Origin of the sequence: Streptomyces sp. NPDC091209, from assembly GCF_044757755.1 — a bacterium.
Taxonomy (GTDB): Bacteria; Actinomycetota; Actinomycetes; order Streptomycetales; family Streptomycetaceae; genus Streptomyces.
Window position 1 is genome coordinate 651,091 of record NZ_JBIVVR010000001.1, and the last position, 56,158, is coordinate 707,248.

Annotated in this window: 48 protein-coding genes, 1 other RNA gene and 2 pseudogenes; 23 read left to right on the forward strand and 28 right to left on the reverse strand. The window is 71.7% G+C overall.

Going from position 1 to position 56,158, the window contains the following annotated elements; all coding sequences use genetic code 11:
* Positions 1–424: 424 nt before the first annotated feature.
* Positions 425–1,594 carry a serine hydrolase domain-containing protein gene (locus tag ACIQRL_RS02865; RefSeq protein WP_401326148.1) on the reverse strand — a complete coding sequence of 390 codons (1,170 nt, stop codon included), beginning with the start codon at positions 1,592–1,594 and terminating at the stop codon, positions 425–427.
* Positions 1,552–3,000: a multidrug effflux MFS transporter gene (locus ACIQRL_RS02870; RefSeq protein ID WP_401326151.1), complete on the reverse strand. Its 1,449-nt coding sequence runs from the start codon at positions 2,998–3,000 to the stop codon at positions 1,552–1,554. The genes ACIQRL_RS02865 and ACIQRL_RS02870 overlap by 43 nt, the downstream gene beginning before the upstream one ends.
* A gap of 79 nt (positions 3,001–3,079) precedes the next feature.
* Between ACIQRL_RS02870 and ACIQRL_RS02875 the strand changes: the two genes are divergently transcribed.
* Together ACIQRL_RS02875 and ACIQRL_RS02880 are read left to right on the forward strand one after the other, a co-directional pair.
* Positions 3,080–4,090, forward strand: coding sequence for a Gfo/Idh/MocA family protein (locus ACIQRL_RS02875; RefSeq protein ID WP_401326154.1), 1,011 nt, complete (start codon positions 3,080–3,082; stop codon positions 4,088–4,090).
* Between the two features lie 40 nt (positions 4,091–4,130).
* A complete protein-coding gene (locus ACIQRL_RS02880; RefSeq protein WP_401326157.1) occupies positions 4,131–5,006 on the forward strand; it encodes an SDR family oxidoreductase in 876 nt (291 codons plus the stop codon).
* A gap of 270 nt (positions 5,007–5,276) precedes the next feature.
* On the opposite strand, the gene ACIQRL_RS02885 is transcribed toward ACIQRL_RS02880, so the two are convergent.
* Entirely contained in the window at positions 5,277–6,491 is a 1,215-nt protein-coding gene (locus ACIQRL_RS02885) for a D-alanyl-D-alanine carboxypeptidase family protein (protein ID WP_401326159.1), read from the reverse strand.
* 359 nt (positions 6,492–6,850) lie between these two features.
* Here ACIQRL_RS02885 and ACIQRL_RS02890 point away from each other — a divergent pair, with 359 nt between their 5' ends.
* The gene (locus tag ACIQRL_RS02890; protein WP_401326161.1) at positions 6,851–8,323 is read left to right on the forward strand and encodes an ABC transporter permease; all 1,473 of its coding nucleotides are present in this window, start codon (positions 6,851–6,853) and stop codon (positions 8,321–8,323) included.
* A gap of 92 nt (positions 8,324–8,415) precedes the next feature.
* Positions 8,416–9,153 (forward strand): ABC transporter ATP-binding protein, encoded by a 738-nt coding sequence (locus ACIQRL_RS02895; protein ID WP_401326163.1) that lies wholly within the window; start codon positions 8,416–8,418, stop codon positions 9,151–9,153.
* 144 nt (positions 9,154–9,297) lie between these two features.
* On the opposite strand, the gene ACIQRL_RS02900 is transcribed toward ACIQRL_RS02895, so the two are convergent.
* Positions 9,298–10,287, reverse strand: a complete 990-nt coding sequence (locus ACIQRL_RS02900; protein ID WP_401326166.1) for an aldo/keto reductase — start codon at positions 10,285–10,287, stop codon at positions 9,298–9,300.
* 88 nt (positions 10,288–10,375) lie between these two features.
* Positions 10,376–10,702, reverse strand: coding sequence for a nuclear transport factor 2 family protein (locus tag ACIQRL_RS02905; protein WP_401326169.1), 327 nt, complete (start codon positions 10,700–10,702; stop codon positions 10,376–10,378).
* 132 nt (positions 10,703–10,834) lie between these two features.
* On the opposite strand from ACIQRL_RS02905, the gene ACIQRL_RS02910 reads away from it, so the two are divergent.
* From ACIQRL_RS02910 to ACIQRL_RS02925, 4 genes are all read left to right on the forward strand, one after another.
* A complete protein-coding gene (locus tag ACIQRL_RS02910; protein ID WP_401326172.1) occupies positions 10,835–11,380 on the forward strand; it encodes a DoxX family protein in 546 nt (181 codons plus the stop codon).
* Between the two features lie 51 nt (positions 11,381–11,431).
* Positions 11,432–11,833 (forward strand): MazG-like family protein, encoded by a 402-nt coding sequence (locus tag ACIQRL_RS02915; protein ID WP_401326175.1) that lies wholly within the window; start codon positions 11,432–11,434, stop codon positions 11,831–11,833.
* 185 nt (positions 11,834–12,018) lie between these two features.
* Positions 12,019–13,371: a hypothetical protein gene (locus tag ACIQRL_RS02920; RefSeq protein ID WP_401328037.1), complete on the forward strand. Its 1,353-nt coding sequence runs from the start codon at positions 12,019–12,021 to the stop codon at positions 13,369–13,371.
* A 495-nt stretch (positions 13,372–13,866) separates the two neighbouring features.
* A complete protein-coding gene (locus ACIQRL_RS02925; RefSeq protein ID WP_401326178.1) occupies positions 13,867–13,992 on the forward strand; it encodes a hypothetical protein in 126 nt (41 codons plus the stop codon).
* Here ACIQRL_RS02925 and ACIQRL_RS02930 read toward each other — a convergent pair.
* The 7 genes and pseudogenes from ACIQRL_RS02930 to ACIQRL_RS02960 form a co-directional block, all read right to left on the reverse strand.
* Positions 13,989–14,663 (reverse strand): pentapeptide repeat-containing protein, encoded by a 675-nt coding sequence (locus tag ACIQRL_RS02930; protein ID WP_401326181.1) that lies wholly within the window; start codon positions 14,661–14,663, stop codon positions 13,989–13,991. The genes ACIQRL_RS02925 and ACIQRL_RS02930 overlap by 4 nt on opposite strands.
* The gene (locus tag ACIQRL_RS02935) at positions 14,660–14,944 is read right to left on the reverse strand and encodes a hypothetical protein (protein WP_401326183.1); all 285 of its coding nucleotides are present in this window, start codon (positions 14,942–14,944) and stop codon (positions 14,660–14,662) included. Before ACIQRL_RS02935 ends, ACIQRL_RS02930 begins: the two co-directional genes overlap by 4 nt.
* Complete coding sequence (locus tag ACIQRL_RS02940) at positions 14,941–15,180, reverse strand: hypothetical protein (protein WP_401326186.1); 240 nt, start codon at positions 15,178–15,180, stop codon at positions 14,941–14,943. The genes ACIQRL_RS02935 and ACIQRL_RS02940 overlap by 4 nt, the downstream gene beginning before the upstream one ends.
* 293 nt (positions 15,181–15,473) lie before the next feature.
* An RNA gene (gene rnpB, locus ACIQRL_RS02945) (RNase P RNA component class A) lies at positions 15,474–15,887 on the reverse strand.
* A 70-nt stretch (positions 15,888–15,957) separates the two neighbouring features.
* A pseudogene (locus ACIQRL_RS02950) lies at positions 15,958–16,785 on the reverse strand (DMT family transporter); the annotation flags it as partial.
* An 81-nt stretch (positions 16,786–16,866) separates the two neighbouring features.
* A complete protein-coding gene (locus tag ACIQRL_RS02955; RefSeq protein ID WP_401326189.1) occupies positions 16,867–17,718 on the reverse strand; it encodes an AraC family ligand binding domain-containing protein in 852 nt (283 codons plus the stop codon).
* Positions 17,719–18,016: 298 nt separating this feature from the next.
* Entirely contained in the window at positions 18,017–19,450 is a 1,434-nt protein-coding gene (locus ACIQRL_RS02960; RefSeq protein ID WP_401326192.1) for an RNB domain-containing ribonuclease, read from the reverse strand.
* Between the two features lie 382 nt (positions 19,451–19,832).
* Between ACIQRL_RS02960 and yaaA the strand changes: the two genes are divergently transcribed.
* Complete coding sequence (gene yaaA, locus ACIQRL_RS02965; protein WP_401326194.1) at positions 19,833–20,633, forward strand: peroxide stress protein YaaA; 801 nt, start codon at positions 19,833–19,835, stop codon at positions 20,631–20,633.
* Positions 20,634–20,807: 174 nt separating this feature from the next.
* On the forward strand, positions 20,808–21,452 hold the full coding sequence (eda, locus tag ACIQRL_RS02970) for a bifunctional 4-hydroxy-2-oxoglutarate aldolase/2-dehydro-3-deoxy-phosphogluconate aldolase (RefSeq protein WP_401326197.1): 645 nt from the start codon (positions 20,808–20,810) through the stop codon (positions 21,450–21,452).
* A gap of 198 nt (positions 21,453–21,650) precedes the next feature.
* Here the strand turns inward: eda and ACIQRL_RS02975 are convergent, their stop codons facing one another.
* Positions 21,651–22,667 (reverse strand): NAD(P)-dependent alcohol dehydrogenase, encoded by a 1,017-nt coding sequence (locus ACIQRL_RS02975; RefSeq protein ID WP_401326200.1) that lies wholly within the window; start codon positions 22,665–22,667, stop codon positions 21,651–21,653.
* Positions 22,668–22,818: 151 nt separating this feature from the next.
* Here ACIQRL_RS02975 and ACIQRL_RS02980 point away from each other — a divergent pair, with 151 nt between their 5' ends.
* Entirely contained in the window at positions 22,819–23,619 is an 801-nt protein-coding gene (locus ACIQRL_RS02980) for a helix-turn-helix domain-containing protein (RefSeq protein WP_401326203.1), read from the forward strand.
* Between the two features lie 12 nt (positions 23,620–23,631).
* Here the strand turns inward: ACIQRL_RS02980 and ACIQRL_RS02985 are convergent, their stop codons facing one another.
* Genes ACIQRL_RS02985 through ACIQRL_RS02995 form a run of 3 tightly spaced genes read right to left on the reverse strand, consistent with a single transcriptional unit; the run spans position 23,632 to position 26,885 of the window.
* A complete protein-coding gene (locus tag ACIQRL_RS02985) occupies positions 23,632–25,281 on the reverse strand; it encodes a bifunctional RNase H/acid phosphatase (RefSeq protein ID WP_401326206.1) in 1,650 nt (549 codons plus the stop codon).
* A gap of 12 nt (positions 25,282–25,293) precedes the next feature.
* Positions 25,294–26,037, reverse strand: coding sequence for a C4-type zinc ribbon domain-containing protein (locus ACIQRL_RS02990; protein WP_328558295.1), 744 nt, complete (start codon positions 26,035–26,037; stop codon positions 25,294–25,296).
* Positions 26,034–26,885, reverse strand: coding sequence for a Nif3-like dinuclear metal center hexameric protein (locus ACIQRL_RS02995; RefSeq protein ID WP_401326209.1), 852 nt, complete (start codon positions 26,883–26,885; stop codon positions 26,034–26,036). Before ACIQRL_RS02995 ends, ACIQRL_RS02990 begins: the two co-directional genes overlap by 4 nt.
* A 266-nt stretch (positions 26,886–27,151) precedes the next feature.
* On the opposite strand from ACIQRL_RS02995, the pseudogene ACIQRL_RS03000 reads away from it, so the two are divergent.
* Both ACIQRL_RS03000 and ACIQRL_RS03005 read left to right on the forward strand, forming a co-directional pair.
* Positions 27,152–28,264: pseudogene (locus tag ACIQRL_RS03000) on the forward strand (hypothetical protein); the annotation flags it as partial.
* A 1,422-nt stretch (positions 28,265–29,686) separates the two neighbouring features.
* Positions 29,687–29,857 carry a hypothetical protein gene (locus ACIQRL_RS03005; protein ID WP_401326212.1) on the forward strand — a complete coding sequence of 57 codons (171 nt, stop codon included), beginning with the start codon at positions 29,687–29,689 and terminating at the stop codon, positions 29,855–29,857.
* A 257-nt stretch (positions 29,858–30,114) separates the two neighbouring features.
* Here the strand turns inward: ACIQRL_RS03005 and ACIQRL_RS03010 are convergent, their stop codons facing one another.
* The 3 genes from ACIQRL_RS03010 to ACIQRL_RS03020 form a co-directional block, all read right to left on the reverse strand.
* On the reverse strand, positions 30,115–31,071 hold the full coding sequence (locus tag ACIQRL_RS03010) for a 3-oxoacyl-ACP reductase (protein ID WP_401326214.1): 957 nt from the start codon (positions 31,069–31,071) through the stop codon (positions 30,115–30,117).
* 103 nt (positions 31,072–31,174) lie between these two features.
* A complete protein-coding gene (locus ACIQRL_RS03015; protein ID WP_401326217.1) occupies positions 31,175–32,251 on the reverse strand; it encodes a Zn-dependent alcohol dehydrogenase in 1,077 nt (358 codons plus the stop codon).
* Between the two features lie 34 nt (positions 32,252–32,285).
* Positions 32,286–33,143, reverse strand: coding sequence for a MaoC/PaaZ C-terminal domain-containing protein (locus ACIQRL_RS03020; RefSeq protein WP_401326220.1), 858 nt, complete (start codon positions 33,141–33,143; stop codon positions 32,286–32,288).
* Between the two features lie 378 nt (positions 33,144–33,521).
* On the opposite strand from ACIQRL_RS03020, the gene ACIQRL_RS03025 reads away from it, so the two are divergent.
* Genes ACIQRL_RS03025 through ACIQRL_RS03035 form a run of 3 tightly spaced genes read left to right on the forward strand, consistent with a single transcriptional unit; the run spans position 33,522 to position 36,387 of the window.
* The gene (locus tag ACIQRL_RS03025) at positions 33,522–34,403 is read left to right on the forward strand and encodes an ATP-binding cassette domain-containing protein (RefSeq protein ID WP_401328040.1); all 882 of its coding nucleotides are present in this window, start codon (positions 33,522–33,524) and stop codon (positions 34,401–34,403) included.
* Positions 34,403–35,122 carry an ABC transporter permease gene (locus ACIQRL_RS03030; protein WP_401326222.1) on the forward strand — a complete coding sequence of 240 codons (720 nt, stop codon included), beginning with the start codon at positions 34,403–34,405 and terminating at the stop codon, positions 35,120–35,122. Before ACIQRL_RS03025 ends, ACIQRL_RS03030 begins: the two co-directional genes overlap by 1 nt.
* A gap of 14 nt (positions 35,123–35,136) precedes the next feature.
* Positions 35,137–36,387 carry a sensor histidine kinase gene (locus ACIQRL_RS03035; protein ID WP_401326225.1) on the forward strand — a complete coding sequence of 417 codons (1,251 nt, stop codon included), beginning with the start codon at positions 35,137–35,139 and terminating at the stop codon, positions 36,385–36,387.
* Between the two features lie 247 nt (positions 36,388–36,634).
* Here the strand turns inward: ACIQRL_RS03035 and ACIQRL_RS03040 are convergent, their stop codons facing one another.
* Complete coding sequence (locus ACIQRL_RS03040) at positions 36,635–38,128, reverse strand: alpha-L-arabinofuranosidase B (protein WP_401328043.1); 1,494 nt, start codon at positions 38,126–38,128, stop codon at positions 36,635–36,637.
* Positions 38,129–38,503: 375 nt separating this feature from the next.
* On the opposite strand from ACIQRL_RS03040, the gene ACIQRL_RS03045 reads away from it, so the two are divergent.
* Positions 38,504–39,136: a response regulator gene (locus ACIQRL_RS03045; RefSeq protein ID WP_401328046.1), complete on the forward strand. Its 633-nt coding sequence runs from the start codon at positions 38,504–38,506 to the stop codon at positions 39,134–39,136.
* Positions 39,137–39,231: 95 nt separating this feature from the next.
* Here ACIQRL_RS03045 and ACIQRL_RS03050 read toward each other — a convergent pair whose 3' ends face one another.
* The 5 genes from ACIQRL_RS03050 to ACIQRL_RS03070 form a co-directional block, all read right to left on the reverse strand.
* Complete coding sequence (locus tag ACIQRL_RS03050) at positions 39,232–40,035, reverse strand: hypothetical protein (protein WP_401326228.1); 804 nt, start codon at positions 40,033–40,035, stop codon at positions 39,232–39,234.
* Positions 40,036–40,064: 29 nt separating this feature from the next.
* Entirely contained in the window at positions 40,065–40,604 is a 540-nt protein-coding gene (locus tag ACIQRL_RS03055) for a SigE family RNA polymerase sigma factor (protein WP_401326230.1), read from the reverse strand.
* Positions 40,605–40,655: 51 nt separating this feature from the next.
* On the reverse strand, positions 40,656–42,089 hold the full coding sequence (locus ACIQRL_RS03060) for an MFS transporter (RefSeq protein WP_401326233.1): 1,434 nt from the start codon (positions 42,087–42,089) through the stop codon (positions 40,656–40,658).
* 288 nt (positions 42,090–42,377) lie between these two features.
* Complete coding sequence (locus tag ACIQRL_RS03065) at positions 42,378–43,571, reverse strand: lipid-transfer protein (protein WP_401328049.1); 1,194 nt, start codon at positions 43,569–43,571, stop codon at positions 42,378–42,380.
* 16 nt (positions 43,572–43,587) lie between these two features.
* Positions 43,588–46,050: an acyl-CoA dehydrogenase gene (locus ACIQRL_RS03070; protein WP_401326236.1), complete on the reverse strand. Its 2,463-nt coding sequence runs from the start codon at positions 46,048–46,050 to the stop codon at positions 43,588–43,590.
* 293 nt (positions 46,051–46,343) lie between these two features.
* Between ACIQRL_RS03070 and ACIQRL_RS03075 the strand changes: the two genes are divergently transcribed.
* From ACIQRL_RS03075 to ACIQRL_RS03100, 6 genes are all read left to right on the forward strand, one after another.
* Positions 46,344–48,089, forward strand: coding sequence for an MFS transporter (locus tag ACIQRL_RS03075; RefSeq protein WP_401326239.1), 1,746 nt, complete (start codon positions 46,344–46,346; stop codon positions 48,087–48,089).
* A 234-nt stretch (positions 48,090–48,323) separates the two neighbouring features.
* A complete protein-coding gene (locus ACIQRL_RS03080; RefSeq protein WP_401326241.1) occupies positions 48,324–48,974 on the forward strand; it encodes a class I SAM-dependent methyltransferase in 651 nt (216 codons plus the stop codon).
* Positions 48,975–48,996: 22 nt separating this feature from the next.
* The gene (locus tag ACIQRL_RS03085; protein WP_401326244.1) at positions 48,997–49,959 is read left to right on the forward strand and encodes an N-acetylmuramoyl-L-alanine amidase; all 963 of its coding nucleotides are present in this window, start codon (positions 48,997–48,999) and stop codon (positions 49,957–49,959) included.
* Between the two features lie 173 nt (positions 49,960–50,132).
* The gene (locus ACIQRL_RS03090; RefSeq protein WP_401326246.1) at positions 50,133–50,954 is read left to right on the forward strand and encodes a hypothetical protein; all 822 of its coding nucleotides are present in this window, start codon (positions 50,133–50,135) and stop codon (positions 50,952–50,954) included.
* 114 nt (positions 50,955–51,068) lie between these two features.
* On the forward strand, positions 51,069–52,079 hold the full coding sequence (locus ACIQRL_RS03095) for an LLM class F420-dependent oxidoreductase (protein WP_401326249.1): 1,011 nt from the start codon (positions 51,069–51,071) through the stop codon (positions 52,077–52,079).
* A gap of 213 nt (positions 52,080–52,292) precedes the next feature.
* Positions 52,293–52,586 (forward strand): hypothetical protein, encoded by a 294-nt coding sequence (locus tag ACIQRL_RS03100; protein WP_355848663.1) that lies wholly within the window; start codon positions 52,293–52,295, stop codon positions 52,584–52,586.
* Positions 52,587–52,686: 100 nt separating this feature from the next.
* Here the strand turns inward: ACIQRL_RS03100 and ACIQRL_RS03105 are convergent, their stop codons facing one another.
* From ACIQRL_RS03105 to ACIQRL_RS03115, 3 genes are read right to left on the reverse strand one after another with little or no spacing between them, the layout of a single operon-like run.
* The gene (locus ACIQRL_RS03105; RefSeq protein WP_401326252.1) at positions 52,687–53,766 is read right to left on the reverse strand and encodes a prenyltransferase/squalene oxidase repeat-containing protein; all 1,080 of its coding nucleotides are present in this window, start codon (positions 53,764–53,766) and stop codon (positions 52,687–52,689) included.
* Positions 53,763–54,536: a class I SAM-dependent methyltransferase gene (locus ACIQRL_RS03110; RefSeq protein ID WP_401326255.1), complete on the reverse strand. Its 774-nt coding sequence runs from the start codon at positions 54,534–54,536 to the stop codon at positions 53,763–53,765. The genes ACIQRL_RS03105 and ACIQRL_RS03110 overlap by 4 nt, the downstream gene beginning before the upstream one ends.
* Complete coding sequence (locus tag ACIQRL_RS03115) at positions 54,530–56,005, reverse strand: glycosyltransferase family 4 protein (RefSeq protein WP_401326257.1); 1,476 nt, start codon at positions 56,003–56,005, stop codon at positions 54,530–54,532. Before ACIQRL_RS03115 ends, ACIQRL_RS03110 begins: the two co-directional genes overlap by 7 nt.
* Positions 56,006–56,158: the final 153 nt, after the last annotated feature.

Genomic DNA, 56,158 nt, shown 5'->3' on the forward strand with positions numbered 1-56,158 from the left:
CCACAAGGCGACCTCTCCGTGCCCCCCACCGCCCGTGCCCACGAGGCGACCTCTCCGTGCCCCCCCACCGCCCGTGCCCACGAGGCGACCTCTCCGTGCCCCCCACCGCCCGTGCCCACGAGGCGACCTCTCCGTCCTCGCACCGCCCGTGCCCACGAGGCGACCTCTCCGCACCCCGCACCGCCCGCGCCTACAAGGCGACCTCTCCGTGCCCCGCGCTGCCCGTGCCCGCGAGGCGACCTCTCTGTGCCCCGCACCGCCCGTGCCCACGCGCCGTGCCCGCACCGCCCGCGCCCGCCGGGTGGCTCCCGGACACCGAGGACAATCCTCCCCGGGCCGGCGAACCCTCGACGCCCCACACCCGCCCCGCCGGGCAGGCGCTCGCTCAAGTGCCCCGCACCCGCCCCGCCGGGCAGGCGCTCGCTCAAGTGCCCCGCACCGCCCGCCGCAGCCGGGTGGCCGCTGCCGCCCGGGGCGCGTTGTCCGCCGGGCAGCGCCGGGGGTGGACCGTGTTGGCGAGCAGGACCAGGAACGTGTCCGTCGCCGGGTCAAGGACCAGGGACGTACCGGTGAACCCCGTATGGCCGGCCGCGCCGTGGCCCGCGAGGGTGCCCATGAACCAGGGCTGGTCGAGGGCGAATCCGAGGCCGGGCGGGGTGAGGAGGAGTTCGACGAAGTCGGGGCCGAGAATGCGGGCGGGACCGTACGAGCCGCCCGCGAGCAGGGTGCGGCAGAACACGGCCAGATCGCGCCCGGTGGAGAACAGGCCCGCGTGACCGGCCACCCCGCCGAGCGCCCAGGCGTTCTCGTCGTGCACCACGCCCCGCAGCATGCCCCGGTCCGCCTTGGCCCACGGCCGCCGCTGGTCCTCCGTGGCCGCCGCGCCGGGGCAGGGTCCGAAGGCGGTGGCGTTCATCCCGAGCGGGCGGGTGATGCCGTCCCGGACGAGGACGTCGAGCCCCCGGCCGGTGACGCGTTCCAGCACGTACTGCAGGAGGATCAGGTTGATGTCGGAGTAGCGGTACTCGCCCGGTTCGGACGACGGCGCCTCCGCCCGCAGCAGCGCCAGCCGGGCCGTGTCGTCCGGGCAGTCGTACAGCGGGAGTTCGGGGCGCAGCCCGGAGGTGTGGGTGAGCAACTGCCGTACGGTGATGCCGTGCTCGCGGGCCGCGCGGAACTCCGGCAGATACGCGCCGACCCGCGCCTCGATGCCCAGCGTCCCGCGCTCCAGCTGCTGCACCGCGGCGACCGCCGTGAACAGCTTGGTGAGGGAGGCCAGGTCGAAGGGCGTGTGCACGGTCACCGGCACGCGTGCTCCCGGCGGCAGTTCGACCCCGGTGCCCTTCTCCTTGTCGTAGGACGCGTAGCGCACCGCCCAGCCCGCGGCCTCCTCGACGGCGATGACCGGGCCCCGCCCCGCGACCACGACGACGCCCGCCGCCCAGGGGTCGGCGCCGCGGGTGAGGGCGCGGACCTCCTGGACGAGCTGCCGCAGTTCACCGGCGTCGAGTCCGGCCCGTTCCGGTGTGCCGGAACGCAGTCTTGGCGCGCTCAGTTCTCCGCCGCCTTTCCGTCCGCGGTGCGTCCCGTCCACCGGGGACGGCACAGTCCCACGAAGCAGGCGACGGCTACCAGTGCCGCGGCCAGTTGGACGACGGCCATCGGGACGGCGGTGTGCTCTCCGGCGATGCCGACGAGCGGTGAGGCGACCGCGCCGATGAGGAAGGAGGTGGTGCCGAGCAGCGCGGAGGCGGAACCGGCCGCGTGCCGCACGCGCATGAGGGCGAGCGCCTGCGTGTTGGGCAGGGCGAGGCCCATGGCCGACATCAGCACGAACAGCGCGGCGGCCACCGGTGCGAGCCCGACCGGGCCGAGGACGCCGGTGGACATGAGCAGCAACGCGGTCGCGGCGAGGACGACGAGCGCGAGACCGACGGCGAGGACCTTTTCGAGGGCGACCCGGCCGACCAGCAGCTTGCCGTTGATCTGCCCGGCGATCACCAGGCCGACGGAGTTGACGCCGAAGAGCAGGCTGAAGGTCTGCGGGGAGGCGCCGTAGAGCTCCTGAATCACGAACGGGGAGGCCGAGATGTAGGCGAACAGGGCGGCGAAGGTGAAGCCGCCCGCGAGCATGTACCCGGCGAAGGCGCGGTCGGCGAGCAGTCCGCGCATGGCGCGCAGTGCCTCGCCGACGCCGCCGCCGTGCCGGTCCGCCGGCTGGAGGGTCTCGGGCAGCTTCGCCCAGACTACGGCCGTCAGCGCGAGGCCTACGGCGGTGAGGACCACGAACACGCCCCGCCAGTCGGTGACGCGCAGGATCTGTCCGCCGATGAGCGGCGCGACGACCGGGGCGACACCGGAGATCAGCATGAGGGTGGAGAAGAAGCGGGCCATCGCCACGCCGTCGTAGAGGTCGCGGACGACGGCGCGGGCGATCACGATCCCGGCCGCGCCCGCGAGACCCTGGACGAGGCGGAAGGCGACGAGCAGGCCGATGCCGGGCGCGAGGGCGCACAGCACGGTGGCGACCACGTAGACGGCGAGACCGGCCAGCAACGGGCGTCTGCGGCCCCACCGGTCGCTCATCGGCCCGACGACGAGCTGCCCGAGCGCCATGCCCGCGAGACACGCGGTGAGCGTGAGCTGCACGGTGGCGGCGGGGGCGTGGAGCGATCCGGTGACCTCCGGCAGCGAGGGGAGGTACATGTCCATCGCGAGCGGGGGTGTGGCGGTGAGCCCGCCGAGGATCAGGGTGACGAGGAGTCCGGTGCGGCCCGGGGCGCCGGGGCGGTCGGCCGTCCTTGACGCGGCAGCCGGGCGGGGGGTGGGTCGTGACACGACGACGGAACGGGTGGCCGGCCGTGACGCCACGCCGGACGCCGATTCGGGTGCCGGACGCGCGGTCCCGGCGACCGACGTCGTGGTGTCGGCGGCTTCCGCGTTCGGTATGTGCCCTCGCGGGCCTTCCTGGTCCCGCGTGATGCGGCCACGCTCGGGCATGTGCCCCCCTCTCCGAAAGATGCGAGCCCTATGCTCTCAGTTCGAACAGCGTGTTCGGGTCACGGATCAAGGGGCGGGCATGACGGGCGAGCGCGAACGCGTGCGGTGGGGAATTCTTGCGACCGGCGGGATCGCCGCGGCGTTCACGGCGGATCTGGTGGACATGCCGGACGCCGAGGTGGTGGCAGTCGCCTCACGGACGGAACGCTCGGCGAAGGCGTTCGCGGAACGGTTCGGAATCCCGCGGGCGTACGGGGACTGGGCGTCCCTCGCGGCGGACGACGACGTCGACATCGTGTACGTCGCCACACCGCACTCGGCGCACCGGGTGGCCGCCGGGATGTGCCTGGAGGCGGGACGCCATGTGCTGTGCGAGAAGGCGTTCACGCTGAACGCGCGGGAGGCCGGGGAACTGGTCGCACTCGCCGGACGGCACGACCGCTTCCTGATGGAGGCCATGTGGATGTACTGCAATCCGCTGGTCGGACGGCTGAAGGCGCTCGTCGACGACGGTGTGATCGGTGAAGTGCGCACGGTGCAGGCCGACTTCGGTCTCGCGGGGCCGTTCCCGCCCTCGCACCGGCTGCGGGACCCCGCGCAGGGCGGCGGTGCGCTGCTCGATCTCGGCGTCTATCCGGTGTCGTTCGCGCAGCTCCTGCTCGGGGAGCCCTCGGACATCGTCGCGAGAGCGGTGCTCTCCGACGAGGGCGTCGATCTCCAGACGGGTGCACTGCTCTCCTGGGAGAGCGGCGCTCTCGCTTCGGTGCACTGCTCCATCAACGGCGGCACTCCCGTCGCCGCCTCCGTCACCGGCTCCGCGGGCCGCATCGACATCCCGGACGGCTTCTTCTTCCCGGACCACTTCGTCCTGCACCGCGACGGCCGCGAGCCGGAGGTCTTCCGCGCCGACCCCGCGTCGGGCCCCCGCAACAGCCTCAAGCACGAGGCCGCCGAGGTGATGCGGGCCCTGCGCGCCGGCGAGACCGAGTCCCCGCTCGTCCCGCTCGACGGCACCCTCGCCGTGATGCGCACGCTCGACACGATCAGGGACCGCATCGGCGTCCGCTACCCCGGCGAGGCGAACGCATAGGACGGGCCTCGCCGGTCCCCCTCGCCTACGCTGCGGGCCCATGAACGCCAAGAACGCCAAGAACGCCAAGAATCCCCCGGGTTCCGCGGGTTCCGCGGGTTCCGCGGGTTCCGCGGGTTCCGCAGGTTCCGCAGGTTCCGCAGGTCCCCCGCACCCCTCGCATCCCCCGGAGACGAAGATCGCGGTGGTGACCGGGGCGGGCTCCGGCATCGGCCGCGCGGTGGCCGCCGAACTGCTGCGCTCCGGCTGGTCGGTGGCGCTCGCCGGACGCCGGGCCGAGACCCTCCAGGAGACGGCGGCCCTCGTGCCCGAGGGGCCCTCGATCGTCGTCCGCACGGATGTGTCGCGCCCCGACGAGGTGGCGGCCCTGTTCGCCGCCGTGCACGGCCGGTTCGGGCGGCTCGACCTGCTGTTCAACAACGCCGGGACGTTCGGTCCCGGCGGTGTGCCGCTCGAAGAACTGCCGTACGACGCCTGGCGGCACGTCGTCGACACCAATCTGAACGGCGCGTTCCTGTGCGCCCAGGCGGCGTACCGGCAGATGAAGGACCAGGACCCGCAGGGCGGCCGGATCATCAACAACGGCTCGATCTCGGCACACACACCCCGCCCGCTGTCGATCGCTTACACCGCGACCAAGCACGCGCTGACGGGCCTGACCAAGTCGCTGTCCCTGGACGGGCGTCCGTATCGGATCGCCTGCGGGCAGATCGACATCGGCAACGCGGCCACCGACATGACCGAGCGGATGCGGACCGGGACACTCCAGGCCAATGGCGAACTGGCGGTCGAACCGGTGATGGATGTGGCCGATGTGGCGCGCACGGTACGGCACATGGCCGAGCTGCCGCTGGAGGCGAACGTGCAGTTCGCGACGGTACTGGCCACGGCCATGCCCTACGTCGGACGCGGCTGATACATACGTGGGGCAGCGGCTCGCGGTTCATCAAGAACGGGTAAACGACTCAATCCACACAAACGGAAGCTGAATCTCCGGACCATATAAGCCGTTGGTGCGCTTATGCTCAGCATCTCCCCCATCAGAGCTTCACACTTGGAGCACGAGACTTCGGTACGACCACGGTCCACACCGAGGGGGGAGGTGGCAGTCGCTCCGCGGCCCGGGTGGGGGCCGACCTCGCGCGGGACCGCGAGGCGTGCACCGGACCGCGGAGCGACAGCCCCGTCATCGGCGCCGACGCCGGCCTTTCGCCTCGGCCGGCCGCTCGGCCGCTTCCTCGGATTCCTCGACTTCCCCGGCGGCCCTGCGTCCGCGCCTGCGCAGCGCGAGCGCGCCGCCCGCGAGGAGCGCGACCGCCGCCCCGGCTCCGCCGACCAGTCCCCACGGCGTACCGTCCGCCGTCGTGGTTCCGGCCTCGGCCGGAGCGCCCGCCGCGCCCTTCGCGGCCTTCCGCGTGGGTGCCGCGCTCGCGCCGCCCGCGCTCAGCGGATCGACCAGCGTGCCGACCGGCCCGGCGTGCGCACCCTTCCCGAAACCCCAGTCGAGGAGCTGGGCCGTCTCCTCGTAGACCCCGCTGCCGCCGCTCTTCGGGTGCATCACCGTGACGAGCAGGGTCCGCCCGTCACGGGTCGCCGCGCCGGTGAAGGTGTTGCCGGCGTGACTGGTGTAGCCGTTCTTCACCCCGATCAGGCCGTCGTACGGCCGCACGCCCCAGGCGCCGGTCAGCAGACGGTCGGTGTTCTGGATCTGGAAGGTCTTCTTGCCTCCGGCCGGGAAGTCCGCGGTCCTGGTCGAGCAATAGCCGCGGAAGTCGGCGTCCGCGAGACCGCGCCGGGCGAAGAGCGTCAGGTCGTACGCGGACGAGAGCTGGCCCGGGTGGTCGAAGCCGTCGGGGCTGACCACATGGGTGTCCAGGGCCTGCAGGTCCTTCGCCAGGGCCTGCATCTCGGCGACCGTGGGCGCGATGCCGCCGTTCATGTGGCTCAGCACGTGGACGGCGTCGTTGCCGGAGCGCAGGAAGACGCCCTGCCAGAGCTGCTCGACGGTGTAGGTGATGCCGGGCTTCACCCCGACCATGCTGGAGCCCGAGGGGACGTCGGCGAGGTCCGCGTCGACCACCTTGTACGTCTGGGCGCGCTCGAACTTCTTCAGCACGGCGTCCGCGAAGAGCATCTTCAGGGTGGAGGCGGGCGGCAGACGCAGATGCGCGTTGTACGAGGCGAGCACCTCGCCGCTCGTGTGGTCCGCGACCAGCCAGGAGCGGGCGGTGAGCCGCTTGGGCAGCCCCGGCCCGCCGCTCACCTGGATCCCGGCGCGGGCCAGTCTCGCGCCCCCGATCGTCGTCGTGGCGTACGCGGTCGTGGCCGTCGCGGCGGCGAGGGGTACGGCGGCGGCGAGGCCCAGAGCGGCACGCCGGGAGAGCCCGGAAGAATCACGCATCCCGGGACCGTACAAAGTCTCTTCGTGAGCGTTGACAGCGGGGTGTCAAAGAGAAGGAACGCCGATTCCAAAGCGGGGGCAAAACAGGGCGCGAGGGTGCGGGCCCACCCCGTCGGCACCGTCCGCCGTCCCACCGGGAGACGCGCGTGAGGCGGGCCCGCCGATCTCCACCGGGGCCACTCAACAGGCGTTTCCTGGCAATCAGCCCTTGAAAGCCTGGGAACGGGCTGTCTGACCCAATATTGATTCCGAGGTCCGGATTCTCAGCCCTCGCACATCTCTTACTCAGCTCGGCTCAAAGGTTCCTTCATAGCTTGTGGCCGCGCCCACAGGGGCGCCAAGAACCTTTGAGGAACGGGATGTTTGGCATCTATCTCAAGCGTGAGCTGAGCCGGCGCAAGAAGGCGGCGCTGGTGATCGCCCTGGGTCTGGCGCTCGGTATCGCGCTGGTCATCACCGTCAACTCGGTGTCGGCCGGCATGCAGCAGGCCCAGGACAAAGTCCTGAAATCGCTGTACGGGCTCGGCACGGACATGACGGTCACCAAGGCCCAGACGGCGCCGACGGGCAACTCCTCGGGCCGCCCGAAGTTCGATTTCAACGCGAAGTCGGACAGCAGCACGACACAGAGCTCGGACCGGGTGATGACCCAGGGCGGACAGTCCCTGAAGTCCTCGCTCGTCACCGAGGTCGCCGCGCAGAAGGGCGTGGCGAGCGCGGTGGGCGCGCTGAGCCTGAACGTCACCAAGGTCAACGGCTCCTTCACCCAGGGCAAGGCGAAGTCCACGACGTCGGGTTCCGGCCAGCAGGGCGGACCCAACGGCCAGAGCGGCGGCGGCAGCACCGGCGCGCCCCAGGTGCAGGGCGGCGGCGCCTCCTTCGACGTGAACTCGTACTCCGTCGCGGGCGTCGACGTGACCCACCAGGACCTCGGCCCGCTGGCCACCTCGAAGATCACCACGGGTAAGACGTTCACGGCCGCGCAGACCTCCGCGAAGGTCGCGGTGCTCAGCAAGTCGTACGCCAAGCAGAACAAGTACACGGTCGGCAAGACCTTCAAGATCTCCGGCACCAAGTACACGGTCATCGGTATCGCGACGCCCGACAGCAGCGAGTCGACCACCGACGTCTACCTGCCGCTGAAGCAGGCCCAGACGCTCGGTGACGCGAAGAACAAGGTCACGACGATCTACGTCAAGGCGACCGACTCGAAGCAGATCGCCACCGTCAAGACGGCCATCCAGAAGAACATCTCCGGGACGACGGTCACCACCTCCGCCGACCTCGCCTCCACCGTCTCCGGCTCGCTGTCCACCGCCTCGAACCTCGCGACGAGCGTCGGCAAGTGGCTGTCCATCGCGGTCCTGATCGCCGCGTTCCTGGTCGCGGCGCTGCTCACCTCCTCCGCGGTCTCCCGCCGGGTGCGCGAGTTCGGCACCCTGAAGGCGCTCGGCTGGCCGTCCCGCAAGGTCACCCGGCAGGTCGTCGGCGAGTCGATCGTGAACGGACTGCTGGGCGGTGTGCTCGGTATCGCGCTGGGCCTCGGCGCTGCCTACACCGTCACCGCGATCAGCCCGAAGCTGACGGCGGAGCTCGGCTCCACCGGCGGCGGTGGCGGCATGGGCGGCGGCCCCGGTGGCGGCGGCCCCGGCCAGCAGGCGGCCTCCGCGGCCAAGAACACCATCGACATCGCCCTCACCGCGCCGGTCTCGGTGACCACCATCGCGCTCGCCGCGGGCCTGGCCATCACCGGCGGTCTCATCGCCGGCGCGATGGGCGGCTGGCGCGCCTCCCGGATGCGCCCGGCGGACGCGCTCCGCAGCGTCTCCTGACCCGCCCCCGGGCCACACCCCTTGAGCCGGGGGCGCCGCGTCCACTCCCCCCGGGCCGCGGCGCCCCCTCCCCTTCATCCTCGGAGAACCTCATGTACAAGCTCACCGGCGTCACCAAGCGCTACACGCGGGGCAAGGAGACGGTCGAGGCGCTGCGCGGCGTCGACCTGACCATCGAGGACGGCGACCAGCTCGTCATCCAGGGCCCCACCGGCGGCGGCAAGTCGACGCTGCTCCAGATGATCGGCGGCCTCGACCGGCCGACCTCGGGCAGTGTCGAGCTGGACGGCGTGGACCTCGCCTCCATCAGCGAGGCCAAGCTGACCCGGCTGCGGGCCGAGAAGATCGGCATCATCTTCCAGTCGTTCAACCTGATCCCGACGCTGAACGCGCAGGAGAACGTCGAGACCGCCCTCGTCCCCCTCGGGGTGAAGCCCGCCGACCGGCGCGAGCGGGCCGCCGAGGCGCTCCGGTCGGTCGGCCTCGGCGAACGGCTCACGCACGTCCCGACCGAGCTGTCCGGCGGTCAGCAGCAGCGGGTCGCCATCGCGCGGGCACTGGTCAAGAAGCCGAAGGTTCTGCTCGCCGACGAGCCGACCGGCAACCTCGACGAAGGCACCCGGGACGACATCATGGGCCTGCTCGAAGGGCTGTGGCACGAGTACGGGCTGACCTTCATCATGGTCACCCACGACTCGTCCATCGCCCGCCGCGCGCCGCGCCTCGCGACCATCAAGGCCGGGCAGATCAGCCTGACCGAGCAGGGCGGCGCCCGCCGGTCCGCCCCCGGACAGGCCGACCACCTTCAGCTCTCCGGGCAGGGGCAGTAGGGGCAGCAGCCGTACGCGCCCGAGCAGTTGACGCCGGAGCGGTACGGCGCGGCCCAGGGCCACTGAGCTCCGCGGCGGCTTCGCCGCCCGACCCGCCCCATGTCCGCCTCCCGCGTCTCCCGGGCACCCGGGCATCTGGGCCGCTCACCGTCCGAGCACGCCGTCGACCTCGGTCGACTGCGCGGAGGTGAGCGGCCCCTTGGCGATTGCGCCCGCGTTCTCCTCGGCCTGGGCGACCGAGCGGAAGCCCGGGATCGGCACGGTCCGCGGACTGCGGGCCCACAGCCAGGCGAGGGCGCCCTGCGCGAGGGTGCGCCCGCCGCTGGTGAGGATCTCCTTGAGCGCGTCCACCCGGGCGAGCCACGCCGGGTCGGCACCCTCGCCGGTGAAGCCCTGCAGCCAGGCGGGCGGCGCGTTGCGGATGTCCCCCGCTTCGAGGGCGCGCCCCGCCCCATGCCTGCCGGTCAGCAACCCCATGGCCAGCGGGGAGCGGTTGATGCTCGCGAGCCCCGACTCCTCGCAGAGGGCGACGAGTTCGGGCGCGTCCTGCAGGACGTTCAACCGGTGCTGCACCGACGCGCAGTGCTCGCCCGCCGCGAAGACCGCCGCCCGTCCGGGGTCGTCGGTGCTCCACCCGTATGCCCGGATCAGCCCCTCCCGTACGAACTCCTCGCACGTGTCGCGGAGTTCGGCGGCACGCTCCGGGTCGGCGTCGGAGAGGTGCAGCTGGTACAGGTCGATCCAGTCGGTGCCCAGGCGCCGGAGGGAGGCGGTGAGCGCGCGGCGGGCGTACGCCGGGGAGTCGTCGCTGCCGGTGAGCAGCCGCCGTTCCTCGTCGACGACGTTGCCCCACTTGGTGGCGACGACCACATCGGCCCGCCGCTTGCCGAGCGCCCGCGCGAGCATCCGCTCACTGTGCCCGGTGCCGTACGCGTCGGCCGTATCGAAGAACGTCACGCCGAGGTCGAGGGCACGCCGGACGGCCCGTACGGACTCCTCGTCGTCGACCTTGCCCCAGCCCAGCGGCTGCCCGTCCGGCGCCGACCACTCTCCGCCGATGGCCCAGCAGCCGAAGCCGAGAGCGCTCACGTCGATACCGCTGCTTCCCAGGGTCCTGTTCCCGGTGCTTTCCATGCCTGCGCACACTAGGAGTTGGAGTGCGTACGAAGGCAAGACGACGGGGCCGGGGCCCGGCGCTCATGCCTCGCCGGGTGGCGGGCGGCTACGCCTGGCCGGTCTCGAAGCGGCTGATCCTGCCGCCTTCGTCGACGATGAAGCTCCACTTCGTCTTCATCTCGCCCCAGGTGTCGTTGTGGTACCGCACGACGAGGGAACGCCCGCCGTTGGACTCGTTGTCGACGTCCATGTGGCCGCGGGAGGAGAAGATCTCCCGGTCGGTCCAGTCGTCGAGGTCACGGTCGGAGCCGTCGTCGGACATGGTGGCGCCGGGCGCCAGAAGCGCCTCGAAGGCGCTCCGGTCGTGGGCGTTCACCGCGGAGACGAAGGCCCGGACGGCCGGGTCGCTGAGCTTCGCTACCTGGATGGTCATGGGAGCCAGACTCACACCGGTCCCCGGTGCCCGCCACCCGAACGGCTGCGCGGGCACGCCGGGCCGGGCCCATCGGTGCGACGGTGGACACCCGGGAGGGAACCGTTGCCGCCGTCTGCTCTGGGAGTCACCATGACCTGTTTCGACCGGCGTGATCTGGGACTGCTGATGCTCCGTCTGAGCACGGGCGGCGTACTGGTCGCGCACGGAACGCAGAAGCTGTTCGGCTGGTTCGGCGGAGGCGGCATCGAGGGCACCGGCGCGGCCATGGAGGCCATGGGCTATTCGCCGGGGAAGGCGAGCGCCCGGGCGGCGGGCCTCGCGGAGGCGGGCGGCGGCGCGCTGCTGGCGCTGGGGCTCGCGACACCCGCGGCCGGCGCCGCGGCGGCGGGCGCGATGGCGGGCGCGGCGGCGGTGCACGTACCGAACGGGTTCTTCGCAATGAACGGCGGATACGAGTACACGGCGTCGCTCGGCCTCGCGGCGGCGGGCCTCGCGGTGACGGGTCCGGGCCGGATCTCCCTGGACCATCTGATGGGCCACGCGGTGAACCGCGGCTGGATGGTGCCGATCGCCCTCGGTACGACGGCGGCGGTCACCGCCGTCGTCGTGGGCGCCCGGAACAAGCGGGTGCGCAAGGCGCGGGAGGGCAAGCAGGAAACCCTGTTCGAGGAGTAGCGGTCCCGACGGGCAGGAGTCGGCCCCGCGGACGTGGGGGAGGCTGGCCCCATGACTGACCACGCCGAGGACGCCCCGGCCGAGCGCATCGCCGAGGACGACCTCTGGGACACGATCGACCGGCTGCACACCTGGCTGGACGCCAACCGGGCGCACGGCGGCCGGGAAGGCCTGCTGCTGCGTGTGCTGAAGCTGTCGGAGGAGGTCGGCGAGGTCGCCCAGGCGATGATCGGCGCGACGGGCCAGAACCCGCGCAAGGGCGTGAGCCACACCTGGGACGACGTCGGATCGGAGCTGTGCGACGTCGTGATCACGGCGATGGTGGCGCTGCGCACGCTCGCGCCGGACGCGCGCGAGGTCTTCACCGCCCACCTGGCATCCGTCGCCGACCGCTCGCTCGGCCCGGCAACGGCTCCGGTTCCGGCTCCGGCTCCGGCGCCCCCAACTCCCTGACGAGAAAAGGGACCTCGGCGGACCATTCGGCACCATGCCTGCGGTGACCGGAAGTGTTCACTCCGCGGATGCGTACGCGCGGTGCGGAGTTGGCGATCACAGCTCAGCCTTCTCGTCGACGCAGAGCCGACGAAAGGGTCCCCGTGCAGGACTACGTTTTCACCACAGGCCGCAGGACAGTCGCCATGATCGGTGGGGTGCTGACGCTCACGGCCGTGGGTCTGGGAAGCCAGGCACAGGCGGCGAGTTACGGCACGCCGAGCCTTTCGCTGTCGGCCACGTATCTGTCGGGCGCGGTGGGCGCGACCGGCGACCCGGCCGTGAACGTGACCGTCGCGCAGAGCGGGGCCGACGCCGCCGCGCTCACCGTCACGGTGAGCAAGAGCAGCAAGACCGCCGTGGCGACCACGGCGGATGTCAGCGTCACCGGCACGGGCGCCACCCGCAAGGTCGTCGTCGCCGCGCGCGCCGAGGGCTACACCGACCTCACCGTGAAGGTGACCGGCGTAGACGGCCAGACGGCCACCAAGACGCTGCACTACGCCGCGTCGGCCGCCGTCCAATACGCCTCCGACAGCCGGTACTTCACCGGTTCCAGCGACGCCTCGGCGGCCGTCGACGCGGGCGGCGGCTACACGGTCGTCGCGGACGACGAGTCCAACGTCCTGCGCCTGTACGACCGTTCGGCGTCGGGCGCTCCGGTCAAGACCTGGGACTTCTCCTCGAACATCGGCGCCTCCAAGGAGATCGACATCGAGGCCGCCACCCGCGTCGGCAACACGATCTACTGGACGGGCTCGCTCGGCAACAACAAGGACGGCGAGTACAAGGCGGACCGCAACACGGTCTTCACCACGACGGTGACCGGCTCCGGCGCCTCGACCGTCCTGACGTACGGCCGTTCGTACAAGAAGCTGCGGGACAACCTCGTCTCCTGGGACAAGGCGAACAACAACCGCTACGGCTTCGCGGCCGGCACCGCGGACGGCGAGATCCCGAAGGAGATCAACGGGTTCAACGTGGAGGGCCTGGAGTTCGCGCCGGGCTCGACGACCACGGCCTACGTCGGCTTCCGCGCCCCGCTGGCCCCCGCGGTGGCCGGCGGCAAGGCCCTCATCGTGCCGGTCACCAACTTCGACAAGGTGCTGAGCAGCGGCACGGCGGCCACCTTCGGCACACCGATCGAACTCGACCTCGGCGGTCTGGCGATCCGTGACATCCGCAAGAACGCCTCGAACCAGTATCTGATCGTGGCCGGTTCCTGGGCCGCCGACGACAACTCGGACCCGTACGCCCTCTACTCCTGGGACGGCGACCCGGCGCACGCGCCGGTCAAGCGCCTGGACCTGCCGACCTCGGACCCCGGCGGCTGGGAGGCGATCGTCGACGTCCCCGACCTCACCGTGTCCGGCGCCCGCGCCCAACTGATCACCGACGACGGCTCCGCCGATCTGTACGGCGACGGCACGGAGGCCAAGGACCTCACCCACAACGAGTGGAAGAAGTCCCGCGCCACCTGGTTCACGGTCACGAACTGACCCTGCGGGAACCGGGCCTCATGGCGCCCGGACGGCGGCCCGCACCCCGACCGACGGCCGGGGTGCGGGCCGCCACGCGTCCACGCTGCGGGCTGCGGGCTGCGGGCTGCGGGCTGCGGGCTGCGGGCTGCGGGCTGCGGCATGGACGGAAGCACAGCCGCCGGAGTTCAGGGGAGGCGAGCCGGAGTTCTCCCGAGGGCGCCATGTTGAAGTGGTCGCGCATCAGTTTTTGCGTTCTCGTGACTGCCTTCGACTGCTCTCCACTGCTCACTGGGCAGTGCGGAAACAGATGCTGCGGGGCATCGGGAGCGAGTCCTGTCGGCGGCTGGTGATCTCCGACCATCGTGACACCTTCGGGAGTCTCACCACAGGAATGACAGGGCAATCCCTGCATGGCTTCAGACTGAGTCGAAGTCACTTCTGCACCGGTCGCGCTTGCTGACTCACCCGCGTGCGGCCCCGATGGTCGGGTGCGAGCCAGTAGGTAACGCGCTGGTGAGCATCACCGAGGCGAAAGCACAGCTCGCGGAGCTTGCCGCCCAGGTGGCGGGAGTGCGGTGCGTCGAGCGTGGTGGGCTGCTCGGCAAGGCCAGGGCTGCTGTCATCGGCGCGGGAAACTAACCAGCAAGACTCCGCTCTCGAAGCCACTGAAGTTCGGCGAGTTGCTTCTCGAACGTCTTCGAGCCCTGGGAAGCGACAGCGACCATGGAGTCGAAAGGCGTGAGATCGAAATCCCTGAAGTACGCCTTTGCGAGGTCCGGCGGGTCCGGGAGCGAAAGCGCCGTGTCCCGATCCGCGCGACGCAGGAGGAAATGCCTGTTCTCATCCCTGCGCACCAGTTCTCCCGGCACCGCACGAATCGTAGCGTCGGCGAACACGGCATCCCGGACGTCCAAGGCCCAGTCGACATCACGGTAGAAGTTGGCCATCCCATCCGAGAAGGCTGCGAACATCTCTGCCCCGGGCGACCGGACAGGACCGGCGAAGAGGAACTGACCGATCTTCCCCCGCAGTGTCACGTTGCGGAATACGCACCCGGAGATGGAGCTGTTACTCAGCTTCGCCTCATCCACCGTGACGTTCTCCAGCCTTACGCCCGCCATTGTGCACGCGCTGAAGGAGCAGTTCTGCAGGATCGAGTCCCGCACCACCAGGCCGAATGACGGGTCGTCATGCTGCGCCAGCACAGAACTGGTGAACTTGACGCGCCTCAGATCGAGATCGCTGAAGACCCGCCCGCTGCCGTACTGGCGCAGACGCCCAAATGAGGACCCTTCATTGGCGTCGGTCATTCGCCGGCTCCACCAAAGATCTTTGCAATGTCCGCACCCCTGAGCGTCGGATACGTCATGAGCTGATCCTGGTGCTCATAGCAGTCCCGACCCATGTGCTCGGCGATGGATGTCTTCCTGGCTCCAGTCACGTCCACATTGTACGAGTCGCCGATCACGAAGTCCGGCTGCTTCTTGCCGGGTTCGGACGTGCCGAGGTGGGTGATGTTGCTGTCGGCAAGCACCTCCGGATCTGGCGCATACGAGCCGACCCGTATGCGCCAGCCATTCTCCGATCTCACCAGCCCAGCAGGTTGGGCAATTCATCGATGTATGGCGCGTAGTCGGGCTCTTCCTCAGCGATACCGCCGAGTACACGCCTGAACTCCTGACGCTCCGCTTCGTTCATCAAATTCAGGTCAGATGCGATGTTCTCAAGCCCTTGAGAAGCAACGTCGCGATCGATCTCATCGGCTGATGAATGATCGAGCAACAAAAGGGCAGAGAGCACGGCCCTTGCAAGATAGCTTTCAATCACTAATTTGCCTGCCTTGTGACGATGGTCGTAATACCCCAGCTATCCAACAGCCTGCGAGCGTCGTCGGCAGCTGCCTGCGTGGGAAATGCATAAACTGGCGTGGGCCCGGCGGACCCTTCCGGGCGCACGTGGCGCGGCAGGAGGAAGGCGAGCACGATGGTCAGGACGAGCAAGCCCTCGGGGCGTCCCGTCCAAGGTGGGAACTCCGGGGAACCCACAGGTGGAAGCGGGAATCTCCTCCCGACGAAAAATGGCCGTGACCCGGGTGAACTCCCAGGTCAGGGCCATAAGGGCAGACGAGTCGGGCTGTACGCCGGGTTCTGTCGCCCGGTCGCCTCGCGGCGGCCGGGGAGACGGCCATCCATCTAGGGCCGGCGTTGCCGCCGGCCTCGTGCGGTCTACCCGCGGACTCGGGCGGGCAGCCCTCGAACGTCCGCGCAGAGCCGCCTTCTCTTCCGGGAAAGCGGCCCCTCTTGACCTTGCTCCGGGTGGGGTTTACCTAGCCGCCTGAGTCGCCTCAGGCGCTGGTGGTCTCTTACACCACCGTTTCACCCTTACCGGGAACCGGAGTTCTCGGCGGTTTACTTTCTGTGGCACTGTCCCGCGGGTCACCCCGGGTGGCCGTTAGCCACCACCCTGCCCTGTGGAGCCCGGACGTTCCTCGGGAAGCCCCTAAGGGGACTCCACGCGGCCGTCCGCCCGGCTCGTCTGCCGTGTCGACCATGGTACCGGGCGGGCGGGACGCCGCGGACCGGCAGTCGCCGTGGCCAGGACCGAGCCCGCCAGGATGAGGGCGAAGGCGGCGAGGATTCCGGGGGTCAGGCGTTCGTTCAGGAGGACGGCGCCCGCCGCGACCGCGACCGCCGGGTTGACGTATGTGATCACCGTCGCCCGGGTCGGGCCCGCTTCCTTGATCAGTTCGAGGAAGGCCACGAAGGCGACGGCCGTACAGATGACGCCCAGGCCCGCGAGGGCGGCCAGGACCTGGCCGGACGGTATCGCTTCCGGCGGGGTGAGGGCCGCCGCCGGGGCGTAGACCAGCGCTGCCAGGGCCAGGCAGGGGGCCGTGAGGTGGAGCGACGGCACGTCCTTGAGGTGGCGGGCCACGATGACCGGCGCGGTGGCGTAGCCGACGACGGTCAGCAGCACCTCGACGAGCGAGCGGGCGTCGCCACCGGTCAGATGCGGGGCCGTGAGGACCGCGACGCCGGTCAGGCCGAGCGCGAGGCCCGCGATCCGCCGCGCGCCGAGCCGTTCCGTGTCACCGAAGAAGCGGGCCGCGGCCACGCCGACGATCGGCACCCCGGCGATCAGCAGGCCAGCGGTGGAGCTGGAGAGATGGCGTTCGGCGTCGGTCAGGGTCCACCAGGGGACCATGATCTCGATGATCGCGAAGGCCAGCATCGGGCGCCAGTGGGCCCGTACGGTCCTGGTCAGGCCGCCCTGGCGGATCGCGAAGGGAAGCAGCAGCAGCGCGCCGACCGCACAACGCGTGAACACCACCACCGACGGGGACACCTCGTCCACCGCCACTTTGATCATCAGATAGGGGATGCCCCAGATCACTCCCATCAGGGAGAACAGAAACCAGCCGCGTGCAGTCATGGCGGCAGTCTCGGTCACCGTGCGGCGGGGCGTCTTGAACGCTGTTGCGCGCCGCCGCCGCTGGTGCCGTGACCGTCTGCCCTACGGTGACGGGAACACGCTCGCGCGGTACGCCGCCGGTGTCACCCCGAGCACCCGGCGGAACCAGCGGGTCAGATGCGCCTGGTCCGCGAAGCCCACGAGCCCGGCGACCTCGGCGGGGCGCAGTCCGGACTCCAGGAGCCGGCGGGCCCGGTTCACCCGGTGCTGGGCCAGCCAGGCGTACGGCGGTATCCCCATCGTCGTACGGAAGGCGCGCAGGAGCTGGTAGCGGGACAGGCCCAGGTCCGTGGCGAGGGAGGCGAGGGAGGGCGGGTCCTGGAGTTCGTCGGCGAGACGGTCCCGTACGGCGTCGGCTATGTGCGCGGCGCCCGGGATCTCGTCGCGGTCCGGGCGGGCCGTGGAGTGGCGCCGGGCCAGCGCGGCGAGCAGCCAGGGGAAGCGGGACTCCGCCTCCAACGGGTCCGGGCAGGCGCTCAGTTCGGTGTGCGCGGCGCGCAGTGCGGCGGCGAGTTCGGGGTCGTCGAGCAGCCCTTCCCGGAAGTGCGGGAGGCCGCCGACGCTGCCCTCGGAGAGCAGGGACGGCTCTGCGTACAGGGCCCGGTAGGCATAGCCGTCGCAGGCGGCGGGACCGCCGGTGTGCATCTCGCCGGGGGCCAGCACGACGATGGACCCCGGGCCGGTCCGCAGGTGGCCGCCCCGGTAGCCGATGAGCTCCGAGCCGCCGACGCTGACGCCGATGGTGAATTCGTCGTGGGCGTGCGGCGCGTAGCGGTGCCGTTCGAAGCGGGCGGTCAGCAGATCCAGGGGCCGGCCGTCCCGACCGAGGGTGGCCCGGGTCCAAAGGGCCTCCTCTTTCGCGGGGCGCCTGACGGTTTCCTTCGCGGGGCGCATGGCGGATTCCTTCGCGGGGCGCTTGACGGATTCCTCAGCGGGGCTCCTCGTCGTATACCTCGCGGAGTGCTTCGCGGATCCGTTCGCGGCCTCCGTCGCGGACGCGGTGGCGGCCTCCGTCACGGACGTGGTCGGGCCACGTGACGCGGACGTCATCGGTCCACGCCGTACGGTCGCGGTCGTCTCTCCCCGTCCGGACATGCCCGTCCCTCTCCCCTTGCCGCTCTCTTCGCGGCGGTCGCCGCTACGAGGGCAACACGCGCGTTCCCCGTTTCCATGCCGGGGTTCGACGCCGGGATCAAGCGGGTGCGAACTGTACCTTCGCCGTTCCGGGGTCCGCCTGGGTGAGGCGGACCCGAAGGCGTTCGCCCAGGGGCAGGTTCGTCGTGCCGCCCTCGATCCGGGCGAAGACCGCCGGGGACTCCAACTGCACGGTGCCGACCGTGGGTTCGTGTTCCTGTACGTCCACCACGAATGCCTCGAAGAGGTCGCCGACGCGGTCCTTGAGCAGTGCGGCCTCGACGATGTCGACGCACTCGCGCTCGACGGTCCCCGCGCGCCGGCCGCCCTCCGCCATCTCCTTGGGCAGGGCGTCGAGGGCCGCGAGGACCCAGTCGGGGGACGGCCGGCCGGCGGCGGCCGCGAGGCAGATCTCCGAGGCGTAGCGGTCGACGAGCCGGCGCAGCGGGGCCGTGCAGTGGGCGTAGGGCGCGGCGACGGCGGCGTGCGCGGTGACCTCGGGGAGCAGCCCGTCACGGAAGACGGTGTACCCGGCGCCGCGCAGCAGCGTCGTGCACTCCTGGAGGAAGGCCGCGTGGTGCGGCCGGTGCGGGTCGAGGGAGCGGATGAGCTGCGCGTACGAGACGTGGTGCGGCCAGTCGATACGCAGGGCCCGCGCGGTGCGGCGCAGCCGTCCGACCGCTCCGTCGGGCGCGGCGGGCAGCGTCCGCAGCACTCCGGTGCCGTGCGCGAGCATCAGGTCGGCCGCCGCCATCCCGGTGAGCAGGGAGATCTGCGCGTTCCAGCCGTCGGCGGGCAGCGGAGCCCGGTAGTCGAGCTCGTACGTCCCGTCCTTCTCGACGATCTCCTGCTCGGGCACGTTGAGCGAGATGCCGCCGCGTTCGACCTCCAGGGCTTCGCGCAGGGTGCCGATGTCCTTGAGCAGGGCGAGCGGTTCCTCCGCCGTTCCCGCGTCGATCTGCCGCTGGACCCCCGCGTAGTCCAGCTTGGCGCGGCTGCGGACCAGGGCGCGGCGGACGCCGGTCGTCTCCGTGCGGCCGTCCGGGTCGAGGTCGATCATCCACAGGACGGCCGGGCAGGTCTGGTCAGGGAGGAGGCTGGCGGTGCCCTCCGAGAGCTGGGGCGGGTGGACGGGGATCTTCTCGTCCGGGAAGTAGAGGGTCGCCACGCGGCGGTGCGCCTCGGCGTCCAGGGCTCCGCCGGGGGTGACGAAGGCGGCGACGTCGGCGATGGCGTACTGGACGCGGTAGCCGCCCCGCTCGCGGCGTGACAGGTGCATCGCCTGGTCGAGGTCGTTGGACGTCGGCGGGTCGATGGTGAAGAAGGGGATGTCCGTCGCGTCGTCCGACGGCAGGCGGGGTGGCCGCCCGGCCTCCGCGAGGACCTCGGCCGGGAAGCTCTCGGGCACACCGAGTTCGGTCCGCAACGCGCCGAGGGCGGCTCGCAGCGGAGCCTCCGGTGCTCCGGTGACGCGGACGTGACGGCGAGGCATGGGTCGAGCGTAGGCCGGGGGCAACCGTTGAGCACGCCGAGCGGGGCGGCCGGGGGCGACGATTGAACACGCCGGGCGGGCGTGCCGGGGGCTGCCGATATCGCCGGGCACTGCGGCCGGCCGGTCCCGGCGTGCCCGGCGGGACCGGCCCCCCAACGGGTCCCCCTGGTGGGGGGGCCGGGCGACCCTCCGAGGGGTCACCGAAGGGGACCCGGCGGATGCCCGGACGGGGCCCGGCTCAAGGTCCGGACGGGGCCCGGCTCAAGGTCCCCCCGACGGGGCCGGCGGGTCCGGGTGAGGGGGCAGGACCGGGTGGCGGAGGCGGCCCGGTCGTACCCCGTAGGCTGGCGCCGGGCCATTTCCACCGTAGGGAGAACCAACCGTGCTCGTGCTGCTGCCGCCCTCCGAAGGCAAGGCACCCTCCGGCCGGGGAACCGCGCTCAAGCCGGAGTCGTTGTCCCTTCCGGGTCTCGCGGAGGCGCGCCAGGCGGTCCTCGACGAGCTGGTCGAGCTGTGCGTGGCGGACGAGGAGAAGGCCCGCGAGGTCCTCGGACTGAGCGAGGGCCTGCGCGGCGAGATCGCGAAGAACACGGAGCTCCGGACCGCGGGCGCCCGCCCGGCCGGAGAGATCTACACGGGGGTCCTGTACGACGCCCTGGACCTGGCCTCGCTGGACACCCCCGCCAAGCGGCGCGCGGGCCGCTCGCTGCTCGTCTTCTCCGGGCTGTGGGGCGCGGTGCGGGTGACCGACCGGATCCCCTCGTACCGCTGCTCGATGGGCGTGAAGCTGCCGGGCGTCGGAGCGTTGGGCGCGCACTGGCGTACGCCGATGGCCGCCGCGCTGCCCGAGGCCGCGGGCGACGGACTCGTGCTGGACCTGCGGTCCTCGGCGTACACGGCGGCGTGGAAGCCCAAGGGCGAGGTCGCGGGACGGACGGCGACCGTACGGGTGCTGCACGCGCAGACGGTGAACGGGGTCGAGAAGCGTTCCGTCGTCAGCCACTTCAACAAGGCGACCAAGGGAAAGATCGTCCGCAGCCTGCTCACCGCGAGCGCCGCGCCGAAGAACCCGGCGGAGCTGGTGGAGGCGCTGCGGGACCTCGGATACACGGTGGAGGCGGAAGCGCCCGGCAGGGCAGGCAGGCCGTGGGCGCTCGACGTGGTGGTGCGGGAGATCCACTGAGCGACAACCGCTTCGCCGTCACCGGTTGCTCGGCCAGAGCGGTCGGTCCCGCCGGACCGGCCAGAGCAATCGGTCCGGTCAGAGCCACCGGACCTGCGACACCTGCGACACCTTAGTGTTGCAGCATGTGCAACGATCTTTGCGCATGCTGCACGCGCCCGGCAGGATGTGGGCATGACTCCGTCATCGCCCCCGTCTCCGCATGCCTCCGTCCTGGATCTCGCGCCCGTCGTCCCCGTCGTCGTGGTCGAGGACGCCGCCGACGCCGTGCCGCTGGCACGGGCGCTGGTCGCCGGCGGGCTTCCGGCGATCGAGGTGACCCTGCGGACCCCGGCGGCGCTCGACGCGATCCGGGCCATCGCGGCCGAGGTGCCCGACGCGGTGGTGGGCGCCGGCACGGTCCTGACGCCGGAGCACGTGGCCGAGTCGGTGGCGGCGGGCGCCCGCTTCCTGGTCAGCCCCGGCTGGACGGACGTACTCCTCGACGCGATGAAGGCGTCCGGGGTGCCGTTCCTGCCGGGGGTGTCCACCACCTCGGAGGTGGTGGCGCTGCTGGAGCGGGGGGTGTGCGAGATGAAGTTCTTCCCCGCGCAGGCGGCGGGCGGCACGGCGTACCTGAAGTCACTGGCGGGACCGCTCCCGCAGGCGCGGTTCTGCCCGACGGGGGGCATCGGCCCCGAGTGTGCGCCGGACTACCTCGCCCTCCCGAACGTGGGCTGTGTGGGCGGTAGTTGGATGCTTCCGGCCGACGCGATCGCCGCGCGGGACTGGCGCCGGGTGGAGGACCTGGCCCGGGAGGCGTCGGCGCTGCGCCGGTAGCCCGGGGCCGCGACGGGAGCCCAGGCCGCCGAGGCCGCGACGGGAGCCCAGGTCACCAAGGCCGCACCGACAACCCAGGCCACCAAGGCCGCGACGGGAGCCCAGGTCACCAAGGCCGCACCGACAACCCAGGCCACCGAGGCCGCGACCGGAGCCCAGGTCACCAAGGCCGCGCCGACAGCCACAGCCCGCTTCCGCTCAGCCCACGCGGATGACCACCTTGCCGAAGGCCGTGCCGCTCTCGTAGTGGCAGAACGCCTCCCGCACCTCCTCGAAACCGAGGACGCGGTCCACGACCGGGCGCGTCCCGTGCAGCTCCAGCGCCCTGTTCATGGACTCGAAGTGCGCGCGGCTGCCCACGAAGACCCGGCGGATCGTGGCCAGACTCGCCGCGTACGCCGCGCTGGAGATCTCGATGACGTGCCTGCGCGGGTATCCGGTGGTCAGCAGCACGATCTGGCCGTAGAGCGCGGCGGCGCGCATCGACTGCTCGATGGTGTCGGGTCCGTTGGTCTCGACGACGAGGTCGGCGCCGCGACCACCGGTCAACTCCCTGACGGCGAGCCCCCATTCGGGGTTCCCGGCGTAGTCGACGACGTGGTCCGCGCCGAGGGCCTTGAGGCGGTCCGCCTTGGCATCGCTCGATGTCGTCGCGATGACCTCGGCGCCCAGCATCTTGGCGAACTGCACGACGAAGAGGGACAGGGCGCCGGTGCCGAGGGTGAGTACGACCTGGCCGGGGGTGAGCGGCTCGCCGCCCGTCAGGGACTGCCAGGCGGTCACCCCGACGCAGGGCAGACAGGCCGCCTCCTCCCAGGTCAGATGGTCCGGAACGCGCACCGCGGCCTCCTGGCACAGGCAGGCGTACTCGGTCAGCATGCCGTCGAGGGTCGCCCCGGGCTGGTCGAACCGGTCAGGGGTGATCCGGCCGTCCAGCCAGTTCGGGAAGTACGTGCCCGCCACCCGGTCGCCCACCGCGAACCGGGTCACCTCCGCTCCCACCGCGACGACCTCCCCCGCTCCGTCGCTCAGCGGGATGACGTCCGGTGCGGCCTTCAGCGGGTAGGTCCCCTTCAGGATCAGCAGGTCGCGCTTGTTGAGGGACACGGCGCGGACCCGAACGAGGATCTCGCGGGGTCCCGGTTCGGGCCTGGCCGACTCCCGGGGCACGATCCCGTCGACGGTGCCGAGCGTTTCGAGGTGGTAGGCGCGCATGTCCGCTCCCTGAGTGGGCTCCCGAGTGGATGCGTCCATGCTGTTCGCGGCGGGTGCCCCGCTCAATTCCCGGCAAGGTATGACGAGTGCTTCCGGGCCGCACGGCGCCACTCCCGTGCCGCTGTCGTACCCGTGACGTACAACTGGTCGCATGACGACCGGTATCTCCACCGAACCCCCGCCCTTCGCCCGGGAGCTGCTGCGCTGGCGGCACGCTCGCCGGGTGAGCCAGCTCGAACTCGCCTCCCGCGCGGGTACGACGCAGCGGTACGTCAGTTTCATCGAGCGCGGACGTTCGGTGCCCGGCAGAGAGATCGTGATCAGGCTCGCCGAGTCGCTGGGCCTGACCCTGCGGGAGCGCAACGCGTTGCTCCTGGCCGCCGGTTACGCGCCCGCGTTCACCGAGTCGGCGCTCGACGCGGCCGCCCTGAAGCCCGTACGGGAGGCGCTGGACAGCATCCTCGAAGGCCATCTGCCGTATCCGGCGGTGGTGGCGGGGCCACGCGGTGAACTCGTCGCGGCCAACGCGGCGTTCGACGTCCTGGCCGAGGGGGCCGCTCCCGAACTGCTGGAACCGCCGGTGAACGTCCTGCGGTTGGCGCTGCATCCGCGCGGGATGGCGTCGCGGGTGCTGAACCTGGACGCCTGGGGGCAGCACATCGTGGAGAACCTGCGGGCCCGGTCCCTGCGCAGCCCCGATCCGCGACTCGACGCGCTGGCGGCGGAGTTGGCGGACTACGTACCGGCGAGCGAGCCCGGCGCGGACTATCTCGGTTTCGCCGTGCCGTTGCGACTGCGGTGCCCGGAGGGCGAGTTGAGACTGCTCACCACGCTCACGTCGTTCGCCACCGCGGTGGACGTCACGCTCGCCGAACTCCATCTGGAGGCGTTCCTCCCGGCGGACCGGGAGACCGCCGAGATCCTTCGTGAGCGTGCCGCCCGGCGCGGCTGACCGGCATCCCTATCAGCGCAGATGCGAGGTGTCGTTGAACAGCCGGACGCTCGCGTTGCCGTCCGCGTAGTACGCCACCGCCGAGAGGGACGCCGCCGACAGTTCCATCCGGAACAGGGACTCCGGCGGGGCGCCGAGGGCCAGTCGTACGAGGGTCTTGATCGGGGTGACGTGCGTGACGAGCAGGACCGTGCGGCCCGCGTAGGAGGCGACCAGCTTGTCGCGGGTGGCCGCCATGCGGTGCGCCGTCGCGGCGAAGCTCTCGCCGCCGCCGGTGGGTTCGGCCTCCGGTGAGGCGAGCCAGGCGTTCAGGTCGTCCGGGTGGCGTTCGCGCACCTCGCCGAACGTCAGGCCCTCCCAGGCACCGAAGTCCGTCTCGCGCAGGCCGTCCTCGATGACGACGTCGAGGCCGAGCCGGGCGGCGACGGCCCCCGCGGTCTGCCGGGTCCGGGCCAGTGGGGAGGCCACGATCGCCTGGACGGTGCCGCGCGCCGCCAGCGCGGCGGCGACCCGCTCCGCCTGCTCCCGGCCCACGTCGGACAGCGACGGATCGCTGCCGCCGCTGCCCGAGAACCGCTTCTGCGGGGTCAGCGGGGTCTCGCCGTGCCGCAGCAGGACAAAGGTGGCGGGGGCGCCCATGTCCGGGGCGGCGCTCCAGCCTGCGGCCGGCGTGGTGGTCGGGGTGGCGGCCACGTTTCTCGCGGCCCGCTGATCGTCGCCCGCCCTCCCGGCTCGGCCGACGTGTCCTGGGCCTGCAACCGCCTTGCCGGCTTCGCCGCCGGGACACGGGGTGCCACCCGTGGCCGCCGGCCGGCTGCCGCCCGTCGCGGGCTGGTCACGCAGTTCCCCGCGCCCTTCACGAGGCACGGCCCCCACCTCCGGGATCACGACTTCGCCCCCGGGACACGGGGTACCACCCGTGGCCGCCGACCGGCTGCCGCCCGTCGCAGGCTGGTCACGCAGTTCCCCGCGCCCCTCACGGGGCACGGCCCCCACCTCCGGGATCACGACTTCGCCCCCGGGACACGGGGTACCACCCGTGGCCGCCGGCCGACTGCCGCCCGTCGCAGGCTGGTCACGCAGTTCCCCGCGCCCCTTGCGGGGCGCTTCGCCGCGGGTTTCTTTCAGGGCCGCTCGGGCCTTTGCCGCGCCCGCCGCGGCGTCTCCGGGCAGGCCCGTCGGCTCGGGTGCGGCGGACCGCGCCGCCCGGGCGTCCAGTTCCGCCGTCGACGCCGACGGCGACCATGCCTCGCCGCGCTTGCCGGCGTCCATCGCCTCGTTGGCCAGCCGGTCCGCGTGCTTGTTGCGCTCGCGCGGCATCCACTCGTACGTGACCTGGGACGGCGGGAGGATCCGGGCCGCCCGCGCCGCCAGGGGCTTCATGTCCGGGTGCTTGATCTTCCAGCGTCCGGACATCTGCTCGACGACGAGCTTGGAGTCCATCCGGACCCGGACGCGCGCGGCCGCGTCGAGGTCGCGGGCCGCCTCAAGACCGGCGACCAGGCCTCGGTACTCGGCGACGTTGTTGGTGGCGACGCCGATGTACTCGGCGCGCTCCGCCAGCGTCTCCCCGGTGGCCGCGTCGATGACCACGGAGCCGTAGCCCGCGGGCCCCGGGTTGCCCCGGGAACCGCCGTCGGCCTCGACGATGAACTCCCGCACGCGCCGGACTCCCTACAGGCCGGACTCGGACGTGCGCACGAGGATGCGGTGGCAGTTCTCGCAGCGCAGCACGGTGTCGGGGGAGGCCGCCTTGACGTCGTTGACCTCGGTGATGTTGAGCTCCAGGCGGCAGCCCTCGCAGCGCCGCTGGTAGAGCCGGGCGGCGCCGACGCCACCCTGCTGGAGGCGCAGCTTGTCGTAGAGCTTGAGGAGATCGGCGGGCACCGAGGCGGAGATGACCTCGCGCTCCTTGGTCAGCGTGGCCGCCTCGCCGTCGAACTCCTCGAAGGCGGCGTCACGGCGCCCGGTCGCGTCGTCGATCTTCGCCTGGACGGAGGCGTCGCGCTCGGTCAGCTCGGCGACCCGCTCCTGGGCGGACTCACGGCGCTCCATGACCTCGAGGACGACGTCCTCCAGGTCGCCCTGGCGCTTGGCGAGGGAGACGATCTCGCGCTGGAGGTTCTCCAGGTCCTTGGGGGAGGTGACGGCACCCGAGTCGAGGCGCTGCTGGTCGCGGACGGCGCGCTGACGCACCTGGTCGACGTCCTGCTCGGCCTTGGTCTGCTCGCGGGCGCAGTCGCTCTCCTCGGTCTGCGCGGCGACGAGCAGGTCGCGCAGCTGGGTGAGGTCCTTGTTCAGCGACTCGATCTCGGCGTGCTCGGGCAGCGACCTCCGCTTGTGCGCGAGCTGCTGCAGACGGGCATCGAGGGTCTGGACGTCGAGAAGTCGGATCTGGTCGGCGGGCGCGGCGTTCAGTTGGGGGCTCCTGATGTGTCGGTGTGTGAGGCCGCGTGGGCGGTCCAGGGGTCGGTGACCGTCCGGGAGACGTGGACGCGCAGTCCCCATCCCTTCCGGTCGGAGATCTCGTCGAGCTGGGCGGCGGCCAGCTCGCACCAGGGCCACTCGGTGGCCCAGTGCGCCGCGTCGAGCAGCGCGAGAGGACTGTGGGCGCGGGCCTCCGACACCGGGTGGTGCCGCAGGTCCGCGGTGAGGAAGACGTCCACGCCGGCGGCGCGCACGTCGTCGAAGAGGCTGTCCCCGGAGCCGCCGCTGACCGCGACGGTCCGCACCAGCGTCTCGGGGTCGCCCGCGACGCGGATGCCCTGCGCGGTGGCGGGCAGCCGCTCGGCGGCCCGCGCGGCGAGCTCGCGCAGGGTCAGCGGGTGGTCCAGCTCACAGACGCGGCCGAGTCCGCGGCGGCCCTCGGGGTCGGTGGCGTCCGGCACGAGGGGTCGTACGACCCTCAGGTCCAGTGCCCCGGCCAGGGCGTCGCTGACTCCCGGATCGGCGCGGTCGGCGTTGGTGTGGGCGACGTGCAGCGCGATGTCGTTCTTGATCAGCGTGTGCACGACGCGGCCCTTGAAGGTCCCGGCGGCCACCGTCGTCGTACCGCGCAGATAGAGCGGGTGGTGCGTGACCAGCAGGTCGGCGTCCAGTTTCACCGCCTCGTCGACGATGTCCTGGACCGGGTCGACGGCGAACAGGACGCGCGTGACCTCCTGGTCGGGGTCGCCGCAGACGGTGCCGACCGCGTCCCATCCCTCGGCCCGCTCCGGGGGCCAGAGGGCGTCGAGCGCGGCGATGACTTCAGACAGACGGGGCACGGGGAAAGGCTACCTGTCTTACGTCCCTGTCCGACCGGTCGCGGACCAGGGGGCCGGCGCTCGGGCCGCGGGCGGAACGCGGTTCCGCCCGCCCCGGCCCGTCTTCCCGCCGTCGTTCAGCACATCCGACCTGTTCCCTCAGGCGAATCCCGACATGGCCACCCTTATGTGTGAAGCAGCAGCCCGTCGCTCCCCCGTCTGTGCGTGCGAAAACTACCTTCGTGGCCGGAGGTGACCGAAAGATGACGGCCGGTGCGACAAAACCCATGGTGCAGAGCGAGCGCGAGAACGGCGCGGAGTACGGCGACGACGCGAGTCGGTGGGCCGCCCGTCCCGTCTGCGTGATCACCGCCGACGGCACCTACGGGGCACGGCTCGCCCGTGACGGCGAGTCCTGGTACCCGGAGCGCTGGACGCTGGACGGCCCCGAGCCGTACGCCGTACCGCTGCCCGGCCCGCAGCCGGAGGAGCCCGGCACCGAGGTGCTGCCGCTGACCGACGGCAGGGTGCTGATCCATCGCGCGGACGACGGCCGTCACGCCTTCTCCCTCCTCTACCCGACCGGTCCGGGCACCGGCGAGCTCCCGCTCGGGGCGGTGGAGTGCCCCGACGCCGGCACCGTGCTGCGGCTGCTGCCGCCCGCGCCGGACGGGGAACGCGCGTACGCCCTCGCGGTGGGCCGGGGGTCGACGGCGGTGTGGCTGGTGGCGGGCGGCGCGTTCGGCCCCGAGCATCTGGCCGAGGTGCCGGGCCACTGCTCGGGAGGGGTGTGGCTGGACGCCACGGGACGGCTGCTCGCGCTGGACCGCTTCCAGAACGGCCGTACCAAGACCGTGGTCGTCGACCTGGAGCGCGGCGGAGAGGTGTCGCCGCTTCTCCAGATCGCCGAGCACAGCAACGACCGGCTGCTCCTCGCGGACGCGGACAGCGGACTTCTGCTCATCCGTTCCGACGCGCCGTCCCCCGGCCGGGACCGCCTCGGCTGGGGCGTGCTCGGCAGCACCCTGCCCGTCCGCTTCCCTGACTGCCTGACCGCGACGGGCTGTTCGATCAGCCCGTTCGCGATCCAGCCGGGCCAGGTGCTGACTCCGGAGTCCTGCGCGGTCGCCCTGCGCATGGACGGACCGGGCGGCACCTGGGTGGGCCTGTGGCGCCCCTCCGAGCGCCGGATCCACCATCGCCCGGCGCCCGAGGGCTGGCTGCCCGGTACCGGACTGTGGACCGCGGAAGGGGTGCTCAACCTGCCGTACGCCACCGGGCTCGTCCCGTGCGGGGTGGCGCGGCTGGAGGCACCCGAGGGGCCGGGGGAGCCGGACACGGGGGAGCCTGCTCTCCTGGAGCGCCCCGCGCGACCCGTCCCGCTCCAGCAGGCGCCCCTCAAGACCGGGCCGCCGGCCGGTTCGCCCTACCCGGCCCGGAGGACCGGTCCGGCACGGCCGCTCCCGGTCCTCCTGGCCCTGAGAACGGACACCGCTCGCTCCCCGGGAGACGAAGCGATCCACGACGTCGACGCGGCGTCGCAGGCCGCCGCGGCATCGCGCGCCGGTACAGGCCTCGCGCCCGAGGGTTCGCGCACGCTGTCGACGGTGAGGAGCCTCACCACAAGGACCGCACCCGCCGACGCGCGGCGGGCCGATACGCCCCTCGGCGACGCGACAGCCGGGACCTTCCCGCCCGGCGTACGGCCCACCGTCGAGAAGGCCGAACCGCTCCGGCCCGTCACGCGACGCGCCGCCGGGACCAGCCGACCCGCACCGCCCCAGCCGAGCCGCTGGACCAGGGTGTCCGAAACACCCACCGCCGATCCGAAGCCGGCGCCCGCACTCCGGACCAGGGTCACCGAAACCCCCGCGACCGAGCCCGGCCTCTGGACCAAGGTCGCCGAGACACCCCCACCGGGCATGAGCCTCAGGACCAGGGCGGACGGAACACTCCCGGGCGGCATGACCCTCAGCATCGAAACGGCGGAGCCACTCCCGCCGGTCATGAGAATCGGTGCCGGTGGGGGTGCGGGTGCGGGTGACACCGCCGGTGCCGGTGCCGGTTCAGCCGCCGGCGCCGAGGCCGGCCCGGGAACCAGCGCCGGCCTCGGCCCATGGACCAGCACCCCCGCCGGCCCGGGGACCGATGCGGGCATCGCTCGCCACACCGCGCCCCGTAACACCGCGCCCCGCACCGGTGTCGGCGGGACAACGCCCGTGGGGGCACTCCCTCCCGCCCAGCCGCTCCCGCCCGTCACGGGCCACGGCGTCCGGACCGCCCAACCGCTCCCGCCCGTCACGGGCCACGGCGTCCGGACCGCCGAACCGCTCCCGGCCGCCGCGGGCCCCGGCTCCGCGACCACCGGGCCCGGCCTCTGGACCAAGATCGCCGAAACACCCCCGCCCGGCATGAGCCTCGGCGCCAGGGCCGGTCGCGCGCTCCCGTCCGCAACGAACCTCGGGGCCGGAAGCGGGGCCGCGAGCGACAATGGGGCCGGGAACGGAAACGCCGAAGCGCTGTACGCCTTCGGTGAGTTCAGGGGCCAGGTCGCGCTGAGGCCCGCGGTGAGCCGTCCGGGGTTCGAGCCCGGACCCGCCTCGGCACTCACCGTCGGCCCGCAGGCGCCCGCGGAGTACCGGCAGGACGCCGGACCCCGGACCGCCCCGGGCGTCGGCGGAACGGGTGGCGTAGCCCACATGGACGGGACAAAAAGGGGTGACACGGGCGAAGAAACGTCACCCTCCGACTCCCGTGCGATGACCGCACGTTAGAATCCCCCGGCTGTAAAGAAGGATCTTGCATACGGGGTGAACACTTCAATGAACGACTTCAGCACCATGGAAGCACCGGGCACGGACGTCCACGAGATGTCGACGGCCCGGTCCGAAGGCCACGGCAGACACCGCGGCCCGGTCTCCGGCCACGACGACGAGGAGACCCCTCAGGGCCGCCACCGCAAGCCGTCCGGCCAGTCGGCCACGACGGCCTGAGGGCCCGTAGGGGCAGGTCGGGCAGGACATCGCCCTAGCCCGACAAGGAACGACAGAGCAACAGGCACGACGCCCAAGGACAAGACGGCCGGCAGACACAACGGCCCGACGGACCCCACGGCACGCGGAAGCGGCATACGGCCCCGCTCGCACCACTTGGGTTCCTGTGGTGCGAGCGGGGCCGTATGCCGTGGGGAGCCCGCGGCACTGTCTGCCGCGACTCGCGCACTCTCCCCTGTCCACCGACGGTCGGCTGCTCAGCGGGAAGAGCCCGCACCGTCCCGCTTGAGCCCCAGCACCTCCGCCGCCGCGAACGTCTCGCCGCTCGGCCGGTCCGCGTAGTACGGGGTGAGCAGCGCGTCGAGTTCGTCGTGGCTGAACGTGTCCTGCTTGCTGTCGAACTTCGCGGCCACCCGGGGCCGTTCGACGACCGCGACCATGCCACCGTGCACCACGAGGAGCTGGCCGTTGACGTGCGCGGCGGCGGGTGAGGCCAAGTAGCCGACGAGCGGGGCGACATGCTCGGGGGCCAGCGGGTCGAGACCGACCTCGGGGAGTCCGAATCCGGCGAAGACGTCCTCCGTCATACGGGTCCGGGCGCGCGGGCAGATGACGTTCGCCGTGACGCCGTACTTGGCGAGCGCCAGCGCCGTCGAGGTGGTCAGACCGACGATCCCGCCTTTCGCGGCCGCGTAGTTGGGCTGTCCGGCGGATCCTGCGAGGAACGCCTCCGAGGAGGTGTTCACGATCCGCCCGTAGACGGGTCCGTCGGCCGCCTTGGAGCGGGCCCGCCAGTGCGCGGACGCGAAGTGGGTGGTGTTGAAATGGCCTTTGAGGTGCACCCTGATGACGGAGTCCCACTCGTCCTCGGTCATCGAGAAGACCATCCGGTCACGCAGGATGCCCGCGTTGTTGACGAGGATGTCCAGTTTCCCGTACGACTCGACGGCCGACTCGACGAGTTCGCGGGCCTGTTCGTGGTCGGCGACGTCCCCGGTGTGGGCGACGGCCCGGCCGCCCGCCGTACGGATCTCGGCGGCGACCTCTTCGGCCGGGGTGGCCGAGGCCTCTCCCGAGCCGTCCCGTCCGGGCTGCCCGTAGTCGTTGACGACGACGGCCGCGCCCAGCCGGCCGAGTTCCAGCGCCTCGGCCCGGCCGAGCCCGCGGCCCGCGCCGGTGACGATCGCGGTGAGCCCTTCAAGTGGCAGTGACATCAAGGTCCTTAACGGTTGTCGTGGAGGTCCTCGGCCGTGGTCGTGAAGGTCAGCGGGGACGGGAGTCCTCAGCGGCCGTGGGAACCCTGGACGGTCGCGGGTGTCAGATCTCGATGCACGTCCGCAGCGCGGTGCCCGAACGCATCTGGTCGAGGGCCTCGTTGATCTCGGCCAGCGGCACCCGGTGGGTGATCAGGCCGGCGAGGTCGATGCGGCCCGCGCGCCACAGGGCGATCGTGCGCTCGTAGGAACGAAGGACGTCCCCGCCGCCGTACATGGAGGGCAGGATGCGCTTCTCGTCGAAGAACAGCTCGAACATGTTGAGCTGGAGGAAGTCGTCCATGGCGCCGGCTCCGACGACGACGAGGGTGCCGCCGCGGCGGGTGTGGTCGTAGGCGGTGCGCGCGGTGGCGGACTTGCCGACGACCTCGAAGACGTAGTCGAAGCCCTCCCCCGCGGTCACCGACTGCTTGGCGTCGGCGAGTTCGTCGGGCGAGACCGCCTTGGTGGCGCCGAAGCCGAGCGCGGCCTCCCGGCGCGAGGCGACCGGGTCGACGGCGACGATCTCGGCGGCCCCCTTGAGCCGGGCGCCCTGGATCGCGGAGATGCCGACGCCTCCGCAGCCGATGACCGCGACCGACGAACCGGCTTCCACGTCGGCGGTGTTGAGGGCGGCGCCGAGTCCGGTGGTGACGCCGCAGCCGATCAGCGCGGCGATGTCGAAGGGCACGTCGTCGGGGATGGGGACCGCGCAGCCCGCGTCGACGACCACCTCCTCGGCGAAGGTGCCGGTGCCGGCGAAGCCGAAGACGGCACCACCGGGGCGCTTGAAGTTGGGGGTGCCCGCGTTCATGAACCCGGCCAGGCACAGTTCCGTCTGGCCGCGCTTGCAGGCGGGACAGGCGCCGCAGGCCGGGAGCCAGCAGATGACGACCCGGTCGCCGGGCTTCACGTGCGTGACCCCGTCGCCGACTTCGGTGATCTCGCCGGCGCCCTCGTGTCCTGGCACGAACGGCGCGGGCTGCGGCAGGACGCCGTTCATCGCGGACAGGTCCGAATGGCACAGCCCGGTGGCCCGCACCCGGATGCGCACCTTGCCGGGTCCGAAGCCCACCGCCTCGACGTCGTCGAGGACTTCGAGTTTGTCCTGGCCTATCTCGTGCTGTACGGCTGCGCGCATGGTGCGGCTCCCCTCAGGACGGTTCGTGCGAGTGTCAGGCGTGATCGACGACGGTGTCGGCGAGGACCGGCGCGTCGTCCCGTTCGACCGCGCTCACCGCCACCTGGACCCGGCCGTCCCGACGCCACATCCGGATGCGCAGGGTCTCGCCGGGGTAGACGACTCCGGCGAACCGGGTGGTGTACGAGCGGACGCGGGTCACATCGCCGCCGAGCAGGGTGTCGACGACGGCCTTGAGCGTCATGCCGTACGTGCACAGCCCGTGCAGGATCGGCCGGTCGAATCCGGCGAGCTTGGCGAACTCGGGGTCGGCGTGCAGGGGGTTCCGGTCTCCGGAGAGCCGGTAGAGCAGGGCCTGGTCCTCGCGGATCGGGCGTTCGACGGTTCTGTCCGGCGGTCCCGTCGGCGCTTCGAGACGGGCGCTGGGGCCGCGGTCGCCGCCCCAGCCGCCTTCGCCCCGTACGAAGATCTGGGCGTCGTTCGTCCACAACGGGCCCTCGGCGTCGGCCACTTCGGTGCGCATGACGAGGACGGCGGCCTTGCCCTTGTCGTAGACCGCGGCGATGCGCCCGCTGGCGGTCGCCGTGCCCTCGGCGGGGATCGGGCGGTGCAGTCGGACGGTCTGGCCGCCGTGCAGGACGCGGGCGAGGTCGACGTCGACGCCGGGCATGGAGAGGCCGCTGATCACGCCCGGTGAGCCGGCGCCCGCGACGGTGGCGAAGCTCGGCAGGACGTGCAGCCTGGATTCGAGGGTGTAGCGCAGCTCGTCGGGATCGGTCGCGGGGACGCCCGCGCCCAGGCCCAGGTGGTAGAGCTGGACGTCCTTGGGGGTCCAGGCGATCTCTCCGGTCCGCGGTTCCGCTGCGACGGCCTTGGCGGCGTCAATGGGCATGTGGCTCCTGACTCGACTGCGCGAAAGACCTCGGTGCGGCCGTCCGCACCGTCGGCCGCACCGAGGTCGACACTGGGCCGTGGAACCCGCTCGTTCTAGAACGCGTTCCAGTCCGGCGACCCCTTGTATAGCCCAGCGCCCAATACTTGTGAAGACTACTGACGCCATGTCAGATCAAGCCGTCGCGGCGGCCTGCCGCGGGAACGCGCCGCGGCGGGTGGCCGTGACATTTGTCCCGGCCGATCGCCGACAAGTGCATCTGCCGGAGCACCCGCCCGGACCCCTAGCGTCGTTCCCATGACACAGACGGCGGGGAACACCGCGGGGACGGCGGCGGAAACGCCGGAGAGGCCGGGGACGGCGGGGGCACCGCCGGCCGTGTCCTTCAGGGGCGCGGTCAAGACCTTCGGCGACGTGCGCGCCGTGGCCGGTCTCGACCTCGACGTGGCGCCCGGCGAGACGGTGGCGCTGCTGGGCCGCAACGGCGCGGGCAAGTCGACGGCGATCTCGCTGCTGCTCGGCCTGAACGAGCCGGACGAGGGTTCGGTCGCGCTCTTCGGCGGCCGCCCGGAGGAATCGGTGCGCGCCGGACGGGTCGGCGCGATGCTCCAGGACACCCGGCCGGTGCCGCGGGTCACCGTGCGCGAGCTGGTCTCCTTCGTGGCGGGGCGCTATCCGGCGCCGCTTCTGGTGGCCGAGGCGCTGCGGCTCGCGGGCATCCCGGAGCTGGCCGGGCGGCGCGTCGACCGGCTGTCCGGCGGGCAGGCACAGCGGGTGCGGTTCGCGGTGGCGCTCGCCGGGAACCCGGCGCTGATCGTGCTCGACGAGCCGACCGCCGCGCTCGACGTGGAGGCACGGCACGCGTTCTGGGAGTCGATGCGGGCCTACGCCCGGCGCGGCCACACGGTGCTCTTCTCCACGCACTATCTGGAGGAGGCCGACGCGCACGCCGACCGGATCGTCGTCATCGATCGGGGGCGGATCGTCGCGAACGGGACCGGCGAGGAGCTCAAGCGGTCGGCGGGCGGCAATCTGGTCTCCTTCGACCTGGCGGGGCGCGGCGCGGAGGGCCTGGCGCTGCTGCCCGGTGTGGTGGCCGTGGAGGTGCGCGGGGAGCGGGCCCGGCTGCGTACGGACGACTCGGACGCGACGGTGGTCGCGCTGGCCGAACGGGGCGCGATACGCGGCCTTGAGGTTGTCCCCGCGTCCCTGGACGACGCGTTCATGGCCCTCACCTCACGCGCTCGGGAGACGGTGTGATGTTCGACTATCTGCGGCTCGAAGTGCGCCGGACGCTGCGCGACACCGGCTTCGTGATCGGCGGTGTCGCGATGCCGGTGATGATGTACCTGCTGTTCACCAACCTCGGCGGTGGCGACGACGGCGCGTGGAGGACCGCGTCGATGGTCGGCATGGCCGCGTACGGCGCGGTCGGCTCGGCGCTGAACACCGGCGGCGGGGTCGCCGAGGACAAGGTGACCGGCTGGCTGCGGCAGCTCCGGGTGACCCCGATGACCCCGCGCCAGGTGGTGCTGGGGCGGGCGCTGACCGGTTCGGTGACCGTGCTGCCCGCGATCGTCACGGTGCTGGCGGCCGGCGGGCTGGTCAACGGCGTACGGCTGGACGCCTGGCAGTGGGCCGCGACGGCCGTGCTGCTGTGGCTCGGCTCGGTCCCCTTCACCCTGCTGGGCCTCGGCAACGGCTACCGGATGACCGCGCAGACCACGGGTGTCGCGAACATGGTGTGCAATCTGGGGCTCGCGGTGGTCGGCGGCCTGTGGTTCCCGCTCGCCCTCTTCCCCGGCTGGCTGCGCTCGGTATCGGCGTTCACGCCCACGAACCGCTTCGCGCAGCTCGGTGTGTCGGTCACCGAGGGCCGGGCGCCGGGCCTCGGAGCGGTGGCGGTGCTGACCGCCTGGCTGCTGGTGTTCGGTTCGTACGCTGTGGTCTCGTACCGTCGATCCGCCCGAACCGTCTGAACGGGGAGCTGGACATGCCCTTGATGAGAAGCATCGGCTGCCAGGTCAGCGGGTGGCGGGCCGAACGGGCGCGCTGGAAGGCCGACATGGAGCGGTTCAAGGCCGAGCAGCGGGGCGCGCGGGCGAGCGGCGGCGAGATGCCGGAGAACCCGGGCCCGCCGCCGACGGGCTTCGCGCTGCTGCCGTGGCTGCTGCTGGGGATGGGCGCCTTCTCCAACCTCTTCCAGGGCAGGACACCGCAGCCCTGGATCGGCGGTCTGGGCCTGCTGGTCTTCAACTCCCTCTACATCTACGTGACGTTCCGCGCGTTCGTGAAGACGGCGCGGGAGGCCCGTTCGACCCGGGTGGCGCTCGTCCTGATGGGTGTGGTCACCTGCGCGCTGGCCCTCGGGTACGGCGGGAGCTGGCTGTACTTCTTCCCGCTGCTCGGGCTGGCCACCGGGGCGGTGCTGCGCGGCCCCTGGCTCGGGAAGATCGGCCTCGGTCTGACGGCACTCGCCGCTGCGGTCTCCGCCGTCCGGGCGGGCTGGGACGCGGTGAACATCGCCTACGGCACGTTCCTGTCCACGATGGTGACGGCCGCGATTCTCTCGCTCTCCGAGGCGGTACGTGAACTGCGCGAGGCCCGCGAGGAGTTGGCGCGCCGGGCGGTCGAGAAGGAACGGATGCGGTTCTCCCGCGACCTGCACGATCTGCTCGGGCACACGCTTTCGGTCATCGTGGTGAAGTCGGAGGCGGCCCGCAGGCTGGCCCCGCGCGACCTGGACGCGGCGCTCGTCCAGGTCACGGACATCGAGTCGGTCGGCCGGCAGGCCCTGACGGAGATCCGCGAGGCGGTCACCGGGTATCGCGAGGGCAGCCTCGCCACGGAGCTGGACCGCGCCCGTTCGGCGCTGTCCGCGGCGCGGGTGGAACCGGTCGTACGGCAGTCCGGGCCGCCGCTCGTCCCGCAGACCGAGGCGCTGCTCGGCTGGGTGCTCCGCGAGGCGGTCACCAACGTCGTGCGCCACAGTGACGCGACCCGCTGCGAGATCACCGTCGACGGCACCCCGGACCTGGTCCGTCTGACCGTCTCGGACAACGGCACGGACTCCTCCCCGGCCGAGCCGGTGCCGGGCATCGGCGGCACCGGCCTCAAGGGCCTCACCGAACGCCTCGCCACGGCGGGCGGCTCCCTGCGGGCAGGACGGACTCCGCGCGGCGGCTTCGAGGTGCGGGCCGAACTCCCGGTGGAAGCGGCCGACTTGACGGAGGCGTCGATCTGAAGGACGGCCACCGCGGGTGGCCGCCAACGGTTTCGTGACCGGTGTCGTCCTCGACTGCACCGGCGGGGCCAACCTGTCCGCGGGCCGCTGACACCCTCCCCCGTCGGGCGGCACCGGCCCGACGGGTCCGACGGAACACCGCGCGGCGGCGGGCGGACCCCTGCGGGCCGACCCGCCGCCGCACGGCGGCCGTAGGTCACCACCGAACTCCCGTGGAGAGCGGCGGACTTGACCTGTCCGTCCCGGGCTACGGCGCCCAGGGAGCCGTGACCACCCAGCTCACGTCGTCCGTCCACGAGGTGGCGCTGTCGAAGGCGTTCGAGCCGCCGTTACTCGCTATATAGACGTTGTAGTTGTAGTGCCTGATGTATCTCGTCGGGTAGTTGTACGACGCGAACGAGGTCCCCGTCCCGCTCTTCCCGGTCCCCGCGCAGAACGTGGCGTCCTGTCTGAACTGCGCGGTGCCGACCATGGGTTGCCTGAGGAGCTGGTAGTTGTAGTGCCGCAGGAAGTCACCCGGGTAGTTCCGTGACTCGAAGGAATAGCAGGAACTGTCGGCGAGGCCCCTGCGGACGATCCAGGTGGCGTCGCTCTTGTCGAGCGCCGAACTGCTCGACGTGATCGCTGAGACGACCGCCGCGTTGGCCTGGTGGCGGATGTAGTCGGTCGTGCAGCACGAGGTGGTCGCGCGCAGCGAGATCTCCGAACCGGCCGTCAGCGAGCCGCTGCTGCCGGTCGCGGCGCCGTATCCGACCGAGACGATGTTCGACTGCACCGAGGCGTCGGCCGCGTCCGTCGGGATGCCGGAGGTCATGACGCCCTCGAAGAAGGACCCGATGGAACCGTTGCTGTTGTCTCCGCCGGTGCCCAGGACGATCGCGCCCTCCTGGTGCATGGGCGAGTAGCCACTGGTGGTGGGTTCAGCCCCGGAATAGGTGGTCGTGAGACTGCCCGATTGGGCATTGCCGTATTTCAGCGCGAAATGGTCCTGACCGTTGTTTTTCAGCAAAGCGGTCACGAACGGCATCGCCCCGGTACCGGTGTTCGCCGTGTTCTTGCTGTATCCGGAGTCCGACTGGAACAGCCCGTTCTCCAGGTCGGCCTGCACCCACGGGCCCTGGCCGTAGCAGGGCGAGAACCAGCACTCGGTGCCGAAGTTGATCGCGTCCATGTGGCCGTTGCCGGTGTCCTTGTTGTTCGTCTCGGCGTTGCCGTAGTCGAAGCAGCAGCTGCCGTTGACATGGGTGCCGGAGGTCACCATGTACATCCCCTCGGCCGCCCCGTTGACGGCCACGCCCGAGGTGGAGTTGTCCCGGTAGCCCATGCCCGCCGAGATCTCCAGGCCGTAGACCTGATGGCCGCCCGCCGTCACCGGAAGGGCGTCCGCGGGCGCCCCGACATCGGCCGCGCCCGCCCCGCCCGCGCCCTCGACGGTGAGGTCGTTGTGGCGCGCGGACTGGTCGTAGATCTTCGTGATGATGCAGGTGGTACCGGTACAGAAGGAGTCCTGCGCAGCCGCGTTCGCGTACCCGCCGGCGGCCAGGAGACCGATGTTCGCGGTGGCGCTGTCGGAGGCGCGCTGCACCTGGTAGAGCGAGCCGCTGTACGACGTGTAGAGCGCTCTGACGAGACTGTGCGCGGCGACGCAGGGGGTGCCCGCGGTGGCGTAGATGTCGCAGGGGAGTGACCCCGCGGCGCTGGCCTGCGGCGAGCCTACGGCGAGCGCGACGACGGCGACCATCACCGACAGCACGGCCAGGGCCGCGCTTCTGAGACGCCGCAAGGGCGCTAAGGATGACAACACGGTGCACCTCTTCCGTTCCTGGTAGGACAGTGCGGGTGCCTGGTCGAGATACCGGACGGCGTTCGATCGAAATACCGAACCAATTCCCGGTCGAAATGCCGAACGTTTGCGAAAATCGACCCGGCTCAGGAATTACAAAGGGGAGCGCTGAATTCCGAGGCGATTATTTGCCCGCAGCCGTGGACCGTCAAGACTCGCGGACTCGAACGAGGACGTTTTTTTATCGCCCCACCGCGGCCCCGGGCCCAGCCTCCGCCGCGCAGACCGCGGCCGGCCGGGACCTGTGCGCCTTACGCTTGCCCCGTGAACGAGATGCCCCAGGATCACCGGCCCGCCAAGTCCATCCGTGTCCTGCTCGCCGAGGACCAGGGAATGATGCGCGGGGCACTCGCTCTGCTGCTCGGGATGGAACCGGACATCGAGGTGGTCGCGCAGGTGTCCGCCGGGGACGAGATCGTGGACACTGCGCTGATCAGCCGGCCCGATGTGGCGTTGCTGGACATCGAATTGCCGGGGAAGAGCGGGCTGGACGCCGCCGCCGAACTGCGTCAGCAGGCGCCCGACTGCCGGGTGCTGATCCTCACCACCTTCGGCCGCCCCGGATATCTGCGGCGGGCCATGGAGGCTGGGGCCGCCGGGTTCCTGGTCAAGGACGGGCCGGTGGAGGAACTGGCCGAGGCGATCCGGCGGGTGCTGACCGGGGAGACCGTCATCGATCCGGCCCTCGCCGCCGCCGCGCTGAGCGCCGGGCCCAATCCGCTCACCGCCCGCGAGTGCGACGTACTCAAGGCCTCGGTGGACGGCGCCACCGTCGCCGACATCGCCGGCAAGCTGCACCTCTCCGAATCGACCGTCCGCAACTACCTCTCCTCCGCCATCGGCAAGACGGCCACCCGCAACCGCATGGAGGCGATGCGGGAGGCCCGCCAACAGGGTTGGCTGTAGGGCCTGTTCGTCCGGCACCACGCGGGGGATCACCCGGGTGGCCGCCGCCGGGTCCGGCGACGGCCACCCGCCAGGTCACTCCTCGTCCGCCGCCGCTACCTCGTCACCTTCGCCGTCCCGGATGTGTAGTGCTTGCCCTCCGGCGCCAAGCACAGGAACCAGTTCGGCTGGGAGCCGTCCACCGGCCTGATCACCGCGTGGGACGCGAGGTCCGTCTCCGGAGCGGCCTTCCCGGCCTTCATCGTCGTGCCGTCGTCCCAGGAGCAGGTGACCTCCCGGGCGGTCGGGGCGACCTTGCCGATCACGAGCCGCTGAGACATGTCAGACGAAGCGGCGTCGAACCTCAGCGGGGCCGAAGCGGACTCGAGGTCCGTGCCCGAGTACGAGTCGCCCTTCTCGACCGCCCCGTCCAGCAGCGTCATCCCACCGGCGTCCCCCGCGTGGAGGCGGACGAAGACCCAGCCCCTGCCGACGAGGTCCGAGGCGACTTCCGTGCCCGTCGGCGTGAGGGCGTACTCGCTCATCTTGGACCGCTGGTACTGCGCCTCCATCCCGTTCTTCGGCGCCCCCCAGACGATGACCTCGACACTCCACTCTTTGCCGTGCTCGGTCCCGCGCGCCACGGTGGTCGCCTGCGGCTCGTACACATGCCGCTTCTCGGGCGTCGACGGCACGGTGACGGCCGGAACGGCCTTCCTGCCGTCGCTCTCCGTACCCCCCGCCAGCGCCAGTGTCCCCGTGGAACCCGCGATGACCAGGGCCGCCGCCGCGGCCATCGCCCAGCGGCGCGCCTTGCGGCGGCGGCCGCCGCGCAGCACCGCCTGGTAGGGGGCTATGCCGATCTCGACCCCGTCCGCCGCCTCGGCCAGCAGGAAGGCGATGTCCGTTTCCGTCGCCATGCCGTGATTCGTCTCCCGGTTCGCGCTCATCACTTCCGACCTCCCTGCGTCACCGTGTCCGCCAGGCCCGGTATGACACGGAGTTTCGCGATCCCCTTGGCCGCGTTGCTCTTCACGGCGCCCACCGAGCAGCCCATCGCCTCGGCCGCCTGGCTCTCGCTCAGGTCCTCCCAGTAGCGAAGGACCACCGCCTGGCGCTGGCGCGGCGGCAGTTGGGCGAGCGCCGTGATCAGGGCGCCGCGGTCGTCGGCGCGGGCGATCGGGTCACCGCTGTCGGGAACCTCTCGCGCCAGCCCCGAGTCGTCCTTCGGCGCCAGGAACTCCTTGAGTTTTCTGCGGTGTTTGCGAGCGTGCGCGTTGATCATCACGCGCCGCACATACGCCTCCGGTTCGTCGGCCGAGCCGACCCTGCGCCAGGCCACGTACACCTGCTCCAGAGTCGTCTGGACCAGGTCCTCCGCGGCGTGCTGCTCCCCCGTCAGGAGAAATGCCGTACGCATCAGCCGCGGCCAGCGGCCGACGACGAAGCTCTGGAACTCCTCGCCCCGAGCCTGTTTCCGATCCCCCATGAGCACCTCCTAGATGTTTTAAGGAGTCCGCGAGCATCGGATTTCGTTGCCTCACCGCCGCGAGATTCTCGGCGGCGAGACACTCCGCGGCAGCCAGACGAACATCAGCACCGCCCCGGCCAGCAGCATCACCCCGCTGACGCGGAACGCCAGCGCGTACCCCGCGGTCAGTGCCGCTCCCGAGGTACCTCCCCCCGTACGGGCCGCCGCGATCGTGAACATGACCGCGAGTCCCAGCGAACCGCCCATCACCCGTGAGGTGTTGACCAGGCCCGACACCAGCCCCGCATCCTCCGGCGCCGCACCCGAGGTCGCCAGCGCGGCCAGCGGCGTCGCGGCCAGGCCCGCGCCGGCCATCATCAGGATGCCCGGGAGCAGGATCGCCGTGAGGTACCGGCCGTCCGCCGTCATGGTCGACTGCCAGCCAAAGCCGGCCGCGGCCAGGAGGGTGCCGAGGACCGCCACCTCGCGCGCCCCGACGACCGGCATCAGGCGCGGCGCCGACTTCGAGCCGACGACCACCGCCAGCGAGCTCGGCACCACGGCGAGGCCCGCGCCCAGCGGCGAGTAGCCGAGCACGTTCTGCGCGTACAGCGTCATGAAGAACCACATGCAGAACATCGCGGAGCCGGAGACGAACATGGCCGTGTTCGCCGAGGACACCGACCGCAGCCGCAGCAGTTTCAGCGGCATCAGCGGCGCCCCGGTCCGCGCCTCGACGGCCAGGAAGGCCCCGATGAGAGCCGCGCCCGCGCCCAGCGGCACCAGCGTCGCCGCCGCCGTCCAGCCCTCGGTCTCCGTCTGCACGATCCCGTACGCCAGGGTCGCGAGGCCCGCCGTCACCAGGAGCGCGCCCGGCAGGTCGAGCCGCCGCCCGTCCCCGGCCCGGCTCTCCACCAGCCAGCGCGCCGCGCCGGCCAGCACGACCGCGCCGACGGGCACGTTGATGAGGAGCACCCAGCGCCACGACAACCCGTCGACCAGGAGTCCGCCGACGAGTCCGCCCGCCGCGCCGCCCCCGGCGCCGACGGCGGTCCAGGTCGCGATGGCCCGCGCGCGTGCGGCGCCCTCCGGGACGGACGACGTCAGGATCGTCAGGGTCGAGGGCGCGAGAACGGCGGCCCCCAGTCCCTGCGCGGCCCGGGCGAGCAGCAGTTGGGTGCCTTCCTGAGCGAGGCCGCCGCCGGCCGAGGCGAGCGTGAAGAGCGCGAGGCCCACCAGGAACATCCGCTTGCGCCCGTACAGGTCCCCGGCCCGGCCGCCGAGGAGCATGAACCCGGCGAAGGCGATCGAGTAGGCGTTCACCACCCATTGCAGCCCCGGCCCGCTCAGCCCCAGGTCGGTCCGCATGGACGGCAGGGCCACGTTGACGACGGACACGTCCAGGACGACCAGGAACTGTCCGGCACACGCGAGTGCGATCACCACCCAGGTGGGTGGGGCGGTACGGGCGCCTGTCCGGGTGTCTTCAGCGGCTCGGAGCATGGGTGTCATGCTCTCAACCGGCTCACGCTCCTTGCATCAGGATTTCGACGCAGGCGAGCGTGCGCCACTGGTCCTAGGACCAGTGGCGGGTGAGCAGACACCAGGGAACAGGAACCAGGGCCGCCAGCCGCTGCCGTCGGCGGTGGCCCGCGCAGCTCGGCGTCGACTCGGCGCCGGACCCGCGTCAGGTCGGCGTAGAGTCCGCGTCGGGTCCGCGTCGGGCCCGCGTCAGGTCGGTGTCGGGCCCGCGTCAGGTCGGCGCCGGGTCGGCTGAAGCCCGGTGTCCGCTCAGGCCCCCGCGCGCAGCAGCGTGACCACCGCCGCGCCGCCCAGTCCGATGTTGTGGGCCAGCCCGACCCGCGCCCCCGGCACCTGCCGCGCTTCGGCCTCTCCCCTCAACTGCCACACCAGCTCGGCCACCTGGGCGATTCCGGTCGCTCCCAGCGGATGCCCTTTGGAGATCAGGCCTCCGGAGGGGTTCACCACCCAGCGTCCGCCGTACGTCGTCGCCCCCGACTCGACGAGTTCGCCCGACTCCCCCTCCCCGCACATGCCGAGCGCCTCGTAGGTCAGCAGTTCGTTGATCGAGAAGCAGTCGTGGAGTTCCACGACGTCCACGTCCTCGATGCCGAGTCCGGAGCGTTCGTACACCTGGCGCGCGGCCTCCCGCGACATCGACTGTCCGACGACGTCGATGCAGGAGCCGGAGGCGAAGGACTCCTCGGTGTCGGTGGTCATCGACTGGGCGACGATTTCGACCGCCCTGTCCTCCAACGCGTGCCGCTCGACGAACCGTTCGGACACGACGACCGCGGCGGCCGCTCCGTCCGACGTGGGCGAGCACTGGAGTCTGGTCAGCGGCCGGTGCACGGCCTTGGCGGCGAGGATCTCGTCGACCGAGTACGCGTCCTGGAACTGGGCGTACGGATTGTGCGCCGAGTGGCGGTGGTTCTTGGCGCCGACGGCCGCGAGCTGGGCCTCCGTCGTGCCGTACCGCTCCATGTGCTCGCGAGCCGCGTCGCCGAAGATCTGCGCCGTGGGCGGGGACATCTCGAAGCCGTGCCGGGCGGCCATGATCCCGTAGTGCCGGGCGACGGGTGACGTCGAGAAGTCCCCGCTGTCCGCGCCCGATCCGAGCGCCCCCCGCTTCATCTTCTCGAAGCCGAGCGCGAGCACGCAGTCGGAGATACCGCCCGTCACGAACTGCCGGGCCAGCATCAACGCGCTCGCCCCGGTGGCACAGTTGTTGTTCACGTTGTAGACGGGGACACCGGTCAGGCCGAGTTCGTAGGCGGCGCGCTGACCGGCGGCAGAGGCCTGGAAGCAGTAGCCGACGGGCACCTGCTCCACCTCCGCGTACGAGATCCCGGCGTCGGCGAGGGCGTTGGAGCCGGCCTCCCGGACCATGTCCCAGTACTGCCACTCCCGGGTCTCGGGCTTCTCGAACCTGGTCATACCGACACCGACTACGTACGTCTTCATGGCGGTCATGGCGCTCCTAGTCCCGTGGCAGGCCGAGGATGCGCTCGGCGACGACGTTGAGCTGGACCTGCGTGGTGCCGCCCGCGATGGTCAGACAGCGGGAGAGCAGGAATCCGTGCACGGCCCGCTCGCCCGGTCCCTCGCACAACGCGCCTGCGGGGCCGAGGAGTTCGAGTCCGAGTTCGGCGACCTTCTGCTGGTGCGCGGTCTGCACCAGCTTCCGGACGGAGGCGCCCGCGCCCGGTTCCACGCCGGAGACCTGGCGGAGGGTGGTGCGCAGCGTGATGCAGGCCAGGGCGTGCGCCTCGGCGAGCAGCGCTCCGAGCCGGGAGCCGTCCACGTCGGCCGGTATCAGTGCCTCCAGGCCGGTGTCGAAGGTCAACTGGTCGGCCATGTGGACGCGTTCGTTGCCGAGCGTGTTGCGGGCGACCCGCCAGCCGTCGTCGACCTCTCCGACGACCGCGTCCGCGGGCAGCAGCACGTCGTCGAACCAGACCTCGTTGAAGAGGGAGTCCCCGGTGATCTCCTTCAGGGGGCGGATGTCGATGCCGTCCGTGTTCTTCATGTCGACGACGAAGTAGGTGAGCCCCTTGTGCTTGGGCGCGGCCGGGTTCGTCCGGGCGAGGAGGATTCCGTGGTCGGCCCACTGGGCCGCGCTCGTCCACACCTTCTGCCCGTTGATCCGCCACCGCCCGTCGGCCGTGCGCTCGGCGCGGGTCCGCAGCGAGGCGAGGTCGGATCCGGCACCCGGTTCGGAGAAGAGCTGGCACCACAGGAGGTCGCCGCGCAGGGTGGGCAGCAGATAGCGCTCCTGTTGCGGCCCGGTGCCGTAGGCGATGAGGGACGGTACGACCCAGGTCGCGATCCCCAGATCACTGATCCGCACCCCGGCCGCCGACAACGCCTGCTGTACGGCCAGTTGCTGGACGGGTCCCGCGCCGAGTCCGTACGGCGGCGGAAGGTGCGGGGCGGCGTAGCCGGTGGGCGCCAGCGTCCGGCGGGCGGCCGCCGGTCCGAGCCCGCGCGCCCGGTCGATCACCTCACGGGCCTCGGCCCGGTACCCGGACGCCTCCGGCGGCAGTTCCAGGCGCAGTTCCCGCCGTACGCCGTCCCGTGCCAGCCGCGCGGCCCCGCGCAGATGTCCGCTCCCGGCGCCGAGCAACTGCCGTGCCACCAGGGCCCTGCGCAGATAGAGGTGGGCGTCGTGCTCCCAGGTGAATCCGATGCCGCCGAGGATCTGGACGCAGTCCTTGACGCAGGAGCAGGCGACGTCGAGGGCGGTACCGGCGGCGAGGGAGGCCACCAACTCCCGTACGGCGGAAGACTCCTGCACACCGGACGACTCCCGTCTACCGGACGACTCCCGTCTACCGGACGCCTCACGTCTGCCGGACAGCTCCCGCCTGTCGGACGGCTCCTGTCCGGCGCGCGCCGCGTCCCAGGTGAGCGCCCGCGCCTGTTCCAGCCGTACCAGCATGTCGGCGCACAGGTGCTTCACGCCCTGGAAGTGCCCGATGGGCCGGCCGAACTGTTCGCGGACCTTCGCGTGCCCGGCGGCGGTCTCCAGCGCCCAGGACGCGGTGCCGCAGGCGTCCGCGGCGAGGACGACGGCGGCGAGGTCCCGGACCAGCATCGGGTCGACCGCGAGGACGCGGTCGGCGGGGACCCGCACCCCTTCCGCCCGTACCTCGGCGGTCGCCCGCGTAGGATCGGCGCTCTCGTGCGGCCGGACGACGAGATCGTCGGCGTCCACGGCCAGCCAGAGAGTGCCGCCGGACGCGCCGCCTCCGTCCGACACCACGTCGGCGCCGACGCCGGACCAGCCGCCCTCTCCCCTCGGCACGGCACCACCTGTCGGCGTTTCCGCTCCCGCGCAGGCACCACCGCCGGGCGGCGTGCCCCCTCCCACCGCCAGGTCTCCGCCGGACTCCGTCCCCCCGTCGCGGGCCGCCGCCAGCACGAGCACGTCCGCGTCGGCGCCGGACAGCACGGGCGGCGCCGTCCCGTCGAGCACGTAGCCGCCGTCCACCGCCACGGCCGTCAGGGAGCCCGCGCCGAACGCGACGGCGCCGATGCGCTCCCCGCACCCCAGCGCCCGTACGAGATCGCCGCGCCCGGACGTGTGGGCGAGATCACCACGCCCCGACACCCGTACCGGATCGCCCGTTTCGCGAAGAACCTCCGCCGCCAGGACCGCCGACGCCAGGACGCTCGCCGCGAACGGTCCCGGCAGTGCGGCCCGCGCGGCCTCCTCCACGACGACGGCGAGGTCGACCAGGTCTCCGCCGCCACCGCCGTACACCTCGGGAAGGTGCACGGCGAGGAGCCCCTGGGCGGCGAGCGCGTCCCAGAACGGAGGTCTGCCGCTGCCCGGGGCGTCCAGGAGCTTGCGAACCTCCTCGGCCGGCACGGCGCGGGCGATCCAGCCGCGTACGGCCTCGGCCAGCTCCCGCTGCTCCGGCGTGACCGCGATGCCCATGCGTGCCTCCCCAAAGGCCCAAGGTGCGTGGATCCGCGCCAGACTAGAACACGTTTCATTCTGACGGTAGGTCAGATACCCATGGATCGGTCAAGAATTCGTTAGTACGCCGAAGCACCGGAATAGTTGCCCGGGCGCACCGGGTTCCCCCTGCACGTATCCCGCGCGGATCACCCGACCGACGTCTCCGTGTCCCCATGGATCACCCGACCGAGCGTCCCCGCTTCCGCACGGATCACCCCCCTCACTTCTCTCTCGAGAGCTCCTTTCTTACGGCCTGGAGGCCCCCCGTAATGACGCACACGACGACCGGCCAGCCCGCACGGAGTCCGAGCGGCGCGACCGTGCCCGTGCTCGCCTTCGCGGGCATCGTGGTCGCGGTGATGCAGACCCTGCTCGTCCCGGTCATCAAGGACCTGCCGACGCTGCTGGGGACCTCGCCCAGCAACGCCACCTGGGTCCTGACCTCGACGCTGCTCTCGGGCGCCGTGGCCACACCGATCATGGGCCGCCTCGGCGACCTCTTCGGCAAGCGGCGCATGCTGCTCACCAGCCTGGCCGTGATGGTGGTCGGCGCCCTGATCAGCGCGCTCACCAGCGCCCTGGTGCCGATGATCGTGGGCCGTTCGCTCCAGGGCTTCGCGATGGGCGCGATCCCGCTCGGCATCGGCCTGATGCGCGACATGCTGCCCCGCGAGAAGCTCGGCTCGGCGATGGCCCTGATGAGCTCCTCGATCGGCGTCGGCGGCGGACTCGCGCTGCCCGCCGCGGCCCTCGTCGCACAGCACACCGACTGGCACGCCCTCTTCTACGGCGCCGCCGGCCTCGGTGTCCTCTCCATCGTCCTCACCCTCCTCGTCGTGCCGGAGTCCCCGATGCGCGCCGAGGGCACCTTCGACGTGCTGGGCGCGATAGGCCTGTCCGCCGGGCTCGTACTCTTCCTGCTGCCGATCACCAAGGGCAGCGACTGGGGCTGGACCGCGCCCACCACGCTCGGCCTGTTCGGCGCGTCGGTCGCCGTGCTCCTGCTGTGGGGGGTGATGGAGCTGCGCCTGAAGGCTCCGCTGGTCGACCTGCGCACCACGGCCCGCCCCGCGGTCCTCTTCACCAACCTCGCCTCGATCATGGTCGGCGTCTCCTTCTACGTCGTCTCGCTGGTCCTGCCGCAGCTTCTCCAGCTCCCGACGTCGACCGGCTACGGCCTCGGCCAGTCGATGGTGAAGGCGGGTCTGCTCGTCGCGCCGCTCGGCCTGACGATGATGTTCACCGCGCCGGTGTACGCCCGGCTGTCGGCGAAGTACGGCCCGAAGGTCACCCTGATCATCGGCATGGTGATCATCGGGATCGGCTACGGCGCGGGCCTCGGCCTGATGAACGCCGCCTGGCAGTCCCTGGTCATCGCGGTGGTCCTGGGCGCGGGCATCGGCCTCGCCTACTCCTCGCTGCCCGCCCTGATCGTCGGCTCCGTCCCGGCCTCGGAGACGGGCGCGGCCAACGGCCTGAACACCCTGATGCGCTCCATCGGCACGTCCGTGTCGAGCGCCGTCATCGGCATGGTGCTCGCCAACACGGCGAACCACGTCGGCGGGGTCGCGGTCCCCACCATGCACGGCTTCCGGGTGTCCTTCCTCATCGCCACGGGCGCGGTCGCGGTCGGCCTGCTCATGGCGCTGTTCCTGCCGGGCCGCCCCCCGGCCACCAAGACCCAGCTGCGCGCCAGCAGCGAGGAGGACGCGGCGATGGAGCGGGCGCACGAGGTGCTCGGCGGCTTCCGCGGCCGGGTCCTGAACGCCGACGGCGACCCGGTCGCCCGTGCCAAGGTCACCCTGATCGACCGGCGCGGCCGTCAGGCGGGCGCCACCCACTCCGCCGAGGACGGCAGCTACGCGCTCGCCGTGCCGGCCCAGGGCGCGTACGTGCTGGCCGCACGGGCCGCCGGCCACGGTCCGCTCGCCTCGTCTGCGACGCACGCGGGCGACGACCGGCCGATCGCCCTCGACCTGTCCCTCCCGGGCGAGAACGCCGAGGTCACCGCCTGACCCCCGGACCCGCCCCGGAGTGATCATCGACACCCCCGTCGCCCACGCGGCGGGGGTGTGGTGCACCATGGGGCGGCCAGGGACCCGTACACCCGGTTCGTTCACACCGGATGCCGGCACCCGAGGCAGCTACCCGATGTCCGCGCAGGACGTCCGCGCGGCCCGCTGTTCCGCGCGGACAGGCGCGCCGGACGGACGTACGCACCCGCTGTTCGCACCGATGGAGGAGACCCCATGCCCGCGGCACCCAAGCCCGAGATCCTCGCCGCCTTCGAGGCCGCGAAGGGGTTCATGCCGAGGGGTGAGGGACTCGCGCTGTACGAGGCCGCCGTCGAGGCCGGACGGCTCGGGCTGCCGCTCCTGGAGGTAGGCACCTACTGCGGCCGTTCCACGATCCTGCTCGCCGACGCGGCGCGCGAGGCCGGGGTGACCGCGATCACGGTCGACCACCACCGGGGCAGCGAGGAACAGCAGCCGGGCTGGGAGTACCACGACGCGTCCACGGTCGATCCGGAGATCGGCCTGATGGACACGCTCCCCACCTTCCGCCGCACGCTCCACCGGGCGGGCCTGGAGGACCACGTGGTCGCGCTCGTCGGCCGCTCGCCGCAGATCGCCGCGTTCTGGGGCACGCCCCTCGGTCTCGTCTTCATCGACGGCGGCCACACCGACGAACACGCGAGCGGCGACTACGAGGGCTGGGCCCCGCATGTCGCCGAGGGCGGCCTCCTCGTCATCCACGACGTGTTCCCGGACCCCGCCGACGAGTTCACCGGCCAGGCCCCCTACCGCGTCTACCTCCGGGCCCTGGAATCGGGCGCGTTCACCGAGATCGCGGTGACGGACTCGCTGCGCGTCCTGCGGCGAACCGGAGCAGGGATCTGAGGGCCCGGTTAGAGTCGCTGACGTGTCGTACGTAGGCCCTGACTTCGATCCGCCCCAGCAGCCGCGCCGTTTCCGGCGCGGGCCGCTCACCGTCGCGCTCGCCGCGCTCGTACCGGGCGCGCTGGCCGGCTGGCTGGTGTACCAGGCCGTGGGAGACGATTCGGGGGGCGGGTCCGACCGGGCCGCTCCCGGGTCGTCGTCCTCCGCGCCGGGCTCCCCCACCGCGCGGACGTCCGCCTCGGCGGCGGGCGACGGCAAGCCGAGTGCGTCGTCGGCCCCGCCGCCGTCCTCCTCGGCGCCCGCCGCCTCCGGCTCCCTCAAGGGCAAGGTCATCGTCATCGACCCGGGGCACAACCCGAGCAACTTCCAGCACACGTCCGAGATCAACCGCAAGGTGGACATCGGAACGAACTGGAAGGAGTGCGACACGACCGGTACGTCGACCAACGCGGGTTACACGGAAGCCCGGTTCACCCTCGACGTCGCGCACCGGATGCGGGCGATCCTCGAGAAGCAGGGCGCCACGGTGAAGTTGACCCAGGACGGCGACCGCTCGTTCGGCCCCTGCGTGGACGAGCGCGCCCGCATCGGCAACGCGGCGCACGCGGACGCGGTCGTGTCCATCCACGCCGACGGATCGGCGACCGGCAACCGGGGTTTCCACGTGATCCTCCCGGCGTCGGTGCACGCGGACGCCGCCGACACCCGCCCGATCGTCGCCGCCTCCCGCGACTTGGGCGAGCGCATCGCGGGCCTGTTCGTCCGCGAGACCGGCAGCGCGCCCTCCAACTACGTCGGCGACGGCACCGGACTGGTGGTCCGGAAGGACCTCGGCGGTCTCAATCTGTCAACGGTTCCCAAGGTGTTCATCGAGTGCGGCAACATGCGCGATAGCAAGGACGCTGCGCTGCTCACCAGTGGCGCGTGGCGAGAGAAGGCGGCACGGGGGATCTCTGAAGGAATCGTTGGTTTCCTGCACGGGTAGTGATCTACGGTCCCAACCCGGCGGACACCCTGATCGTCCGGGCGATAGTGTCGTCCGTACGATGAAGGGCCCACCCCCGCGCTTCACACCGAGTCCCGACGGCGGCAGCATGACGGCGACACGGTGAACAGCGGTGCCTCACCGACGACGAGACGACTGACGAAGGACCTGAAGTGAATATCCGCTCCCTCACTCGAGGCGACGGCGTGGTGATCGGAGCAGCGGTGTTGCTGTTCATCGCGTCGTTCCTGCAGCTCTACACTGTTTCCGCGTTCAACCTGGACACGAACGCCTGGGACAACCTCGGCGAAGGCCTCGGCATCTACATGGGCGGGGTCATCGGCGCTGCCCTGATCGTCGTCAACCGCTGTCTGCCGCAGCCTCGCAAGGTTCTCGGGCTCGACCTGGGCACGGTCGGCGTGGCGTTCACAGTTCTCGTCGCATGGACCCTGTTCTGGTCTCTCGTGGACGTCGGGGCCGGCGCCAGCGCCGCCGCCGGGCTCATCCTCGGCTTCATCGCCGCACTCGCCCTGGCCGGCGCGGCCGTCGCGACCCCGCTCGTCCCCGCTCTCAAGGTCGCCCTCGTCGGCGCCCCGAAGCCCGTCGCCCCCCAGCCCTACGGCGGTCAGCCGCAGGGTGGTTACGGGTACCCGGGGGCCTCGCAGCCGGGGCAGCCGAGTCAGCCTGGTCAGCAGCAGCCCTACGGTGCTCAGCCGTCGCAGCCGGGGCAGCCGGGGCAGCCGTTCGGCGCGCAGCCGAGCCAGCCGCCGGTGCCGCAGACGCAGATGCCGGCTCAGGACTTCTCGCCGTTCTGGTTCGCCGTACCGGTCGCGCGTCCGCTGTTCTCGGAGGACGGCGCGCAGGCGCCGATCGCCGAACTGGCCCCGGGTACTTGGTACCTGGCCGTCGAGCAGCGCGGTGCGACCCTGGTGGCGCAGACGCAGGACGGCCGTCGCGGTGTGCTTCAGGACACCTCGGGGATCCAGCGCGGCTGACTCGTCGACGTCGCAGCGACGGCCCCTCGCCCTTTCCGGCGGGGGGCCGTTGTCGTACAGTCGCAGCACCGGCAGGAACTGACGGAGCGTCAGAACACCGCTTCTGGAGGCGACATGCGGCTCGGTCTCGCGCTCGGCTACTGGGGGCGCGGTCCCTCGGCGGACCATGTACCGCTCGCCCAGGAGGCGGAGCGGCTCGGCTATCACTCGGTGTGGACCGCCGAGTCCTGGGGCTCGGACGCGTTCACCCCGCTCACCTGGATCGCCGCGCACACCACGCGCATCCAACTCGGCACGGCGATCGCGCAGATGGCCGCCCGCTCCCCCACCACGACCGCGATGCACGCGCTCACCCTCGACCATCTCTCCGGCGGGCGCATGATGCTCGGGCTCGGACTGTCGGGACCTCAGGTCGTCGAGGGCTGGTACGGGCGGCCGTTCCCGAAGTCGCCGCTGACCGCGACCCGGGAGTACGTCGATGTCGTACGCCAGGTCCTCAGGCGCGAGGGGCCCGTCGAACTGGACGGACGCTTCCACTCCCACCCGTACCGGGGCGCGGACGGCACGGGGCTCGGCAAGGCGCTGAAGCCGATCACCCACCCGCTGCGGGCCGGACTGCCGCTGCTGCTCGGGGCGGAGGGCCCGAAGAACATCGCGCAGACGACCCGGATCGCCGACGGCTGGCTGCCGCTGTACTGGTCGCCGACGCGCCCTCAGGCGTACGAGGCCTCGCTCGCCGACCTGCCCGAGGGCTTCCTGGTGGCGCCGATGGCCCGCGCGCACGTCTGTGACGACGTCACAGAGGGGTTGTTCCCGGTCAAGGCGATGCTCGGCTTCTACATCGGCGGGATGGGGCACGCGGCCCGCAACTTCCACGCCGATCTGATGGCCCGGATGGGCTTCGAAGAGGAGGCCCGCAGGGTCCAGCGGCTGTTCCTCGAAGGACGCCGGGAGGAGGCCGTAATGGCCGTGCCGGACGCCTTCGCGGACGAGATCTCGCTGGTCGGACCGCGTGAACGCATCGCCGAGCGACTGGAGTTGTGGCGCAAGGGCCCGGTGACCGACCTGCTGGTCCTGTCCCCGGACCCCCGCACGCTCCGCGTACTGGCCGAGCTGAACTCGTAGGACCGGATCTCAGGCCCGGGGTCCGCCGCGAGTCCTCCGGGGTCCGCCGGACCTGACCAGCCTCCGCCGAGCCGGGACGCCGACGGCACCTTGTCCCTCACCTCGGCGCCCGCGCTCTTCCCGGGAGCCTCACCCGGCCCCGGCCCCGGCTGCGGCGCCAGTTGGGAGAACCCGTTCAGGTTTCATCCAGGATCGACGGGCAACCCGCTCGACATGTCCCCTAGATATCGCAACGGCTCGAATCAGGCGGGGACGGTCATCGCGATCGTCGCGGATGTTATGGCCGTCATCCTCGGTCTCTGGATTCTGATGTATCTGCTCGACGCCAACCGTGGCAACGACCTCGTGCAGTTCATCCACAACACGGCGAGCTGGCTGGCCGGCTGGTCACGTGACCTGTTCACCTTCGACAAGGCATGGGCACGCGTCGTCGCCGGCTACGGTCTCGCCGCCGTCGTCTACCTGTTCCTGGGCCACGCGATCGCCAACCGCATGCACCGGCACTGACGACCCGCGGCACCCGGGAAAGTCCAGGTACGAATCGTCCGGACGGTCCCTTTCCTCTGGACCATCCGGATGGTCCAGAGGAAAGGGACCGTCCGGACCTTCAGCGGGTCTGGGTGCAGCAGTCCGGGTCCAGGCCGCTAGGAAGGCGCTCGCCGCCGAAGACCGCGCAGGTGGGCTCGTCGCCGCCCAGTGCGGCGACCGCCAGCAGCAGGGAGCCCGCCGTCCAGGTGGTGAGCTCCTCGGGCCAGATCGCCTGATCCTCGAAGACATAGCCCGTCCAGTACAGACCGGTCTTCGGATCGCGCAGGTGCTGGATCGACTGGAGGATCTCCAGGGCGCGGTCGGACTCGCCCACCGCCCAGAGCGCTAGGGCGAGTTCGGCCGATTCGCCACCGGTGACCCACGGGTTGGGAACCACGCAGCGCACCCCGAAACCGGGCACCACGAAACGGTCCCAGCCCTCCTCGATACGGGACTTGGCCTCGACGCCCGTCAACGCGCCGCCGAGTACCGGGTAGTACCAGTCCATGGAGTAGCGGTCCTTGTCGAGGAACCGCTCCGGGTGGCGCCGGATCGCGTGTCGCAGCGCGCCGACCGCCAACTCCCAGTCGGGCTGCGGCTCTTCCCGCTGCTCGGCGATGGCGAGCGCGCACCGCAGCGCGTGGTGGACCGAGGAACTCCCGGTCAGCAGCGCGTCGTCGACGGCGGTCCCGTCCGCCTCACGCTTCCAGCCGATCTGCCCGCCGGGCTGCTGGAGCCGCAGCACGAACTCCACGGCCGCGAAGACGACGGGCCACATGCGGTCCAGGAACACGTCGTCCCCGGTCGCCAGGTAGTGGTGCCAGACGCCCACCGCGATGTACGCGCAGAAGTTGGTCTCCCGGCTGCGGTCGGTGACGTCCTCGAAGTCCCCGTCGGCGTACGCCGCGTACCAGGAGCCGTCCTCGTTCTGATGCCGTGCCAGCCACGCGTAGGCGCGCTCGGCGGGCTCGTGCTCCCCGGCCGCGTCGAGCGCCATGGCGGCCTCGATGTGGTCCCACGGGTCGAGATGGTGGCCTCGGAACCACGGGATGGCTCCGTCGGGGCGCTGCACCGCGAGGATTCCGCGCACCGTGACGGCGGCCTCCTCGGCGGTGAGGACCCCGGGCAGGACGAGATGTTCTGTCCGGGGAGTGGTCACGTGGCGTCCGCCTCGGGAGCGGTCGTCGCGGAATCCGTCGCGCCGGCGAGCTTCGGCAGGTGCGGCTTGGTCGCGTACGCCACGAAGCTCTTGCCGATCAGCGGGTTCAGCGCCTGTTCGACGACCCGGGTGGCCAGCGGTTTCTTCATGATGTCCCAGACCAGCAGCTTGTGGTACGCCCGCACGGGCAGCGCCTTGTCGTTGTCGACGCCGAACGCGCACTTCAGCCACCAGTACGGCGAGTGCAGCGCGTGCGCGTGGTGCGAGCCGTAGGGCCGCAGGCCGGCCTCGCGGATCTTCGCGAGCAGTTCGTCCGCCTTGTAGATGCGGATGTGGCCGCCCTCGACCTCGTGGTAGGCGTCGGACAGCGACCAGCAGACCTTCTCCGGCCCGTAGCGCGGCACGGTGACGGCGATACGGCCGCCCGGCCTGAGCACGCGGACCATCTCGGCGAGGACGCCCTTGTCGTCCGGGATGTGCTCCATGACCTCGGAGATGATCACGACGTCGAACGACTCGTCGGGGAAGGGCAGCGCGAGCGCGTCGCCCTCCATGGCCGTCGCGGTGGCCCCGGCGGGCGCCTCCCCGGCCTCCTTCATCGCCGCGAACCACTTCGCGACCTCGCGGATCTCCTCGCCGTTCTGGTCCAGCGCCACGACCTGCGCGCCGCGCCGGTAGCACTCGAACGCGTGCCGGCCGGCACCGCATCCGAGGTCCAGCACGCGGTCGCCCGGGGCGATCGGGAACCGGGAGAAGTCGACGGTCAGCACGTGGCCCTGCTTTCGCGGTTGGCTGCAACTAGTTCTTCGGCGGCGAGAGTCTCTTCCGCGGCCTCGGAGCGGTCGGGGCCCGGGGTCGCCGAGAGACCGGCGCCCGGCGCGCCGCCGCGCCCGTCGGTACCCGCGGCGGAGGCGGCCCCGCGCGAGCGGAGCCGGGACGCGGGGAGGGCCATCGCCTCACGGTAGTGGGCCACCGTGCCCTCGGCCGCCCTGGCCCAGGTGAAGCGCGTGAGGACGCGCTCGCGCCCGGCGGAGCCGAGCCGGGCCCGGAGTCCGGGGTCGCCGAGGAGCCGGGTCAGGGCCGCCGCCAGCGCCCCCGAGTCGCCCGTCGGGACCGCGAGGCAGGTCTCGCCGTCGGGTCCGGCGACCTCCGGGATCGCTCCGCCGGTGGTGGCCACCAGGGGCGTCCCCGTGGCCATCGCCTCGGCGGCGGGCAGCGAGAAGCCTTCGTAGAGAGACGGCACGCAGGCGACTTCGGCCGAGCGGACGAGGTCGACGAGTTCGGCGTCGGAGATGCCCTTGACGAACTCGACGGCGCCGCCGAGGCCGTATCGCTCGATCGCCTGGGCGACCGGCCCGTCCTCGGCGCGCCTGCCGACGACCACGAGGTGCGCGCCCGGGTGTTCGGTGCGCACCTTCGCGAGCGCCTCGACGAGGAACACCAGACCCTTGAGCGGCACGTCCGCGCTGGACGTGGTGACGATGCGGCCCGGCACCTGGGGTACGGACGGATCCGGCGAGAAGAGGTCGGTGTCCGCGCCGATGTGGACGACGTGGACGCGGTCCCGCTCGACGCGCAGATGGTCGACGATCTCCTGGCGGGAGGTGCCGGAGACGGTGAGCACGGAGGGCAGCCGGCGGGCGACGCGCTTCTGCATACGGGTGAAGGCGTACCAGCGGCGGACGGAGGCCCGGCGCTTCCATCCCTGTGCGGCGTCCAGCTCCAGCTGCCGGTCGACGGTGATGGGGTGGTGGATGGTGGTCACCAGCGGGGCACCCACATCCCCCAACAGGCCGTAGCCGAGGGTCTGGTTGTCGTGGATGACGTCGAACTCGCCGCTCCGGGCCCGCAGATGACGTCGGGCACGCAGCGAGAAAGTCAGCGGTTCGGGGAAGCCGCCGGTCCACATCGTGCCGACCTCGAGCGCGTCGATCCAGTCCCGGTACTCGTCGCGGGCGGGGGTGCGGAAGGGGTCGGGCTGGCGGTACAGGTCGAGGCTGGGCAGCTCGGTGAGGCTCAGCCCGGGAAGGCCCTCGTCGAGGACGGGGTAGGGCTGGGAGCCGATGACCTCGACGCGATGGCCGAGGCGGGCGAGTTCGCGCGAGAGGTGCCGTACGTACACACCCTGGCCGCCGCAGAACGGGTTTCCCTTGTACGTGAGGAGCGCGATGCGCAGGGGTCGGTCCCCGTCGGCAGCCGCACCCTTACCGGGGCCCGCCTCCATGGCCTCAGCGGTCACTTCAGGTCCCCTTCTCCCTGCACTTTCCCGCGAGATTACGCCGGGACGCTAATCTAGAACAAGTTTCAGACTTGATCGTTCAAGGAGCATTGAATCTACCGGCAGGTAGCGCCAGTGTGAGCGGTGGATCAGGTGATTCACGCCACGACGGCG

Coding starts and splice junctions, on each gene's coding strand:
- ACIQRL_RS03015 (WP_401326217.1), bottom strand. CDS start 32,251: ATGCGCGCAGCCGTACAGCACGAGATAGGCCAGGACAAACTCGAAGTC.
- ACIQRL_RS03010 (WP_401326214.1), bottom strand. CDS start 31,071: ATGTCACTGCCACTTGAAGGGCTCACCGCGATCGTCACCGGCGCGGGC.
- ACIQRL_RS02960 (WP_401326192.1), bottom strand. CDS start 19,450: ATGCCTCGCCGTCACGTCCGCGTCACCGGAGCACCGGAGGCTCCGCTG.
- ACIQRL_RS03030 (WP_401326222.1), top strand. CDS start 34,403: ATGTTCGACTATCTGCGGCTCGAAGTGCGCCGGACGCTGCGCGACACC.
- ACIQRL_RS03060 (WP_401326233.1), bottom strand. CDS start 42,089: ATGCTCCGAGCCGCTGAAGACACCCGGACAGGCGCCCGTACCGCCCCA.
- ACIQRL_RS03095 (WP_401326249.1), top strand. CDS start 51,069: ATGCGGCTCGGTCTCGCGCTCGGCTACTGGGGGCGCGGTCCCTCGGCG.
- ACIQRL_RS02975 (WP_401326200.1), bottom strand. CDS start 22,667: ATGCGCGCCTACCACCTCGAAACGCTCGGCACCGTCGACGGGATCGTG.
- ACIQRL_RS03040 (WP_401328043.1), bottom strand. CDS start 38,128: ATGGTCGCCGTCGTCGCGCTCGCCGTAGGCTCGCCGCAGGCCAGCGCC.
- ACIQRL_RS03020 (WP_401326220.1), bottom strand. CDS start 33,143: ATGCCCATTGACGCCGCCAAGGCCGTCGCAGCGGAACCGCGGACCGGA.
- ACIQRL_RS03080 (WP_401326241.1), top strand. CDS start 48,324: ATGCCCGCGGCACCCAAGCCCGAGATCCTCGCCGCCTTCGAGGCCGCG.
- ACIQRL_RS02890 (WP_401326161.1), top strand. CDS start 6,851: ATGTTTGGCATCTATCTCAAGCGTGAGCTGAGCCGGCGCAAGAAGGCG.
- ACIQRL_RS02955 (WP_401326189.1), bottom strand. CDS start 17,718: ATGCGCCCCGCGAAGGAAACCGTCAGGCGCCCCGCGAAAGAGGAGGCC.
- ACIQRL_RS03070 (WP_401326236.1), bottom strand. CDS start 46,050: ATGGGCATCGCGGTCACGCCGGAGCAGCGGGAGCTGGCCGAGGCCGTA.
- ACIQRL_RS03055 (WP_401326230.1), bottom strand. CDS start 40,604: ATGGGGGATCGGAAACAGGCTCGGGGCGAGGAGTTCCAGAGCTTCGTC.
- ACIQRL_RS02875 (WP_401326154.1), top strand. CDS start 3,080: ATGACGGGCGAGCGCGAACGCGTGCGGTGGGGAATTCTTGCGACCGGC.
- ACIQRL_RS02915 (WP_401326175.1), top strand. CDS start 11,432: ATGACTGACCACGCCGAGGACGCCCCGGCCGAGCGCATCGCCGAGGAC.
- ACIQRL_RS03005 (WP_401326212.1), top strand. CDS start 29,687: ATGAACGACTTCAGCACCATGGAAGCACCGGGCACGGACGTCCACGAG.
- ACIQRL_RS02880 (WP_401326157.1), top strand. CDS start 4,131: ATGAACGCCAAGAACGCCAAGAACGCCAAGAATCCCCCGGGTTCCGCG.
- ACIQRL_RS02980 (WP_401326203.1), top strand. CDS start 22,819: ATGACGACCGGTATCTCCACCGAACCCCCGCCCTTCGCCCGGGAGCTG.
- ACIQRL_RS02885 (WP_401326159.1), bottom strand. CDS start 6,491: ATGCGTGATTCTTCCGGGCTCTCCCGGCGTGCCGCTCTGGGCCTCGCC.
- ACIQRL_RS02870 (WP_401326151.1), bottom strand. CDS start 3,000: ATGCCCGAGCGTGGCCGCATCACGCGGGACCAGGAAGGCCCGCGAGGG.
- ACIQRL_RS02895 (WP_401326163.1), top strand. CDS start 8,416: ATGTACAAGCTCACCGGCGTCACCAAGCGCTACACGCGGGGCAAGGAG.
- ACIQRL_RS03075 (WP_401326239.1), top strand. CDS start 46,344: ATGACGCACACGACGACCGGCCAGCCCGCACGGAGTCCGAGCGGCGCG.
- ACIQRL_RS02930 (WP_401326181.1), bottom strand. CDS start 14,663: ATGACCGACGCCAATGAAGGGTCCTCATTTGGGCGTCTGCGCCAGTAC.
- ACIQRL_RS02920 (WP_401328037.1), top strand. CDS start 12,019: ATGATCGGTGGGGTGCTGACGCTCACGGCCGTGGGTCTGGGAAGCCAG.
- ACIQRL_RS03100 (WP_355848663.1), top strand. CDS start 52,293: ATGTCCCCTAGATATCGCAACGGCTCGAATCAGGCGGGGACGGTCATC.
- ACIQRL_RS03050 (WP_401326228.1), bottom strand. CDS start 40,035: ATGGCGACGGAAACGGACATCGCCTTCCTGCTGGCCGAGGCGGCGGAC.
- ACIQRL_RS03045 (WP_401328046.1), top strand. CDS start 38,504: ATGCCCCAGGATCACCGGCCCGCCAAGTCCATCCGTGTCCTGCTCGCC.
- ACIQRL_RS02905 (WP_401326169.1), bottom strand. CDS start 10,702: ATGACCATCCAGGTAGCGAAGCTCAGCGACCCGGCCGTCCGGGCCTTC.
- ACIQRL_RS02910 (WP_401326172.1), top strand. CDS start 10,835: ATGACCTGTTTCGACCGGCGTGATCTGGGACTGCTGATGCTCCGTCTG.
- ACIQRL_RS03065 (WP_401328049.1), bottom strand. CDS start 43,571: ATGAAGACGTACGTAGTCGGTGTCGGTATGACCAGGTTCGAGAAGCCC.
- ACIQRL_RS02900 (WP_401326166.1), bottom strand. CDS start 10,287: ATGGAAAGCACCGGGAACAGGACCCTGGGAAGCAGCGGTATCGACGTG.
- eda (WP_401326197.1), top strand. CDS start 20,808: ATGACTCCGTCATCGCCCCCGTCTCCGCATGCCTCCGTCCTGGATCTC.
- ACIQRL_RS03035 (WP_401326225.1), top strand. CDS start 35,137: ATGCCCTTGATGAGAAGCATCGGCTGCCAGGTCAGCGGGTGGCGGGCC.